This window comes from Mycobacterium sp. URHB0044, assembly GCF_000620625.1.
Lineage (GTDB): Bacteria > Actinomycetota > Actinomycetes > Mycobacteriales > Mycobacteriaceae > Mycobacterium.
Genome location: NZ_JIAW01000001.1, coordinates 56,934 through 114,604, shown reverse-complemented (window position 1 = coordinate 114,604; position 57,671 = coordinate 56,934). Strand labels below are relative to the sequence as shown.

Here is a 57,671-nt window from a genome sequence, read left to right as displayed (position 1 = left end):
TGCTGGTCTATCCGATGCTCGACGACCGGTCCGGGACCGCAGAGGGTCTGCACGACCCGAACCATCGGCTGTGGACGCAGTCGTCCAACCGGTACGGCTGGTCGAGCTACCTCGGCGACGCCGATCCGAACGTGGCCGTACCCGCACGGCGCGACGACCTTGCCGGCCTACCCCCGGCATGGGTCGGCGTCGGCACCCTCGACCTGTTCCACGACGAGAACCTCGCCTACGCCGAGCGGCTCCAGGCGGCCGGAGTTCCATGCGAGGTCGAGGTGGTCCCCGGCGCGTTCCACGGCTTCGACGGCGTCGTGGCGAAGGCCGAGGTCTCCAAGTCGTTCCTCGCCAGTCAGATCGAGTTTCTGCGCAGCGCGCTCACGCTGAAGGAACGGCAGGACGCCTGAAGCCCCCGCCGCCGAGCGTGACCGTGACCCTGTCGGCGTTCTGCTCGTGCGGTTGCCCGAGCGGGATGGCGCTGGCCCGGTCCAGAACGTCGTAGGTGTCCGCATCGAGCCGCACGTCGAGCGCACCGAGGTAGCCGTCCAACTGCTCGACCGTGCGCGGACCGACGATGGGCACCACGCCGGTCGGTGAGCGCCGGGCGCGCTCGAGCAGCCACCCCACCGCCACCTGCCCTGGCGTGACGCCGAGCTCCGTGGCCGCGGCGAGCACCGCGTCGACGGTGGCAGCCTTGCGTGGCTCGTCCTCGCCGTGCACCAACGTCTTCAACTCGGTGAGTCGGCCTGCGGCACTGGTGCGGTACTTGCCGGTCAGCAGCCCTCCGCCGAGCGGCGACCACAACGCGGCGCCGATGCCGAGCGCCTCGGCCATCGGCAGGTTCTCGCGATCACCACTGCGTTCGACGAGGCTGTACTCGAACTGCACGCCGGCGATCGGCAGCTGGCCACCAAGTTCGGCGAGGGTGACGGCCCGCGCCGTCATCCATGCGGGAAAGTTGGAAAGACCGGCGTAGAGCACCTTGCCTTGGCGGGCGAGATCGTCGAAGGCGCGCACGATCTCGTCGATCGGGGTGACGAAGTCGGGGAAGTGCACCCACAACAAGTCGATGTAGTCGGTATCGAGACGGCGCAGGCTGGCCTCGACGGAGGAGAACATGGCACGGCGGCCGTTGCCGGTCTGTAGTACCCCACTACCGTCGGCGTTCCCGCCGATGGCGAATTTGGTGGCCAGGGTGAACTGGTCGCGGCGGCCGGCCAGGATGCGGCCGAGAAACTCCTCGGACTGCCCGGCCTGGTAGCTCGCGGCCGTATCGATGAACGTGCCACCCGCCTCGGCGAACCGGTCGACGATGGCCGCGCTGGCGGTCTCGTCGGCGCCATGGCCCCAGCCGGTGCCGAAGTTTCCGGCGCCCAGCGCCAGTGCCGACACGCGCAAGCCGTTGTTGCGGCCGAAGGTGAAGTGCTCCATGTGCATGAACAAGGCGAACACATCTGAGTTTATTTCGCAATACTCAGACCGTGGGCGTCACGCCCGCTCGAAGACCACGCTTCCCTCGACGATCGTGGCGGCCACCAGATCCGAATCCAGCTGGCGCAGAACGTCTTCGGGCGCCGCACTGGTTACGCACAGATTTCCCGGCTGGCCGGGTTCGATGGTGCGCGTGCTGGTCGGCTCGTCCGCCTCACCCAGGAACATCTGCAGCGCGGTGCGGGCGTCGACGCACTCGGCCGGCCCGAGAACCCTTCCCGAGGCGGTGGTGCGGTGCACCGCCGCCCGCATCGCCGCCCACGGGTCGGCGTCGCCGAACGGCATGTCGGTGGACAGCACGACCTTGACGCCCGCAGCCAGCAGCGAGGCAACCCGCCACAGCTGGGAGTGCTCGTCGGCCGGCACGTCGGCCAAGTACTGGTCACCGCGTTCGGCGACGAAGTTCGGCTGCGTCGCGACCGTCACGCCGAGCCGGGCCAGTTCGGCAAGGCAGTCGTCGGGCACCACGGCCGCATGCTCGATGCGGTCCCCGGGTCGGGTGCCCGCCGCGTCGAATGCGGCGATGGTGACGACGAGTTGGGCGGCGGTGACGCAGTGCAGGGCGACGGTGCCGCCCGCGTCGTGGCGGTGCCGGATCCAAGCGGCAAGCTCGTCGAGGTCGAGGCCATCGTCGTGCAGGATCCGCTTGCCGGGCGCCAGGCACGCGACCGCTTGTAGGAGCTCGCCGTGGCGGTGGGCCTCGGCGAACATCACCACGTCCTCGAGGCCGAGGTTCGGGGTGGCGTCCGTGACACCCGTGACGCCGTAGGACGCCAGCCGCCGACTGATCTCGGCCAGCCCGATGTGCCTGCGCTGCAAGCTGTTCGACCAGTTGGGGTCGGCGCTGCGCAGCCGTCCGTCGGGATGTTCTGGCAGCCCGACCCTGGCGAGGCCCACCGAGTTCAGCGTCCACAACACCCCACTTCGGTGTTGCACCCGCACGGGGACCTCAGGGGCCACCTCGTCCAGCGTCGCCCGGTCCAGCGGCCCGGCCACGGCTTCGTGGTATCCCACGGCCCTGATCCAGTCGTCCTCACCGATCTCCGCTCCGGCCAGCACGCGGGCGAGGTCGTCACGCCCGCGCACCTCCCGCGGTCCCACGGGCACCGACGTCAGCGCTGCTGCGGCGGAACGCAAATGGACGTGGTGGTCGTGTAGGCCGGGGATGACGGTGCCGCCCCCGGCGTCGAGCACCGACTCCCCCTTGGCCGGGGTGAGGCGTTCCGCGACGTCGACGATCCGTTGCTCGACGCGGATGTCGACGACGGGGCCCTCAAGGAGGCGTGCGCGCTGGATCAGCATGAGGCGAGTTGCCTTTCGGCGACGATTCGGTCCACCCGGGCGTTGTCGGCGCCTAGGTCGGCGGCGGGCAACGCCACGATGGGAGGGGTGGGTGGTGTGGCGACGCAATTGGTTTCGACCGGGTGCGCGGGTAGTGCCGCATAGTTCGCGGCGACGGCCGCCATGGCGACGTCGACGAGTTCACCGCCGCCGCGGGCCAGCGCCTCGACCACGGCGAGCGCGCCGTGCAGGCCGGTCAGTGGGTCGGCGATGGCGTCACCGCAGAACACCGGGCCCTCGTCGCTTCGGCCGACCAGTCCACCCGCCACCGCGGCGTCGTCACCGAACGCCACCAGATCGGCGCCGTCGCCTGAGCCGTGGCCGGTGATCCGTAGCCACACCCGCCCCTCGGCCGCAGGCACGTCGTCGGGGCCGAGGCCGCGGTGGGTCAGCGCTGCGGGTCGCGACGAGGTGATCACGACGTCGGCCACCGTGAGCAGGGTGCGTAGGCTCGCCGTGTCGTCGAAATCTGCTGCATACGAAAGCTTTCCGCCGTTCATCCAGTCGAAGAAGGACCTGCTGCCCGAGCGGGTGCCGTCCGGCCGCGTCGCGCTCTCGACCTTCACCACCATGGCGCCCGCCCAGCCCAGGATCTGTGCGCACAGCGGTCCCGCCCACATCGACGACATGTCGACCACCAGCAAGCCCGCCGGCGAACGAGGCGGTGCCGCGGCGCCGAGCCGGCGGACCGCCGGTTGCGCGGCGACGGCCTCGCCGAGCACCGCCGCGGGCAGCCCCAGCAGCCGGGCCCGTCCGACGGCCTCGTCGGCGGAGGTGGCGGCGGCCCAGCGTTCGACGGCACCCCACGGGTCATCGGGTGCGGTGGAGCTCTCCAGCAGGGCGGGCAGGGTGTCGACGTCGTCGGGCCGCGACAGCGTGAGGGCGCACCACCCACTGTGCGTGCGCAGCAGCCGGGTGGCGCCGCCCGCCGAGACGCGGCCACCGCGGGACAACCCGAGCTGGGCTGCGCGCCCGGCCAGTAGCGCGGCGGCGTCCAGTTGCACGCCGATATTCGAGCCGAGATCGGCGGCGACGCTGCGCGCATGGGTCAGCACGGCGGCGCGGGAGAAGTCCGGTGGACCATCGGGCAGACCGGTCAGGTACGCCAGTCCACTGGCACCCCAGTCCTGCGCTGCCGCGTCCACCGCACCCATTGTGGTCGCAGCCGCCCCGGTGCCGACACGGAATGGCGCCGGCAGAACAACCGTCAGAACAACAGGGCGGTGAATCTCCAGTCCAGCACCTGCCGGTCGGTTTCGTCGACCGCGTACACCAGGGAGCGCAGCGACAGAATCCCGCCGCGCCCACCGGGCAGGGCGGTCGCCTCGTCGACGTGGATCTCGCTGTACAGGGTGTCGCCCTCGTGCACCGGACCGGTGTGATCGCACGACTCCCAGCCGAGGACCGTCACCAGGTTCGGCAGGACGCGGGTCACCTGCGCCAGCGCCAGCCCGATGGTGTGCCCGCCGTACACCAGGCGCCGGCCGCCGACGCGAAAGTCGTGGTGCGTGGCGGCGACGTTGAGCGTGAGGCGGGCGAGTTCGGGCGCACCGGTGACCACGTCGGCCGTGCCGTGCAGCACAGCACCTGCGATGCTCGGGTCGAAGTGCGGCCCGGGCACCCGCGTGCGGAACGCGTCGGCGTCCCAGTGTTCGGTCGGATCGAGCGGGGCAGGCGCGTCGACGCCGATCGCCGACAGGTCGTCGTCGTGGCCGGTGTCCGGGGCGCCGTCACGCAGCGGCAGCATCGCGCAGCGGTGGAAGTCGAGCACCAGGCGGTCGGCCTGGTCGATGGTCGTCATGCGCAGCGCCGCCAGCCCGGTCGGCGCCCGGCCCGGTTTGGCCGAATTCTGTTTCAGCCCTACCACTTCCGTGCGGGTATAGAGCGTGTCGCCGATGACGGGAAAGTGATGGAACCGCAGCCCCCGGTAGAACAGATTGGCCTTGACCCGCTGCGTGGCCAGGGTGGTCTGCCCGATCGCGACGTCGCACACCAGCGCCGGGTGCGCCAGGGCTGACGGCGCTCCGGTGACGGCGTGGGTGAGCGTCTGGTCGAGAGGCAGGCGCATGCGGTCGCCGACGATCGACTGGTGCACGGCGGCGGCGCCCGGGCTCAGCGTCATCGACGGCGCCCAGTCGAATACCTGGCCGACGGACAACTCGTCGAAATGGGGGCCACCAGAGATATGGCCGGACAAAGTCACAGCTGCACATGCTGGCAGTATTGCGATGACCGTGTCAATATGGCCGTACAAATGGAAACCATCAATGACGAAGAAGCCATGCTCGTCGAGACCGTCCGGTCGTTCGTCGACCGCGACGTGCGTCCCACCGTGCGCGACGTCGAGCACGCCAACGAATACCCCGAGGCGTGGATCGAGCAGATGAAGCGGATCGGCATCTTCGGGCTGGCGGTGCCCGAGGAGTACGGTGGCGCGCCGGTGTCCACCCGCTGCTACGTGCTGGTGACGCAGGAGTTGGCCCGCGGGTGGATGAGTCTGGCCGGCGCGATGGGCGGACACACCGTCGTGGCGAAACTGATCGGCCTGTTCGGCACCGAGGAGCAGAAGCAGCGCTACCTGCCCGCGATGGCACCCGGAGAGATGCGCGCGACGATGGCGCTCACCGAACCCGGCGGCGGGTCGGACCTGCAGAACATGACCACGGTCGCGCGCCGTGATGGCGACGACCTCGTCATCAACGGCACCAAGACGTGGATCTCGAACGCGCGCCGGTCCGGATTGATCGCACTGCTGTGCAAGACCGATCCCGGCGCCGAACCCAAGCACCGCGGCATCTCCGTCGTCCTCGTCGAACACGGGCCGGGCCTCACCGTCTCCCGGGACCTACCCAAGCTGGGCTACAAGGGCGTCGAGAGCTGCGAGCTGTCGTTCGACGGCTACCGCATCCCGGCGTCCGCCATCCTCGGCGGCGAGCCCGGCAAGGGCTTCGGCCAGATGATGAAGGGCCTCGAGACCGGCCGCATCCAGGTGGCGTCGCGGGCACTCGGGGTGGCGACAGCGGCCCTGGACGATGCGCTGGCCTACGCCCAGCAGCGGGAGAGCTTCGGGCAGCCGATCTGGAAGCACCAAGCCGTCGGCCACTACCTGGCCGACATGGCCACCAAGCTGACCGCGGCACGTCAGCTGACCCTGCATGCCGCCGACTGCTACGACAGCGGACAGCGTGCCGACATGGAGGCAGGGATGGCCAAGCTGTTCGCCTCCGAGGTGGCCATGGAGATCGCCCTCAACGCCGTCCGCATCCACGGCGGCTACGGCTATTCCACCGAGTACGACGTGGAACGCTACTTCCGCGACGCGCCGCTGATGATCGTCGGCGAGGGAACCAACGAGATCCAACGCAACGTCATCGCCGCGCAGCTGGTGTCCCGCGGCGGTATCTGACCATGCGGTCGGCACCGGCGTATCAGACACTGCGCCAACAACTTCGCGACGAGATCGCCGCCGGCGTGTACGGCGAAGGCGTGCGGCTACCCACCGAATCCGAGCTCGTCGCCCGCCACGGCCTCTCCCGGCAGACGGTGCGCCGCGCCTTCCAGGACCTGGTGGCGGAGGGGTTGGTGTACCGGGTGCCCGGCCGGGGCACGTATGCCAGCGAGTCCGGGCGCAGGTACCTGCGTCAGCTCGGGTCGATCGAGGACCTGATGAGCCTGTCCGACGACACCACGATGGAGGTGCTGTCGGGCTTGCGCAGGCGGGTGGACGTCGACGCCGCCAGCCGGCTGCGGCTGGTCGAGGACGTCGTCTACACGGTGGTCTTCCGGCGGTGTCACGACGGCGTGCCGTTCGTACTGACCCGGGTGCACCTGCCCGAACCGGTCGCCCGGCCCATCCTCGACGCACCCGAGATGGCCGACGGCGCGGTGAGCACGAGCACCGTCATCGGCCTCACCCAACCGCACCTGAATGAACCCATCGTTGAAGCAGCGCAGTCGATTACGGTCGGCAATGCCGATCAGGTCGTGGCCGACGCGGTGGGTTGCGACCCCGGTCATCCGATGTTGCGGGTGGACCGGCTGTACGCCGACGCGACGGGGACGCCGGTCGAGCTGGCGGTCAGTCACTTCCTACCGGAGCAGTACACCTACCGGGTGACGCTGCGCCGCTCGGGTTAATCGGGGTACGACGACCAGGTCCGTACCGACGGCTCCAGACCGAGCGCAGCCAGCCAACGGGACTCGCCGGCCTGGATGATCTCCTCGGCCCGCTCGCCCAGCACCGCACCGAGATCGGCCTCGGCGCCGACGCCGAGTGCGGCCCGCAGATCGGCGGGCTTCACCGACACCCAGTACTCGTACTCCGACGTGCCCGACCAGCCTGCGGTGTCCACGCCGCTGAAGGTGAGCGCATCGTCGTCGTAGTCCAGCTCGACGGTCAACGTGTCGGTCTTCCAGAATCGTCGAGTCTGCACGCCTCGATCATGGCATCGGCCTGCGATCCGTGGAGTCTGACCGGCGGCCAGCACCGGCGAGACTCCACAAGTCACTCGGTGATGGCGTCGACCAGGCCCCAGTCCAGCGCGGTGGCCGGATCGATGGTGCGTCCCGACAACACCAGGTATGCCGTGCGCCAGCGGCCGACCCGCCGGGTGATGCTCACCGTCCCACCCGCGCCAGGAATCAGGCCGAGCGCCAGTTCCGGGAGACCGAGGGTCGCGCCGGGGCGGCACGTCACGTGGCCGCAGAACGCCGCCATCTCCAGCCCGCTGCCCAGCACCTGACCGTGCACCTCGGCCCGGCACGCCGGACCGAGCCGCGCGGTGATCTCGTCGAGCACCAACGCGGGGCTGTGCCGGGTGCGCGCGAGGTGCGCGGATGCAGGATCGGTGAACGTGCCGAACTCGGCGAGATCGCCTCCGCTGCAGAAGGACCTACCGTTGCCGGACAACACCATTCGTGTCACGGATGGGTCGAGCCTCGCTACCTCGAGCGCCTCGAGCAGCGCTGCGCGCGCGTCGGTCGAGAACGCGTTGTGGCGTTGCGGCCGGTTGAACCGCACCCGCAATTCGTCGCCATCCCGCTCGGCCTCGACGGGTTCGGGGATGACCGGTACGGTCGCCGGACCCCGCTCGACGAGCCACCTGCCGAACTCCGGCCCCGCCTGCAGCGTCGAGTAGGCCAGGGACTCCGTGATCACCCCGGCGAACGCCGGCGCGGTCACGTCCACTGCGCGCAACACGTCGTCGCACACCGCCGCCGCTTGCGGCCATCGCTCGACCCGCTCACCGATCTCGGCCACCGCCGCGGCGACCGACGGTACGCGAACCGTGCGACGGTCCTCGGACGCCCTCTCGACGAGCGTGAACGTTGCACGCTCCAGCCAGAACTCGGCAGTGGCGGCGCCGGGGTCACCAGTCGCGACCAACACGCCCAACGGCAGCGGACCGACCGGGTCCGCCAGGTCGACGACGTGCAGGGCCATCGGGTCAGCCGACCGGTTGGGAGTACTTCTCGATCAGGGTCTGCTTGTACAGCTTGCCGGTGTCAGTGCGCGGCAGTTGCACCTCGAACGCAAGCGAGCGCGGGCACTTGTAGTGCGCCAACCGGTCTCGCAGCCATGCCAACAGTTCCTCGGCGAACGCGTCGGTGGCATCAGCGGGATCGACGGTCTGCACCACGCCCTGCACGCGCTGGCCCATCTCGTCGTCGGGAATGCCGAATACCGCGGCGTCCATCACCTTCCGGTGGGTGACGAGCATGTTCTCCGCTTCCTGCGGGTAGATGTTCACGCCGCCGGAGATGATCATGTGGTGCCGCCGGTCGGTGAGGTACAGGAAGCCCTCCTCGTCGACGTAGCCGATGTCGCCGACGGTCATCCAGCCGCGGGGATCCTTGGCCGACGCGGTCTTCTCGGGATCGTTGAGGTATTCGAAGGTATGGCCACCTTCGAAGTAGATCTCGCCGGCCTCTCCTGGCGGGCATTCGTTGCCGTCCTCGCCGACGATGTGCAAGCCGCCCGTCATCGGCCTGCCGACCGACCCCGGGTGCGCCAGCCACTCCTCGGCGCTGATCAACGTCGATCCGTGCGCCTCGGACGAGGCGTAGTACTCGTCGACGATCGGCCCCCACCAGTCGATCATCTGCTTCTTGATGTCGATCGGACATGGTGCGGCGGCGTGGATGACACGTTCCAGGCTGGACACGTCGTACGAATTGCGTACGGCCTCAGGCAGTTTCAGCATCCGCGTGAACATGGCAGGCACGAACTGCCCGTGAGTCACGCCATGGCGCTGAATCGCGTCGAGACATCCCTCGGCGTCGAACTTCTCCATCACGACCGTCGTGATGCCGGCGGACTGCACGCTCATCGACCACACCGACGGCGCGGTGTGATAGAGCGGCGCGGGGCTCAGGTAGGTGGCACCGGGGTTCATCCAGACACTGACGAGCATCGACATCATGCCGGGCGCCTCGGCAGGCGGAACGTGGGGCAGCGGCCGCTTGATGCCCTTCGGGCGACCGGTGGTGCCCGACGAGTACTGCAGCAGATCGCCCTCCCACTCGTCGGCGATGGGCGTATCGGGTTGATCCGCAACGGCTTCCGGGTAGCGCTGCCAACCGGCGAGGTCGCCGTCGGCGATCAACAGGACGTCGGGAAGCCCCTTGGGCAGGTCGGCGGCGAGCTTCTCACACGTGCTGCGCAGCGCCGCGGAGCCGACGATCGCCGACGCTCCGCTGTTGTCGATGATGTACGCCGCCTCGGCTGAGGTGAGGTGCGTATTGATCGGCACGTAGTAGAGCCCACTGCGCCGCGCCGCCCACATGACGGCGTGCATGTGCTCGTTGTTCTCCATCAGGATCGCGACGACGTCGCCCTCCCGCAGGCCGCGAGCCCGGAAGTAGTGCGCCAGCCGGTTGGCCCTGGACTCCAGTTCGTCGAACGTGACGACGGTGCCCGTGGGGTACATGACGACGGCCGGCTTGCCGGTACCGACGTGGTCGCGGATCTGCATGTCCAGCACTCTACGATGCCCCGACTTGACAGGTGTCAAGAGGTCGGTCGAGTGCGCTACGAGGCCGGAATCCAACGCTCGTCCCGCACATGATCGAAGTCGAGTAGTCGACTACTCTAGGCAGCTTTCTCCGCCGGCGGGACAGTGAATCCCTTCCCCCGAGGAGACGGCCATGACCATCGGAATAGACCACCCCACCGTGCCGAGCGTCTTCGACGCCGGGTTGCCATCCATCGACTACCAGCTCGTCGATGATCCCGAGGAAGCGCACGCCATGTTCCGCGAGGCTCGGCGGCAGGCGCCGATCGCGCTCGGCCCACACGGGCCGGAGCTGCTCACCTACGATCTGGTCCGCTCCGTGCTGCGCGACCCCCGGTTCTGCGTCCCACCCGGATTCGGGCTTGGGGCGCAAGGGATTACGTCGGGTCCGCTCTGGGACCGGGTCGTCAAGAACCTGCTGAGCCTCGACGGTGCCGAACACCACCGGCTACGCCGCCTCGTCTCGAAGGCTTTCGCCCCTCGCGGTGCCGCGCGGCTGCGCACCACCATCGTCGAGGTCATCACCGAGCTGGTCGAACCGCTCACCGAGACCGGCCGTTGCGACATGGTGGCCGACGTGGCCCGTCAATACCCGATTCCGGTCATCTGCGCGCTGCTCGGCGCCCCACGCGAGGATTGGCAGCTCTTCTCCCAGTGGACCGACGACATCATGAAGACCTTCGGCTGGGACGCCCACAACGAGGTGCCGAACATCCTGCGCTCCTGGGACGCGCTCGACGCCTACCTCGACGAGATGATCGACGACCGGCGCCACAACCTCACCGACGACCTGATCTCGGAGTTGATCCGCGCCGAAGAGGACGGTGACCGCCTGACCCATGCCGAACTGCTGATGCTCGCCTCGGGTCTGTTGATGGCGGGCACCGACACCACCCGCAACCAGGTGGCCGCTTCGGTACAGGTCCTCTGCGACCGTCCCGACCAGTGGGCTCTGCTGGCCGAGCATCCGGAACTCGCCCCGAACGCGGTCGAGGAGACCATGCGCCACTCCCCGATCGGCGCGGTCACCATGCGCACCGCCATCGAGGACGTCGAAATGGGCGGCGTCAGCATCCCGGCGGGCACCCTGGTCATGGTGAACGCCGGCTCGGCCAACCGCGATCCCGAGGTCTACGACGACCCCGACCGGCTCGACATCACCCGCGAGGCCCCGCCCGCCATGCTGAGCTTCGGCGGCGGTGTGCACTACTGCCTCGGCTCGCACCTCGCCCGAGCCGAACTCACCGAGGCCCTGGCGATCATTCCGCGTCGCATGCCCAATGCGCGGCGCACCGGGCCCGCACCGTGGAAGCCGCTGACCGGGCTGAGCGGCCCGACGACGCTACCGATGGCGTTCGACGCCGGGCACTAGTCCGCGTCGGCCAACCGCTGCTTCAGCGCGTCGAACTCGTCCTTGATGCCGGTCGGCAGCTTCTCGCCGACGAACTCGAACCACTCCTCGATCAGGGGCAGTTCCTTGCGCCACTCCTCGGGGTTGACGGCCAGCGCCTCGTCGACGTCGGACGCGTCGACGTCCAGACCCGAGAGGTCCAGGTCAGCGGCCGTCGGGACGATGCCGATCGGGGTGGTCTTGCCGTCGGCCTGGTGCTCGATGCGCTCGATGGCCCACTTCAGCACGCGGCTGTTCTCGCCGAAGCCCGGCCACAGGAAGCGGCCGTCGTCGCCGCGGCGGAACCAGTTGACGAAGAACACCGCGGGCATCTTCGACTCGTCGGAGTTCTTGCCGACGTCGATCCAGTGCTGCATGTAGTCGCCGACGTTGTAGCCGATGAACGGCAGCATGGCCATCGGGTCGCGACGCACCGTGCCGACCTTGCCCTCGGCCGCGGCGGTCTGCTCGGAACCCAGCGTGGCACCGATGAAGACACCGTGCTGCCAGTCGCGGGCCTGCGTGATCAGCGGGACGGTCGTCTTGCGGCGGCCGCCGAACAGGATGGCCGAGATCGGCACACCCTGCGGATCGTCCCACTCGGGCGCGAGCGTCGGGCACTGCGAAATCGGGGTGCAGTAACGCGAATTGGGGTGCGCTGCCTTCTCCTTCGACTCGGGCGTCCAGTCGTTGCCCTTCCAGTCGATGAGGTGCTGCGGGTCGCCCTCGAGCCCCTCCCACCACACGTCACCGTCGTCGGTCTTGGCGACGTTGGTGAACACCGTGTTGCCCGCGGCGATGGTCTTCATCGCGTTCGGGTTGGAGTCCCAGTTGGTGCCCGGCGCGACGCCGAAGAAGCCGAACTCGGGGTTGACGGCGTAGAGCCTGCCGTCCTTGCCGAAGCGCATCCAGGCGATGTCGTCGCCGACGGTCTCGGCGCGCCAGCCGGGGATGGTCGGCTGCAGCATCGCGAGATTCGTCTTGCCGCACGCCGACGGGAACGCCGCGGCGATGAAGTACGCCTTGTTCTCCGGGGAGATCAGCTTGAGGATCAGCATGTGCTCGGCGAGCCAGCCCTCGTCGTGGGCCATCGCCGACGCGATGCGCAGCGAGTAGCACTTCTTGCCGAGCAGCGCGTTGCCGCCGTAACCGGATCCGTAGCTCCAGATCTCCCGGGTCTCGGGGAAGTGGGTGATGTACTTGGTGTCGTTGCACGGCCACGGCACGTCCTTCTGGCCCGGCTCCAGCGGGGCGCCGATGGAGTGCAGCGCCTTGACGAAGAAGCCGTCGTCGCCGAGCTTGTCCAGCGCGTCCTTGCCCATCCGGGTCATCGTGCGCATCGACACCACGACGTACTCGGAGTCGGTGATCTCGACGCCCAGCTTGGGATCCTCGGCGCCGAGCGGCCCCATGCAGAAGGGCACGACCCACAACGTCCGGCCCCGCATGGATCCGCGGTACAGGTCCGTCATGATGCCCCGCATCTCGGCGGGATCCATCCAATTGTTGGTCGGGCCCGCGTCGATCTCACGCTGCGAACAGATGTAGGTGCGTGACTCGACCCGCGCCACGTCGGACGGATCCGACAGCGCCAGGAAGGAATTCGGTTGTTTTTCGTCGTTCAGGCGCTGAAAGGTTCCGGCCTCGACGAGGTGCTCCGTCAGCCGCTCGTACTCCTCGTCGGAGCCGTCGGCGAACACCACCCTGTCCGGCTGCGTGAGCTCGGCAATCTCTTGAACCCAGGCCAATAGGCCCGCATGCTTGGTCGGTGCCGTATCCAGGCCCGGAATGGTCGCTGAGGTCATCGAATTCTCCTGCTGGCGGTCACGGTCATACCTTGGTAAAGGCACGGTCATACCTTTGATAGAGGTTAACGCGGGTGACATACCCGCGGAGAATCCGGATCATGTCCGATGCCTCACAAGAACGATTCAGATGCCGAATTTCGCCATTTCGCGTCATTTCCCTTCAATCCGTGCGGCGCATTCGCGCCCATTTCTGGGCCCGGCGTCCTGACGCCGTCCGCAAGCGCGATCTCTGCGTCGAGTAGCCGCCTGGCGACCATCTCCTCACCACCACTGCGCAGCGCGGCGGTGACGTCGCCCACCCATCTGTCCATCAGCGCCCTGTCGTGCAGGACGCCGCGCAGGGACACCACCCACGCCGTCAACAACACCCCGAGCAGGCCACCGGCGAGCAGCCCGGCGACCTCCGACCCGGGGCCGACCGCGGTGGCCAGCCTGCTGACCGTCAGCGCGACGCCGAGCCCGAAGCCGCCGCCGAGCACCACCATCAACTGGGTCTCCAGCCGGCGCGACGTCGATCGAGGGGACGGCAGGGACGGTGGCGCGACGTCCCCGCGAGGTGGCAGCGCCGGCAGTCCGTGGATGCCTGCGACGGTCCGGCCGATCGCCGTGTCCACCTCCGCGACGACGTCGGCCGCCGCGTCGCGCACGCGGTCCTGGAATTGCGTCGACTCGCCGCGGGCCAGTTCGGCGGCCTCTGCCCGAAGGTCGGCGCCGAGCCGCGCGCACCGGTGGCGCACGAAGTAGAGGAGCGCAAGGCGGGCCCGCTGGATTTCGCCCCGCGTCGCGACGACGCCCGCCGACCGTCGCCCGGTCAACCGACGATCGGGCCGTAAAACGTTGGCCTGCAGTTGATTTCCCCGGTTCGGCTGGGCGAGGCCTGCACGCAACGCGTCGACGAGGCCGGTCACGTCGGGGGCGCCGAGGTCTGGTGCGGCGGCGACGCCGATCCACGGCACCCGGCGGTAGCGCTCGTCCCGGCGGGCCAGCAGCGCGCGGTCGGCGGCCAGTACGTCACGCCAGCCGCGGTGCGCATCGATCTTGGCGACCACCGCGATCACCAGATCGGTGCGCGACGCCGCGCGGTCGATCAGCTCGACGTCGGACTCGACGAGGGGCGCTACGGCCGACGCGACGACGACCACCGCATCGGGCGTGCTCGCCCCGGGCCCGTCGACCACGTCGTGGTCGGGGAGGCGGTCGGCAAGGACGGCCGCGACGCTGGTGACGCCGGCCGACGGCGCCCCGACTACCGCGACGACGCGGCGCGGCGCCGTCACGCGCCCGCGTCGAGCAGTCGAAGCGATCCGCGGGTGATGTCGACACTGCAACTGTGGTGCAGCGCACCGACGGGACCGCGGCCATACCGCCGCCACTGCACGGCCCGTCGGACATGCGCCTCCGGGTGGTCGGCGGTGTCGACCCGGAGACCGTCGGCCTCCACCACATCGACCGCCGCGGACATCGCGGCCAGCACCACGGCGTCGGAGTGCAGCAGCCCGGACAACCGTTCGTCGTCCAATTGTATTGCCAGCGACCGTATTTCGGCCAACGCGGCGCGCAGCCGCCGGTACCTCACCTGTGCGGCGACGGCCGTCAGCCTGGCCAGCACGGCATCGACGTTGCTCAGTCGCCGCAGAAGCGCGGGCAGGCTGGCCGGATCGGCGCCACGGCCCAGCGCCAGCACGGCGTGCGCGATGCCGAACCGGTCCAGGCGCTCGAGCAGTCGCACCCGGACGTCGCCATCGAGGGGATGTTCGCCGCTGCGGAACGCGTCGACCGAGCCGAGGTCGGCGGGCGTGCCCACCAAGGTGCGCAGCGCGTCGACGAGGTCGTCGTCCAGTTCCGTCGTCGCGGCAAGCAGGCCGACCATGGCGACGGTGGGGATGCCCGTACTGACCTGCAGCTCGGCCGCCCTGCGGTGCGCGTTCGGCAGTGCCGCACCGGAGCGCGATCCGGTGAGGTCGGCCTTGTTCAACACGATGAGCGTCGGCACGCCGCAGGTCGCCCTGGCGCGCTCCTCGGGCTTGAGCGTTTCCGCGATCACCAGCACGTGGACGTCGGGGGCCGTGGAGGGCGCGGCGACGGCGACGCCCCGGTTGCGCAGTGCGGCGGCGACCGCGTGGCGACCCACTCCGGGCCGACCCAGCACCGCAACATCTACCGGGCGACGAAGATGCGCGATGATCGGCGACAACTCCGACCTGCGCGCGGTTTCAGCGAATTCCACCACGAGGTCGGCGAAAGCCGCCGCACCGTCAACTGATTGAGTCGGCATATCCCGGTTAACCCCCAAGCCATCGTCGCATCTGCGGGATGCCGCGCTGAGCGGAGATTTCGCCCGAGATTTCGCGGGAGCCGGACCCTACGGACGGAAGGCAACTGTTGGGTATCAATCTGCACCACGATGCGGGCACACCGCCGGTGATGAGCGACGATGGACCGATGCATGCCCAGCGTGAGGAGACCAGCCAAGAGGCCGGACCACCTACGCACCATCCATACCCCCGCATCACCAGCTTCCGGTCCAGGCGATCGGCACTCTCGAGCGGCCAGCAGGAGACCTGGGAACGGCGCTGGCCCGAGCTCGGCATGCAGGCCAGGGACTCGGACGGCGCGACGGCGGGCCCGTTGGACTTCGAATCGTGGTTCGGCCGCCAGGCGCCGGTGGTGCTGGAGATCGGCTGTGGCACCGGCGTCTCGACGCTGGCGATGGCTGCCGCCGAACCCCACGTCGACGTGGTCGCCGTCGAGGTCTACCGGCGGGGACTCGCGCAGCTGCTCAGCGGCATCGATCGGGCCGGGCTCACCAACGTGCGGCTGATTCGCGGTGACGGTGTCGACGTGCTCGAGCAGATGCTCGCGCCGGCGTCCCTGACCGGGGTGCGGGTGTACTTCCCGGATCCGTGGCCCAAGGCTCGCCACCACAAGCGCCGGCTGCTGCAGCCGTCGACGGTCGCCCTCATCGCCGACCGACTCAAACCCGGTGGAGTGCTGCACGCCGCCACCGACCACGCCGGCTACGCCGAGCAGATCGCCGAGGTCGGCGACGCCGAGCCACTCCTGCGCCGCGTGACCGTCGACGCCGACGAACTGCCGATCTCGACCAGTCGGCCGGTCACCAAGTACGAAGCGAAGGCACAGCAGGTCGGGAGCAGGGTCACCGAATTCCTATGGGAGAGAACGCGATGAGCGTGACCGAAGACATCCAGCTCGGAGCCGTGCCGGACGTGCCCGTGGTGATACCCGAGCGCGTGCTTCTGGTCTGGGACGCGCCCAACCTCGACATGGGTCTCGGCTCGATCCTCGGCGGACGTCCGACCGCGGCGCACCGACCCAGGTTCGACGCGCTTGGCCGCTGGCTACTGGCCCGCACCGCCGAACTGTCGGCCGCCCGCGCAGGCGAAACCCCTCCCGTCTCGCTCGAGCCGGAGGCCACGGTCTTCACCAACATCGCGTCGGGCAGCGCCGACGTCGTGCGCCCCTGGGTGGAGGCCTTGCGGAACGTCGGCTTCGCGGTGTTCGCGAAACCCAAGATCGATGACGACAGTGACGTCGACATCGACATGCTCAACCACATCGCGCTGCGCCGCAGCGAGGGTTTGGCCAGCCTGTTCGTCGCTTCGGCCGACGGACAGGCGTTCCGGCTCCCCCTCGAGGAAATCGCGCGCGACGGCATCGGCGTGCACGTTCTCGGATTTCGCGAACATGCGAGTTGGGCGCTAGCGTCGGATACCTTGGAGTTTGTCGACCTGGAGGACATCCCCGGTGTCTTCAGGGAGCCGCTCCCGCGAATCGGCCTTGATTCGCTGCCCGAGCAGGGCGCGTGGCTGCAGCCGTTCCGGCCGCTGTCGTCGCTACTGACCTCGCGCGTTAACAACTGAAGCAGCGCAGGCCGAAACAACTTGAAGAAGACTAGTTAGGAGCTCACGTGTTCGCCTGGTGGGGTCGAACGGTGTACCGATTCCGGTTCGCGGTAATCGGAGTCATGGTCGCACTGTGCGTCGGTGGCGGCGTGTACGGGATCAGTCTCGGCCAGCACGTGACCCAGAGCGGCTTCTACGACGAAGGCAGTCAGTCGGTCCACGCTTCCCTGGCCGCCGACGCCGCGTACGGCCGCGACACGTCGGGCCACATCATCGCCATCTACACCGCCCCCGAGGGCAAGACGGTCGACGATCCGGCATTCCAGAAGAAGGTCCTCGACAACCTTGCGAACGTCGAGAAGGAACACCCCGATCAGATCCTGCGGTCCATCGGCTACTTCAAGAGCCCCGAGCTGCTCAAGAACATGGCCGACGACGACAAGAAGCACGCGTTCATGTCGGTCCAGCTCAAGGGCGACAACGACGACTCGATTCTGAACAACTACAACAAGAACGTCGGCAACGACGGCACCACCGTCAAGGAAGCCCTGAACATCCCGGGCGTCGAGGTTCAGCAGGCCGGCCTGCAGCCGCTGGCCAGCGAGTTGACCGGCACCATCGGCGAGGATCAGAAGCGTGCCGAGGTAGCCGCCATCCCGCTGGTCTGCGTGGTGCTCTTCTTCGTGTTCGGCGGTGTCATCGCGGCCGCGCTACCGGGCATCATCGGCGGTCTGACCATCGCGGGTGCGCTCGGCGTCATGCGGTTGGCCGCGGAGTTCATCCCGGTGCACTTCTTCGCGCAGCCGGTGGTGACCCTGATGGGGCTCGGCATCGCCGTCGACTACGGCTTGTTCATGGTGAGCCGATTCCGAGAGGAACTCGCCGAGGGCTACGACACCGAGGCCGCCATCCGGCGCACCGTCATGACGTCCGGCCGCACCGTCATGTTCTCCGCGGTGATCCTCGTCGCTTCCTCGGTGCCGCTGCTGTTGTTCCCGCAGGGCTTCCTGAAGTCGATCACCTACGCGATCATCGCCTCGGTGATGATCGCGGCGATCCTCTCGGTCACCGTGCTCGCCGCCGCGCTCGCGATCCTCGGGCCGAGGGTCGACGCACTCGGCGTGAAGACGCTCGTCAAGTTCGCCGAACCCGATCCGATCGAATCCGACCCCGCGAACCCGAAGATCAACACCTTCGCCATCGCCTCCATCCCGCTCGGGCTGCTCTTCCCTCCCGTCGGCATCGCGCTCGGCCACATCGCCCGCAAGCGCATGAAGGAGACCGGCGAGCAGGGCGCCAACCTCGCCCTCATCGGCCAGGTCCTCGGCTACACCGCGCTGTACGGCGCCATGACCTACGGCATCATCGCGATGAAGGACGCCGACATCATCGGCAGCGCCATCTACTGGATGCTGCTCGGCATCGTCATCTTCCTGGTGATCGTCACGTTCGGCCTTGCCCTCGCCCGGTACGTGCCGCTGGCACGGACTCCCATCGTGTGGTGGCTGCACTGGCTGGCCGAGAAGACGCAGAAGACCAAGACTCGCGCCGAAGTCGAGAAGGGCTTCTGGGGCAAGCTCGTCAACCACGTGATGAAGCGGCCGATCGCGTTCGCGGCGCCGATCGTGATCTTCATGATCATCCTCATCATCCCGCTGGGACAGCTCGCGCTCGGCGGCATCAGCGAGAAGTACCTCCCCCCGGACAACTCGGTGCGCGTGGCGCAGGAGGAGTTCGACAAGACGTTCCCCGGGTTCCGCACCGAGCCGCTGACGATGGTCATCGAGAGCGACAACGGAGACCCGGTCACCGATCAACAGGTCGCCGACGTCCGCGGCAAGGCGATGACGATTCCCGGCTTCATCGAGACCAACAACGATCCGACCACCATGTGGAAGGAACGGTCCTACCTCGACGGAGCGTCCAAGGACCCGTCGGTTCGGGTGATCCAGAACGGCCTGCTGGTGCGCAACGACGCAGCGCAGAAGATTGCGGAGTTGCGCGCGATCGCGCCACCGCGGGGTCTGACGGTGTCGGTGGGTGGTACGCCCGCCCTCGAGCAGGACTCGATCCACAGCTTGTTCGACAAGCTGCCCTTGATGGTGGTGTTGCTGATCACCACGACGACCATCCTGATGTTCCTGGCGTTCGGGTCGGTGGTGTTGCCGATCAAGGCCGCGTTGATGAGTGCGCTGACCCTTGGTTCGACGATGGGCATCCTTACGTGGATGTTCGTCGACGGGCACGGGGCCGGGCTGATGAACTACACGCCGCAGCCCCTGATGGCGCCCATGATCGGCCTGATCATCGCGGTGATCTGGGGGTTGTCGACCGACTACGAGGTCTTCCTGGTGTCCCGCATGGTGGAGGCCCGCGAACGCGGCATGTCCACCGCCGAGGCCATCCGCATCGGCACCGCGACCACGGGCCGGTTGATCACCGGCGCCGCGCTGGTGTTGGCCGTCGTCGCCGGCGCGTTCGTGTTCTCCGACCTGGTGATGATGAAGTACCTGGCCTTCGGTCTGCTGATCGCGCTGCTGCTCGACGCCACCATCGTCCGAATGTTCCTGGTGCCCGCGATCATGAAGCTGCTCGGCGACGACTGCTGGTGGGCGCCGCGCTGGATGAAGCGCCTTCAGGAACGCCTCGGCCTCGGTGAGACCGAACTGCCCGACGAACGCAAGCGTCCGACCGTGCGCGAGCCGGAGGAAGCCCTCGTCGGGGCCGGCGCCGCCGTTCCGCCGGCGCGGCCACTGCCGCCACACGACCCGGGACATCCCGGCGGACCAGGACCAAGAGGTCCCGGCAGGCCACCGGCACCGCCGCGCGCGGTCCAGCCGTCGGCGGTCGGAACCACCCGGATCCCCACCGCGGCCGCTCCGCAGACCGAGGCGCCGACCACCCGGTTCACGGCACCCAAGGATGCTTCGCCCGCCAATGCGGCCGCGCCCACGACGCGCACGCCAAGGGTCAACCCGAACCGCGCTGCCACGCCGCCCGCCGCGCCCGTCACGCCACCGCCCCCGTCACGTGGCGCGCGCCGCGCCGAGCCGCGGGGATCGGCACCCAACCGTGAGATCGAGTCCTGGCTCGGCGAACTGCGCGGCGGCAACGGCGGAACCGCTGCGCCGTCGGCGGATCCGACGCGCGCGATGCCCGAGCAACGGACGCGCAAACCGCAGCCGCCGGTCGGCAACGAGCCGACCACGGCGATCCCGGCCCAGCGGCCACAGGACGCCGATGCCACCGAGAAGATCGACACCCGCGAGGCCGCCGACGAACCCAAGCGTCGTGGCGGCGGGATGAGCGCGGCGGATCTGCTGCGTCGCGAGGGCCGGCTCTAACCGTCCGGCGGAAGGTCGTCCGGTTCGCCCTTGATCGGCGGGCCCACCTGGGCTTCCAGGACGGCCTCCTCCGCGCCAGGATCCGCGGCCAGCAGCACGCGCATCGCGCTGTTGATGAACGCCACCGTCGGCACCGCCAGCAGGGCTCCGATGATGCCTGCCGACACGCCACCGGTCGCGATCGCCAGCACGACGGCCAGTGGATGCACCGACACCGCGCGACCCATGACCAGCGGTTGCAGCACGTGCGCCTCGAGCTGCTGCACGGCGATGATCAGGCCCAGCGTGATCAATGCGAACACCCAGCCCTTGGCGATCAGCGCGACGATCACGGCGAGGACGCCGGTGATGACGGCACCAACCAGCGGGATGAACGCACCGAGGAACACCAGCGACGCCAGCGGCAGCGCCAGCGGAATGCCCATGATGACCAGACCGATGCCGATGCCGACGGCGTCGACGAGCGCCACCAGGAACGTCGCGCGGACGTAGCCGATCAGCGAATGGAAGCCGGCCCGGCCCGCATCGCGGACGCGGTCGCGGACGGTCGAGGGGAAGATCTTCGTGACGTAGCCGAAGATGTGGCGGCCGCCGTGCAGCAGGAAGATGAGGGTAAAGAACACCAGCAGTGCGCCGGTGACGATCTCGGTGACGGTGCCAGCCGTGGACAGCGCGCCGCTGGTGAGCTTGGCCTGGTTGTTCTTCAGCGCGTCGATGGCCGCGTCGGTGGCGCTGTTGATCTGCTCGCTGCTGAAGTGCGAGAAGACGCCGGTGGTCAGCCACGCCCGGACGCCGGTGATGCTGCGGGTCACCTGGTCGACGAGCGCGGGCGCGCCTTCGATGAATTGGCTGACGACGAACGCCAGGATGCCGCCGACCACCACGAAGCCGCTGAGCAGCACCACGAACACCGCGGCGCCACGCGGCATCCCGCGCCGGTCGAGCAGATCCACGACGGGCATCAGCAACGCCGCGATCATGGTCGCCAGCGCCACGGGCACGACGATCACCTCGAGGTGCTTGACCACCCACAGCAGCGCGACCAGTGCGCCAAGGATGATCAGCAGGCGCCACGACCACGCCGCGGCCTTCCTGACGACGGGGTGCACCGCCGCGTCGGCGGCCGGATCGATGGACACCCGATCACTGGACCCCGCGGCAACCGACAACCCGTCTGACATGCCGGTAGCGTAACGACTCGGCGCGCCCGCTCCCGGGACGCTGATTCGCTGGTGCGCCGCCGTTACCCTGAATGGCGTGTCGCACGATGCGCCCTGCGGCGACGCCAACCGCCCGGAGGGCCGCCAGCGCGGAAAATACTGGTGGCTGCGCTGGGTGGTCATCGGCGTCGCTGTCATCGTGCTGGCCGTCGAGGTGGTGCTGGTCTGGGATCAGCTCGCCAAGGCGTGGAAGAGCCTGCTGTCGGCGAACTGGTGGTGGGTGCTCGCGGCGGTCTTCGCCGCGCTGGCGTCGATGCACAGCTTCGCGCAGATCCAGCGGACCCTGCTGAAGTCCGCTGGCGTGCACGTCAAGCAGTGGCGGTCGGAGGCCGCGTTCTACGCGGGCAATGCGCTGTCCACCACGATGCCCGGCGGTCCGGTCCTGTCGGCCACGTTCGTCTATCGGCAACAACGGATTTGGGGCGCGTCGCCGGTGGTGGCGTCGTGGCAGCTGGTCATGTCGGGCGTGCTGCAGGCGGTGGGCCTGGCGCTGCTCGGCCTCGGCGGCGCGTTCCTGCTCGGGGCGAGCAAGAATCCGCTGTCGCTGATCTTCACGCTCGGCGGCTTCGTCGCACTGCTGCTGCTTGCGCAGTCGGTGGCGTCCAACCCCCAGCAGATCGACGGCATCGGGGTCCGCGTGCTGTCGTGGGTCAACTCCGTGCGCGGCAAGCCGGCGGACACCGGCCTGGACAAGTGGCGCGAGATGCTGCAGCAGCTGGAGTCGGTGAGCCTGAGCCGCCGAGCGCTGAGCGTCGCGTTCAGCTGGTCGCTGTTCAACTGGGTCGCCGACGTGGCGTGTCTGGCGTTCGCGGCGTACGCCGCCGGTGGCAAGCCGTCACTCGCCGGCCTGACGGTGGCCTACGCGGCGGCGCGCGCGGTGGGGTCGATTCCGCTGATGCCCGGCGGCCTGCTCGTCGTCGAGGCGGTGCTGGTGCCCGGTCTGGTGACCAGCGGCATGACGCTGGCCTCGGCGATCTCGGCGATGCTGATCTATCGCCTGGTCAGCTGGATCTTCATCTCCGGAATCGGTTGGGTGGTCTTCTTCTTCGTGTTCCGCACGGAGAAGGACCTCGATCCCGACGCGACGATCGACCCGGCCGCGGGCGACGAGCCCGCCGAATTCAGCCCCGACCCGGAGGCCATCTACGCCCCGGAGAGCCGGACGCCCGAGCAGGCCGAGCCCGAAGCCAGACGCGAGCCCGAATCCGAGCCATAGGATCAACGCGTGCCCCCAAGCGTCCGCGGCCTCGTCGCGATCATGGCCAGTGCGGTCTTGGTGGGAGCCTGTTCGTCCTCGACGCAGACGCCGTCGCCGTCCACCGAGTCGTCCCCGGCCCCTTCGACGAACGCCGCACCCGTGGTCCCGACCCCGATGCTGGCCGACGTGATCGCGGCACCGATTCCGGTGCCCGCCACCGACGGCAAGGTACATCTCGCCTACGAGCTCAAGCTGACCAACGCGCTCGGCCAGGACATGACCCTGGCATCGGTGACCGTCAAGGCCGGCGACAGGACGCTACTGTCATTGACCGGTGACCGGTTGGCGTACTGGACACGGATCCTCGGCAACAAGGAGCCGACCACGAAGGTGGGACCGGCGCAGAGCGTCATCGTCTGGCTGGACGTCGTCATCGACGGCGCTACCGGTGCCACACCCGCTGTGCCACAAGAACTCTCGCACACCGTTGTGGTCGACCTGTCCAAGCCGGCGCCACCGCTGCTGCCCGCGCGGATGACGGCCGACGTCGCGCCGGTGACGGTGTCGACGCACGAACCGCCGGTCATCGCCCCTCCGCTGGATGGACCCCGCTGGTTGGACGCCAACAGCTGCTGCGACATGACCGCACACCGGATGGCGCTGAACCCGTTGAACGGTCAGTTGTGGGCCGCGGAGCGCTTCGCGATCGACTACGTGCAGTTGGGCCCCGACGGCACCCTCTACCACGGCGACGTCGCGAAGCCCGAGAGCTACCCGTACTTCGGCGACGACATCCACGCCGTCGCCGACGGCCCCGTGGTGTCCGTGTTGGATGGGCTACCCGAGCAGGTGCCCGGTCAGAGTCCGACGGGTCTGCCACTCGAACAGTACGGCGGCAACCACGTCGTCCAGGACATCGGAGACGGCAACTATGCGTTCTACGCCCACATGAAGACCGGCACCGTCAAGGTGAAGCCGGGCGACCGGCTGACCTCCGGTCAGGTGATCGGCAATCTCGGCAACTCCGGCAACACCGACGCACCGCATCTGCACTTCCACGTGATGAGCGGCCCGGATCCGTTGATGGCCAACGGTGTTCCGTTCCTGCTCAAGTCGTTCACGCTCGACGGCCGGCTGCAGTCGATCGACGCACTCGGCGACATGCTCGACGGAGGCAAGCCGGCCGCCCTGGTTCCCGGCTTCACCGCCCGGGACGAAACCAACGTCAGCCCATTGGTTTACGACCTGATGACCTATGGCACCGGATAACGCCGGGTCGCGGCCCGCCGCGGCATTGCTCGCCGACGTCGCGTGCGTCCTGCTGTTCGCGACCGTCGGGCGGCGCAGCCACGCAGAGGGCATCACCATCGCCGGCGTCGCCGAGACGGCGTGGCCGTTCCTCGCTGGGACCGCGGTCGGCTGGCTCGCGATACGCGGCTGGCGCAGACCCACGACGCTGGCACCGACCGGGCTCGTCGTCTGGGTCTGCACCGTCGCGGTCGGAATGCTGTTGCGCAAGGCGACGTCCGCGGGTACCGCGGTCAGCTTCGTGGTTGTCGCTTCCCTAGTGACCGCCATCCTGCTACTCGGCTGGCGCGCCGTCGCAATGGCCCTGGCTCGGCGCTGACCGACTCGCCGTCGTCCCGATCCTCTTCCGGCTCAGGGGAACTCGTCACGGTCAGCGTCGCACGCAGCCCGCCGAGCGGCCCGTCGGACAGTTCGATGGTCCCGCCGTGCAGCGCGGCCTGCTGGGCGACGAGGGCCAGCCCAAGGCCCGAACCGCCTGGCGCCGCCGTACTGCCCCTGGCGAACCGGCCCAGGACCAACTCGTGCTCGTCGGCGGGCAACCCGCGACCGTTGTCGTCGACGATGATCGTCAGCACGTCACCGGATCGCGACGCCGTCAAGACGATTCGCGTCGCCTCACCGTGCGCCACGGCATTGCGCACCAGGTTGTCCACCGCCAGTCGCAGGCCACCCGGCCAGCCCCAGAAGGTGCCGATGTCATCGGCTTCCACGACGATCTCGACATCGCTTCCCGCACGGGCATTCTCGCGGGCCACACGGTCGAGCATGTCCGTCACGTCGATCAGCTCGCGGTCCTCGACCTGGGCGAGCTGTCCAGAGGCCAACTGGCCCAGCGCGGTGATGATGGCCTCGACGCGGCGCTGCGAGCGCAGCAGGTCCGCCACCACCTCTTCGCGTTCCTCGGGAGGCAGGTCGTGGATCCGCAGGGTGTCGAGATCGGCGCGCATGGCAGTCAGCGGGGTACGCAACTCGTGGGCGGCGTTGGCGGCGAAGTCCTGTGCCGCCTGCAGCGAGTTCGTGGTGGCCTGCTGGGCGGCCGCCAGGCGGTCGAGCATCCCGGCCATCGCGTCGGACAGCTCCTCGGCTTCCCGCGCGCCCGTCACCGCCTCCATCGTGTCGGTGCCCTTGCCCAGCCGCATGGTCTGCGCGGTCAAGCGGCGCAACGGCCGGATCGCCGGACCGGCAAGCAGCCAGCCCAGGCCCGCGGCGATGAGCACCGTCGCGACGCCGACGGCCGTGTACAGCGGAATGCGCGCGCGGCTCAACAGGATGCTGTCGGCGCGGATGCCGACGGACATGACCACGCCACCCTGCTGATCCAGCTTGACCGTGCGCACCCGGTACTCGACGTCGTTGACGCGGACGTTCTCCGTGCCCGGATCCAGCTGCGGCAGTTGCAGGCCGCGCTGGAACACCACCTGGCCCGTCGACGGTGACCGGCCCGTGGTGAGCACCCCTCGGCTCGGATCACTGAGCTGCTCGGGGTACATGCTGGCGTCGACGATCGAGTCGAGCCGCCGATCCAGTTGCACGGCATCGTTGTTCGCCAATACCACCGACGTCAGGATGGTGAACACCGCGACGACCGCTGCCGCCGCCGCTGCGGCGGCCAGAGCGACCCTGGTACGCAGCGAGGCCGAGCGGCCGAATCGAGGGAGCCGCACTTACGGATCGTCGCGCAGCACGTAGCCGATCCCGCGCACGGTGTGGATCACCCGCGGATGACCGTCCCGCTCGAGCTTGCGCCGCAGGTAGCTGATGAACACGTCGGCAACGTTGGTGTCGACTTCGAAGTCGTAGCCCCACACCAATTCGAGCAGCCGCTGCCGGGACAACACCACGCCGCTGTTCTCCGCCAGCACGGCCAGCAGATCGAATTCACGCTTGGTCAACTCGACCCGTTCACCGTCGACGAAGACCAGGCGGCGAGACGTGTCGATGGTCAACGGCCCGACCGTCATGGTGTCCGACGGCTGATCGGAATGACTCGACCGGCGCAGCAGCGCATGCAGCCGCGCCACCAACTCGCCAAGGTCGAACGGCTTGGTCAGATAGTCGTCCGCCCCCGCCTCGAGGCCGGCGATGCGATCGTTGACCGTGTCCCGCGCGGACAGCACGCAGATCGGAATGTCGTTGCCCAGCGCGCGTAGTGCCGTCACCACGGCCACGCCGTCGAGTTCGGGCATCTGCACGTCCAACACCAACGCATCGTGGGTTTCGTTGGACAGCAGCCGCAGCGCTTCCTTGCCTGTCGCGGCGACCCGCACGTCGAAACCCGAGTGGCGCAGCCCACGCGCCACCGAGGTCCTGACGTCCGGATCGTCGTCGACCATCAGCACCATGCGGCCCGCGCCCTCGTGCCCCGGCACGTCTCGCCCGAGATCTTCCTCGTTACTGGTATTTGCCCCCTGCCGAACCGGCACGGGGACTAAGGCAGATCAGGCGCCGGTGCCGAACCGCAGCGATTCTTCAGATCGACCAACGGCTGGCGGATGCCCGTCAGATCGGTCTTCACGACCGGGTTGCCGTCGAGGTAGGTCCGCACCTGGGCCCGGACCTCGTCGCGGGGCAGGCCTTCGAGGCTGGTGAAGAACCAGTTCACGTCCGGGTGGGTGAAGAGGTACGCCGACGTGGCCGCAGACACGCCCGACGCGACACCGGCCAGGTCGGCAGCGGAGCAGTTGGGCGGGTTCAGGGCCGGATCGTCGGCCATGGCGGACGGGATCGCGCCGAACAGCATCGCGCCGGTGACTGCGCCGGCGCCCATGGCGCCAGCAACCGCGCGCCGCCCTGTACGCATCGAGACCAACATGGTCGAGCTCCTTCTTCGAAAGCGGAGAGGTGGCAACCACGAGCGGTTACCGACACCGAAAAGCTAAGCAGAATCGGACACGACTTTCTTGCCTTGCGCCCAAGTCGTCACGAGAAACCCTGAAGATCCAGTTCAGGGTCGTACCGCCGGCGGTGTCGTACGCCGGGCTCGGCTACCTGGTGGTGGCCGCGGAGGGTCCGGGAAGGGGTCCGGTGCCCGGGCCGACGGTCGACGCGGGCGACGGCTGCGCCGGCAGCACGGTGCCTGGCACGGCGACCGTCTGCGCCGTGGCCGGACCCGTTGGCAAACTCGCCGGCGACGCGGCACCGGGCAGCGAACCCGCCTGCGAACCGGCGCCCTGCAACAGACCCATCAGCTGCGGGAGGGTCAACGGCAGCCTGCACTTCGTGGACAAGTTGACGAGCGGCTGCTGCAGCTGCTGCATGTCCTTGCTGGCCTGCGGGTTGGCGTCGAAGTACGCCTTGAGGGCCACCAACGACTGTGCGCCACCCTGCTGCTGGGAGATGGTGGTCATCGCGGCGTTCGTCTGCGGGTGCGAGTCGAGGTAGGTGCCCATCGACGTGGCTACCGAGCCAACGGTCTTCGCGACCTCACTGGCGGCGCAGGGATCGGACGCGGCCGTCGCCGATGGCGACGCGGCGCCGAGCGCGGCAACCACCACACCACCGGCTGCGGTTACAGCGAACACCGTGCCGAGTCCGCGTCGCGCGGTCCCGAAGGTCTCGAAGGCCCAAGTCACGGTTGACTCCTCACGATTCACAGGCGGCCGATGTGCGCAAAATGGCTTGCCATCGGCGGCGATCCAGTCCCGACCCGGAAACAGCCGAACGCCATCTTGCCATCACCGCGGCGCGGGGGCGCAATTCGTCCAGCAAATACGCAGGTCAACCGAAGAGGGATGCCAGGGGGATCCAGAGGGGCGGGCCGCACCGGCGATCGGCACTGCGACCTCGGCCTCGCGCGGGGCGCGGACCTTACCTCGTGCTGTTATAGCGTTACGCTACGAAACGCCGGGGAGAAGGCAGGGGTTCGTCATCCAGCAGTTCATGATGCGGTTGAGCAGCAACCTGCGCAGATTCCGCTGGGCCGTCTTCGTGGCGTGGCTGCTCCTCCTCGCGCCCTCGGTGTTTCTGGCGTTGAACCAGTCGGGCAACCTCACCGGCGGCGGCTTCGAGGTCGCGGGTTCGCAGTCGCTGCACGTGCAGTACGAGCTCGAGGATCACTACCCCGACCAGAGTGCCTCGCCGCTCGCGCTCGTCGCCGCCCCGCGGGCGGACGCCTCGTTCCAGGACATGAACGACGCCGTCGCGCAGTTGGAGCGCATCGCCGCGGAGGTCCCGAGCGTCAAGGTCGTGCCCAACCCGCAGCAGCCGCCACCGCAACCCGACCGGCCCTACGTCGTCAGCTTGGCGCTGGACTTCAACAACTCCGGTGCCGTGGACGTCGCGAAACAGTTGCGCGCCAAGGTCGGCACCAACGGTGACCAGCCGGGCCAAATCAAGGACGGCGAGGTCAAGCTCTACGTCATCGGCCAGGGCGCGCTCGGCGCCGCCGCCAGCGAGGCGACGAAGCACGACATCACGCAGGCCGAGAAGTGGAACCTGCCGATCGTCCTGATCGTCCTGCTGGCCGTGTTCGGATCCCTTGCCGCGGCGGCGATGCCGCTCGTGCTCGGCATCTGCACCGTCGTGGTGACCATGGGCGTGGTGTATCTGCTGTCGATGTACACGCAGATGTCGGTGTTCGTCACGTCGACGGTCTCCATGTTCGGCATCGCGCTCGCCGTCGACTACTCCCTATTCATCCTGATGCGATTCCGGGAGGAACTACGGTCCGGCCGCGATCCGGCCCAGGCGGCGGACGCGGCGATGGCGACCTCCGGGCTCGCGGTCCTGCTGTCCGGGTTGACCGTGATCGCCTCGATGACGGGCATCTACCTGATCAACACCCCGGTGCTGGCGTCGATGGCCACCGGAGCCATCCTGGCCGTCGCGGTGGCGGTGCTGACGTCGACCACGCTCACCCCCGCCGTGCTGGCCACCTTCGGCAGGGCGGCGGCCAAGCGGTCGTCGTGGCTGCACTTCTCCCGGCGACCCGATACGACGCAGTCCCGGTTCTGGACCCGCTGGGTGGGTTCCGTGATGCGCAGGCCGTGGCTGTCGGCGCTCGCCGCGACGGCCTTCCTGCTCACCCTCACCGCGCCTGCGTTCGACATGACCCTCGGCAACAGCCTGCAGCGGCAGTTCGAGCCGACCCACGAGATCCGCGGTGGCGTCAACGCCGCCGCCGAGGCGCTCGGGCCGGGCGCACTCGGGCCGGTGCGCGTGTTGGTCACCTTCCCCACGCTGACGGCCAACGAGCCCCAGAACACGACCGCCCTCGAGGACGTCCGGCAGGAGATGACGCAGGCGCCGAACGTCATCTCGGTGTCGCCGCCGGTGTTCAGCGACGACAACCACAGTGCGTTGTTCTCCGCGGTGCTGTCGGTCGACCCCGAGGACATGGGCGCGCGGACGAGCATCGACTGGATGCGCCAGCACCTGTCCGGGCCGCCCGGCGAGCAGGTGAGCATCGACGTCGGCGGGCCCACCGCGCTGATCAAGGACTTCGACGACCGGGTGGCCGCCACCCAGCCCGCCGTGTTCGGGTTCGTCGCGCTGATCGCGTTCGTGATGCTGCTGATCTCGATCAGGTCGGTGTTCCTGGCCCTCAAGGGCGTGTTGATGACCGTGCTGTCAGTGGGCGCGGCATACGGCAGTCTCGTGGTGGTGTTCCAATGGGGCTGGCTGGAAGCGCTTGGCTTCCAACGACTTTCGTCGCTCGATAGCACCATCCCGCCACTCGTCCTTGCGATGACCTTCGGGTTGTCGATGGACTATGAGATCTTCCTGCTGACCCGCATCCGGGAGCGGTTCCTGCAGACCAACAACACCCGCGACGCGGTCGCCTACGGCGTCAGCACCAGCGCCCGCACCATCACCAGCGCGGCGCTGATCATGATCGCCGTGTTCGTCGGCTTCGCCTTCGCAGGCATGCCGCTGGTCGCGCAGCTCGGCGTGGCGTGCGCGGTGGCGATCGCCGTGGACGCCACCGTGGTGCGACTGGTCCTGGTGCCCGCGCTGATGGCGATGTTCGCGCAGTGGAACTGGTGGCTGCCGCGCTGGCTCGACCGCATCCTGCCGTCCGTGGACTTCGAGAAGCCCCTGCCGAAGGTGGACATCGGCGACCTCGTCATCATTCCCGACGACATCTCGGCCCTGGGCCCGTCGGGCTCCGACATCCGGATGGTGGTCAAGTCGGCCGCCAAGCTCAAGAACCTCGCCCCGCAGACGATCACCGTGGCCGATCCGCTCGCGTTCAGCGGGTGCGGCCCGGTGGCGCAATTGGTCGGCGCCCGCCCCAAGGGCGGCGACGGGCCGCCGGGCGCGCGGCAGACGTCGGGCCGGTTCCACCGCACGAACGGCGCGGGTGTCACCAAGTCAGTCACCACCCGGGCCGTCCACCCGGTGACCATGTGGCGCGGACGGCTTTCGGTGGCACTCGACGCACTGGCCACCGAGGCCGCCGACACCGACCGGCCGGTGGTGGAACGTCGGACCCCGATGGAGACCACCAACGTGCAGCTGCCGACCGGCGACAGGTTGCAGATCCCGACGGGCGCCGAGACGTTGCGGTTGAAGAGCTACCTCATCATGTGCCGCAATTCCGCCAAGGACTTCGCAGAGTTTGCCGATCTCGTCGACTCCATGGAAACTCAGACCGCGGCAGTGGTGCTCGCCCGGATGGACCGGTATTACTGTGGTCAGCACCCGAGAAGTCAGTGGGTGGCCACACAGTTGGTGCGCCGACTGGCCGATCCCCATCCCTCGGACGTGGACGACGCCTGGATCTCGGGCTCGGACGCCGATGCCGAATGGGAGCAGGTCAGGCGGCGTTGCCTGTCAGTTGCGGTAGCGATGCTGGAGGAGGCGAGGTGACGTTGGCTGCCGACGCGCGTCGCGACAATGGCCGCCCGGCTGCCCCCGCGGCCACGGCGCCACGCCGCCCGCAGGCCGACAGTCGGCCCGTCGAATTCTGGCCCACGTCGGCAATTCGGTCTGCGCTGGAGAACGACGACCTCACGGTCTGGCAACGCATCGTCGTCGCGATCAAGCGCGACCCGTATGGCCGCACTGCCCGCCAGGTCGAGGAAGTGCTGGAGACGGCGCAGCCCTACGGAGTTTCCAAGGCGATGACCGAGGTGTTGATCCGCAGCCGCGAACACCTCGAGGCCAATGAATGCGCCGAGGTGGCTCGCCACGTCCGCCTTCTGCTGGACCGCTCCGGCCTCGGCCAGCACGAATTCGCCTCCCGCATCGGGGTGCCCACCGACCGGTTCGGCGCCTACGTCGAAGGCACGGCCACGCCGTCGGCATCGCTGATGATTCGGATGCGCAGGCTCTCCGACCGGTTCGCCAAGATGCGCAGCGAGCGTGCCGGCAGGCCGGGCTGACGCTCGACGTCCATGCGCACCACGTTCGTCCTCATCCCCGGCGCCGGGGGCAGCGCGTGGTACTGGCATCGCGTCGTCCCGCTGTTGGACGCCGCAGGCACGGACGCCATCGCCGTGGACCTACCCGCGGCTGACGACTCCGCCGACCTCACCAGGTACGCCGACGTCGTGGTGTCGGCGATCTCGGGCATCGAGGGTCCACTGGTGCTGGTCGGACAGTCGATGGGCGCCTTCACCGCGCCGATGGTCGCCGAGCGGATGCCCGCGGCCATGATCGTGCTGGTCAATCCGATGGTGCCGACTGCGGGCGAGTCGCCAGGGCAATGGTGGGACGCGACGGGGCAGGGCGAGGCGATGGCCGAGCACTTCCGTCGAATCGGCTTGGGCGACAAGGACTTCGACCCGGCCGAGGATTTCTTCCACGACGTACCCGAACAGGTCCGCGACGAGGCGTTCAGTCAGCCGGAGCCCCGTCAGTCCGACACCCCGTTCGGCCAGACGTGGCCGCTGAGCGGGTGGCCGAACGTGCCCACCCACGTGGTGGTAGGCAGCGACGACCGGTTCTTTCCACTGGAGTTCCAGCGCCGACTGGTCCGCGACCGCCTCGGCCTGGACGTCGACGTCCTTCCCGGCGGCCACCTCATGGCGCTGAGCCGGCCTCGCGAATTGGCCGAACGGCTGCTGTCGTACCTGCCTTAACGATCCCGGCGAGCACAACCCTGGGCTTGCGCCCCTCGCGGACCTACGCTGCACATCCGTGACCGACCGAACCTACGGGCTGGCGACCCGGGCGATCCACGCCGGGCAACGGCCCGACGCCGGCACCGGCGCCCGCGTGGTCCCGATCTACGCCAACGCGGCGTTCGTGTTCAGCGACACCGATGACGCGGCCAATCTCTTCGCGCTGCAGAAGTACGGCAACGTCTACAGCCGGATCGCGAATCCGACGGTGGCCGCGCTGGAGGAGTGCATCGCCAGCCTGGAGGGCGGGCTCGGCGCGGTGGCCACGGCGAGCGGACTGGCGGCGCAGTTCGCGGTGTTCGCCGCACTGGCGGGCGCCGGTGACCACATCGTCGCCGCGGGCAGTCTGTACGGCGGCACCGTCACCCAGTTGGACGTGTCGCTGCGGCGCTTCGGCGTCGACACCACGTTCGTCACGGGCACCGATCCGGCCGACTACGCGGCAGCGGTCACCGACCGGACGCGGCTGATCTTCACCGAGGTGATCGCGAACCCGTCCGGCGAGATCGCCGATCTGGCAGGCCTGGCCGCGGTGGCTCGCGCCGCAGGCGTGCCGCTCGTCGTCGACTCCACCGTCTCGACGCCTGCCCTGTGCCGACCCATCGAACACGGCGCCGACATCGTCGTGCACTCGGCGACGAAGTTCCTCGGCGGCCACGGCACCACGCTGGGCGGCGTGGTGGTCGACTCGGGTCAATTCGATTGGGGCTCTGGACGATTCCCGCAGATGACCGAACCGGTGGCCGCGTACGGCGGGCTGAGCTGGTGGGGAAACTTCGGCGAGTACGGCTTCCTCACCAAGGTGCGCAGCGAGCAGCTCCGCGACTTCGGTGCCAGCCTCGCCCCGCAATCGGCGTTCCAGTTGTTGCAGGGCGTGCAGACGCTGCCGCAGCGGATGGCCGCGCACGTCGCCAACGCCAGGCGGGTGGCGCAGTGGCTGGCCGACGACCCGCGCGTCGAGTACGTGCGCTGGGCCGGGTTGCCTGCCCATCCCCACCACGACCGGGCAGCCACCTACCTCCCCGACGGGCCCGGCGCGGTGTTCGCGTTCGGTGTCCGCGGCGGGCGCGAGGCCGGCGCCCGCTTCATCAACTCGGTCCGGCTGGCGAGCCATCTCGCCAACATCGGTGACGTCCGCACGCTGGTCATCCATCCCGCCAGTACGACGCACCGGCAGCTCACCGACGACCAGCTGCGCGCCGCAGGCGTGGGCCCGGAGTTGGTGCGCATCAGCGTCGGCATCGAGGACGTCGACGACATCCTGTGGGACCTCGATCAGGCATTGAGCGTGGCGGCGAAGGATGACTGACCGCACCTGGGTCGGACCCGACGCCCTGGCGCGCCAACGGATCCTGCGCGACACGCGCACCGTGGCGATCGTCGGCGCCTCGGCGAACCCCGCGCGGGCAAGCTATTTCGTGTGGACGTACCTCAAGTCCACCAGTGACTACGAGGTGTACCTGGTCAACCCGACCATCACCGAGGTCGACGGCACACCGGTGTACCCCACCGTGGCGGCGCTGCCGGTGGTTCCCGATCTGGTCGACGTGTTCCGTCGCCACGACGACCTGCCGTCGGTGCTCGACGACACCGTCGCCGTCGGGGCGAAGACGATCTGGCTGCAGCTGGGGCTGTGGCACGAGCAGGTGGCCAGCGACGGCGAGGCCGCGGGGTTGCAGGTGGTGATGGACCGGTGCCTGAAGATCGAGCACGCCCGCTTCCACGGCGGGCTGCACCTGGCCGGGTTCAACACCGGCGTGATCGACTCGCGCCGAACCTAGCGCGCGTTGATCGGCGTCACGTCGAGCACCAGCCACTTGCCGCTGTCCTTGGTCAGGGTGATCCGCAGCGCCAGCACCGCGACGTCCTGCGGCTTGCCCGGCGCGTTCTGGGTACCGCGCATCACCACCGCCACGCTGGCCGCGGCGGGCCCGAGGGCCTCCACCCCGGCCGAGATGGTGCTGGCCTGACCCGAGATGTTCTTGCTGCCCAATTCCTTTGCGACCGCGGCGAATTCGCTGCGATAGGCGTCCGCGCGCTCCGGCGTCATCAAGCCGGTGGCCCGGTCGATCGAGGCGTTCGGATCCTGCGGGGTGAAGGTCGCCGACGCTTCGGCGACGCTGCTGGCGATGCCGACCACCTCGGCCGTGTCGTCGTGCATGGCGCGGTCGGGCACCGTCCACCGGGTGTAGCCGACCACGACCGCGGCGACCAGCGCCACCGTCGCCAGCCCCGCGAGCGCCAACCGCAGTCCTGGTCCCTCGTCGTCGGTGCCCACGGTCACGCCGTCCCTGCGGTACAGCACCAGGTTGACGATCATGCCCTGCACGACCAGCAGGCACAGCACCGAGCAGACCGAGACCCACCACACCGGCCAGGCAAGCGCGACACCGACGTAGACCAGTCCCGCGATCGCGGCCAACGGCGCCAGGACGTCGAACGCGAGGACACGCAACCGGTTCCTCATCGGATGGTCTCCAACTGCGAGATCAGCAGCTTGCCGTCGACGTCGGAAACACCGAGACGCAGATTCCAGCGGACCGGCTGCGGCTGCGCACCCGTGTTCTGACTCACTGAAGTGGCGACGACGAGCACGGTGTCGGTGCGCGACGCCACCGTAGACAGCTCGGGCTGCGGGGCCTGCGCCCCGGGGCCCGGCAGCTGGTGGTGCAGCGACTCGATGGACACCGAGTCCACCTGGCCTGCCGTCTCCGACTTGAGCTTCAGCACCAGCTGTTTGAACGGCTCGACCGTCGACTCGAAGTCGGCGTTGAGTTGACCCACCGTCCCGTCGTGCAGCTTGCGCAGGCTGGTGTCGACGGTGCCGGCGTTCATGTTGATCAGCACGTTGGTCCAGTCGGCGGCGGCCTGCAGCACGCTGGTCTGGTAGCGGCGTTCGTCGAGCTCACTGCGGTGGCCCGACCAGATCATCAGCCCCAGTACGACGGCGACCACCGACACCAGGCCCAGCACGGCCGAGCCGATGCCGTAGCCGGTGAAGACGCTGCCACCGCGGTAGGTGCGCGCCGCGTCGGGCTCCTCAGGCATGGGCGTGAGGCTACCTGGCGCTATTCAGCCCCTCGTTCGCGTCACGGCAGCACGTCGATCACGCCGTGTCCGACGAAGGCGACGTCGCCGCCGACCGTCACCCCTTCGACGGCCTCGGCACTGCCGTCCGCGCGCACGCGCAGCTGGCTCGGGCGGCCGGTGAACCGGCCCTGGTTCACGATGAAGGAGTCGCCGCCGCGGACCAGCCCGTGGCGCAGCCGGTAGGCGCCGATCGTGCCCGCGGCGCTACCCGTCGCCACGTCCTCGATGATGCCGTCGTTGTTCCAATGTCGAACTTCGACGGCCGATTCGTCGAGCAGCACCGCGAACTGGGCGCCGACGCCTGCCAGCAGCTCCGTGATGTCGCGTGAGATCCGTGCCCGTACCAACGCGCCGGGCCGGACCGGCACGATCAGGTAGCGCAGTCCCGTGCTCACGACTTCCATGGGTAGGTCTTGAGCGAGATCGTGCGGCGCGAGATCGAAGGCAGCCGCCACTGCGTCACCGTCGGTCGCCGTGCCGAGGAATTCCGGCGTGCCCTGGTCCAAGGCTCCCGAGTAACCCGTCGGCGTGGCCTCCGTCGTGACATGGACCGTCTTGGCGGCGAGGTCGAACCGCCAGCTCTGCGCGCCGACCGCTCCCGAGCGTTGATGCAGCACCGCCGCCGCCCCGATGATCGGGTGTCCGGCGAACGGCAATTCCTCGAACAGATCGAAGATCCTCGCGCTCACCGTGCGGGGCTGATCCGTCGGCCGGATGAAGATGGCTTCGAAGTGCCGCATTTCCTGGGCGATGCGCAGCATCTGCTCGGCAGTCAGGTCTCCGACGTCGGGAAACACGGGCACGCTGTTGCCGCCGAACGGGGAGCGAGTGAAGACGTCGACGTGACTGTAGGCGAGATTCGCGGGGTTCTCCGTCACGCCCCGGACACTATGCCCGGCCGACGCGTCAATGTGCACTCTGGTGACCGATGGCAGGATGGTCGGGTGACGCTAGAAGCCATTCGTTCCGGTATCGACCTCAGCTACGTCGACCCCGCTGCCCGCCCGCAGGACGATCTGTTCGGCCACGTCAACGGTCGCTGGCTGAAGGACTACGACATTCCCGCCGACCGCGCGACCGACGGCGCGTTCCGGCTGCTCGCCGACCGCGCCGAGGAACAGGTGCGCGACCTGATCACGGAAGCGGCGGATCTTGCCGCCCCGGCCGGGACGGACGAGCAGCGGATCGGCGATCTGTACGCCAGCTTCATGGACACCGAAACCGTCGCCCGCATCGGCCTGCGTCCACTGCTCGACGAGCTCGCGGTCATCGACGGCGCCACGACGCCGGACGCGTTGGCGCAGGTGCTCGGCGGCCTGCAGCGCACCGGCGTCGGCGGCGGCACCGGCGTGTACGTCGACACCGACTCCAAGGACTCGACGCGCTACCTGTTGCACCTGTCGCAGTCCGGTATCGGCCTGCCCGACGAGTCCTACTACCGCGACCCGCAGCACGCCGAGATCCTGGCCGCCTATCCCGGTCACATCGCCCGCATGTTCACGCTGGTGCTCGGCGACGAATACGTCGGGGAGTGGGAAGACACCGCAGCACGGATCGTCGCCCTGGAGACCAAGATCGCCGCCGCGCACTGGGACGTCGTCAAGCGTCGCGACGCCGATCTGACCTACAACCTGCGCACCTTCGCCGACCTGCCCACCGAGGCGCCCGGCTTCGACTGGACTGGGTGGCTCACCGCACTGGGCACCTCACCGGAGGTCGTCTCCGAGGTGGTCGTGCGCCAGCCCGACGTACTGACGTCGTTCGCCGCGCTGTGGGTGGGCGAGGACCTCGACGACTGGAAGTGGTGGCTGCGCTGGCGTTTGATCAATTCGCGCTCGGCGATGCTGACCGACGAACTGGTCGCCGAGAACTTCGACTTCTACGGTCGCACCCTGTCCGGCACCGAGCAGATCCGCGACCGGTGGAAGCGCGGCGTCTCCCTGGTGGAGGGGCTGATGGGCGACACGGTCGGCAAGCTCTACGTCGAGCGCCACTTCCCGCCCGACGCCAAGGCGCGGATGGACGAACTGGTGGCCAACCTGCGCGAGGCCTACCGGGTCAGCATCAGCGACCTGGACTGGATGACGCCCGAGACGCGCGAACGCGCGCTGGCCAAGTTGGACAAGTTCACCCCGAAGATCGGTTACCCGGTTCGGTGGCGGGACTATTCGGCGCTCGTCATCGAACGCGACGACCTGTACGGCAACTACCGGCGCGGCATCATCGTCGAGCACGACCGCGACCTGGCCAAGCTCGGCAGCCCGGTGGACCGCGACGAATGGTTCATGACGCCGCAGACCGTGAACGCGTACTACAACCCGGGGATGAATGAAATCGTCTTTCCCGCAGCCATTCTGCAGCCGCCGTTCTTCGACGCCGAGGCCGACGACGCGGCCAACTACGGCGGCATCGGTGCGGTGATCGGGCACGAGATCGGGCACGGATTCGACGACCAGGGCGCCAAGTATGACGGTGACGGAAACCTCGTCGACTGGTGGACCGACAGCGACCGCGCCGAATTCGGCGCCCGCACAAAGGCTTTGATCGAACAGTACGAGGGCTTCGTCCCCCGCGGCCTGGGCGAGGACAAGCACGTCAACGGCGCGTTCACCGTCGGGGAGAACATCGGCGACCTCGGCGGTCTGTCGATCGCGCTGCTGGCGTACCAGCTGTCGCTGAAGGGGAAGGAAGCCCCGGTGATCGACGGGCTGACCGGCGTGCAGCGGGTGTTCTTCGGTTGGGCCCAGGTGTGGCGCACCAAGTCTCGCGACGCCGAGGCCGTCCGGCGGTTGGCCATCGACCCGCACTCGCCGCCGGAATTCCGGTGCAACGGCGTGGTCCGCAACATCGACGCGTACTACGACGCATTCGACGTGCACGAGTCCGACGAGCTGTACCTCGAGCCTCAGCGCAGGGTGCGGATCTGGAGCTGACGCGCCGGTGACCGAGAAACGCGGGCGCGTGTGGCGGGCAGGCAAGCCGCAGGACGACTTCGAGTTCGCCTCCATCTCGGACTACCTGGTCGAGAAGGACACCCTGGTGTGGGCCGACATCTACGACCCGGACCACGCCGCCCTCGCCGACCTGGCGCAGGAGCTCGGACTCAACGCCCTCGCGGTGGAGGACGCGGTCGCTGACGCCGAGCGCACCAAGGCGTCGGTCTACAAGACGCACACGTTCTTCACGGTCTACGCCGTCGAGCCCGCCGAAGACGCTGACGACGGCCAATCGAGCCTGTCCACACACCGCATCTCGGGCTTCGTCCTGCCGCAGGGGCTCGTCACCGTGCGGCTGTCGCCCTACTTCAATATCGACACCGTCTCCCAACGCTTCGACGAACTAGGCGGCCAGGAATACGGGGTCGGCGCTCTCGTCCACGGCCTCCTCGACGTCGTGGTCGACGGCCACTTCACGGCGGTGCAGTGCCTCGACGACGCCATCGAGTCGCTCGAGGACGACCTGTTCGCCGACACCGCCCCGAAGACGGGCCTGCAACGGCGCACCTTCCGGCTGCGCAAGGATCTCGTCGAGCTGCGCCGGGTGGTCCTGCCGATGCGTGAGGTGGTCAGCGCGATACAACATCGTCGTCTCGACGCCAAGACCGCGCCGGAACTCGATCCGCTGTACGTGGACCTCTACGACCACGTGCTGCGCGCCTCGGAGTGGACGGAGTCGTTGCGCGACATGGTCACGACGGTGTTCGAGACCAACCTGAGCCTGCAGGACGCCCGGCTCAACACCGTGATGAAGAAGCTGACCGGCTGGGCGGCCATCATCGCCGTGCCGACAGCGGTCACCGGCTTCTACGGCCAGAACGTGGTGTACCCCGGCATCGAGACGGTCACCGGGTTCATCACCAGCACCGCGATCATCGTGCTACTCGTCGCGGTGCTCTACGTCAGCTTCAAACGCCGAGACTGGTTGTAGCGCAGCGGATCAAACCTGCCAGTCCTGAGCGCCGTCGGGTTGGTTGTAGGTGCCGACGGAGTTCTTCACGACGATGGGATCGCCGCTGCCGAAGTTGTCGTAGAACCACTGCGCGTTGGCGGGCGCGAGATTGATGCAGCCGTGGCTGACGTTTCGCTTGCCCTGATCAGCCACCGACCACGGCGCGCTGTGCACGAAGTTGCCGCTGTTGTCGATCCGCACGGCGTTCTGCACCGTCAGCTTGTAGCCCTCGGCGGCGGTGCTCGGCACGCCGTACGTCGCGGAATCCATGACGATGGTGGGGAACTTCTCCAGCACGTAGTACGTGCCGTTCGGGGTTGCGTGGCTGGGCTTGCCCATCGACACCGGGAATGTCTTCTCCACCTTGCCGTTTCGAACGACGGTCATCTGGTGGGTGGCGTCGTCGACCGTGGCGACCAGCGACTCACCGGTGCGGAACGTCGACTTCGTGCCACCGGCGTCGATGAACACGTTGGTGTTGGCGGGCCAGAAGTTGATCGGGCGCCACCTCAGCTGGGTGTCGCTGGCCCAGTAGAACTTGCCGGGCACAGGCGGCACCGACGAGATGTGGACGGCGTCCTGGGCCAACTGTCGGTTGGCGATCGGCCGCGCGAAGTTGATGTAGATCGGCCTGGCCACCCCGACCATCGACCCGTTGGACGGGTTGAAGGTCGGCGGCGCGAATACCGGCTGACCCGTGTAGGGCGTCGGGTCCTGGCCCGCGGGCGTGCCCTCGGGGATGACCGTCGGCTGGGCGGGGACGGCCAGCGGATCGACGGGCGGCGGCGCCAGCGGGTCGCCCGGGGGCGGAGGCGGCGGGTCCCACGGCATGGGCGGCAGTTGGAAGGGCGGCGGCGGCACCTCCGGCGGCGGCGGTGGGGCCGGCTGCTCCACGGGTGGTGCGTCGATGCCCGCGGGGTCGGGATTGACCTCCGGATCAGCCCACGCAGATGGGCCGTTCAGGGCCAACCCACCGATGAGTCCGGCCGCGAAGATCGCGGTGATCAGTCTCTTTACATTCCGCTGCGGCATGCGCCACCTCCAATACAAAACTCCATCAAGTGTGGCACAGCGCGAAGGGCACCCATCGCCGACGACGGGTGTCCGGACCCGACCTCCGTACCGGGAAACGGCACTGACCTGGTGAGTTGATCGCGGGGACGAACAAGAGTGTTACTTCGGGCTCAATGCCGAGGAAGGGTTCTCCGGGTCCCCGCGTTGGTCAGTTGGTACCTACGTCGATTGAGAGGGACTGCCGTGGTCGCGATACCCGAGGGGTATGAACATCTGCTCGAACGCCCGCTGTACGCCCACCTGGCCACCACTCGCCCGGATGGCACGGTCCAGGTGAACCCGATGTGGTTCGACTGGGACGGCGAGGTGCTGCGGTTCACCCACACCACCAAGCGGCAGAAGTACCGCAACGTCACAGCGCACCCGCAGGTCGCCCTGTCGATCGTCGATCCCGACAACCCGTACCGGTACCTCGAGGTGCGGGGCAACGTCGAGCGCATCGACCCCGACCCAGCGGGCGACTTCTACTTGCATCTCAACGACCGCTACAGCGGCCCGTCCACGGAGCCGCCGCCCGACCACCCCGACCGGGTGGTGTTCGTGGTGCGGCCGACGGCGGTCAGCAAGCAGTAAGTCAGGACTTGACCAGTCGGGCGATGGCGGCCGAGGCCTCGGCGAGCTTCTTGTCGGCCTCGTCGCCACCCTCGGCGACTGCATGGGTGACGCAGTGGCCGAGGTGCTCGTCGAGCAGTCCGAGTGCGACGGACTGCAACGCGCTGTTGACCGCGCTGATCTGCGTCAGGACGTCGATGCAGTACTTGTCGTCCTCGATCATCTTCGCGATGCCGCGGACCTGACCCTCGATGCGCCGCAGTCGCTTCGCGTAGTTGTCCTTGTTGGTCGAATAGCCGTGCTTGGCGGCGTCATCCGTCATGTGTCACCGTTCCCATCTGCTGCATCTGAGTGATCTCGGCTTCCTGCGCGGTCACGATCTGCTGCGCCACGCTCTTCGCGTCGGCGTTCACGCCGTTGGCGATCTCCGCCTTGGCCATCTCGATCGCGCCCTGGTGGTGCCCGATCATCGAGGACAGCCACAGCGTGTCGAATTCGTTCCCGCGCAGTGTCTCGAGCGTCTTCATGGTCGCCTCGTCGACCATTCCCTGCATCGGTGCGCCGTGTCCGGCGTGCGGGTCCGGCGTGGGCTCATCCCCCGAGCCACCTTCCTTCCACTGCACCAGCAACACCTTCATGGTCTCGATCTCGGGCCCTTGGGCGGCCGCGATACCGGCCGCGAGCTTGATCAGCGCGGGATCGGTGGACCGGTCCGGCACCATGTTCGACAACTGCACCGCCTGTTGGTGGTGCGGGATCATGTTGGTGGCGAACGCGATGTCGTCGGCATTGAAGTCGGCCGGGTGCTGCGCCGCGCTGGATTCGGTGCCCGACGGATGCTCGGTGTGGTCCTCGTTCGCCGGGCTACTACACGACGGCAGGACCAATGCGGTGGCCGCAACGGCAAGTGCCGCGATGAACGACTTCATGCCTCCAGCTTACCTAGTACCCCACCGGGGTATCCCAATTCGTTTGGTCGCGTAGCAGCGCGAAGGCATACTTGACCTCATGTCTTCAGCCCCCTCAGGACAAGAGCACGACATCAAGCCGCGCAGCCGCGACGTCACGGACGGCCTGGAGAAGACTGCGGCCCGCGGCATGCTCCGGGCGGTCGGCATGGGTGACGACGACTGGGCCAAACCGCAGATCGGTGTCGGCTCGTCGTGGAACGAGATCACGCCATGCAACATGTCGCTGCAGCGGCTGGCCCAGTCCGTCAAGGGCGGCGTGCACTCTGCGGGCGGCTACCCGCTCGAGTTCGGCACCATCTCGGTCTCCGACGGCATCTCCATGGGCCACGAGGGCATGCACTTCTCCCTGGTCTCCCGAGAGGTGATCGCCGACAGCGTCGAGACCGTGGTGCAGGCCGAGCGCCTGGACGGGACCGTGCTGCTGGCCGGCTGCGACAAGTCGATCCCCGGCATGCTCATGGCTGCGGCCCGGCTCAACCTGGCCTCGGTGTTCTTCTACAACGGCTCGATCATGCCGGGCGTCGCCAAGATGACCGACGGTTCCGAGCGGGAAGTCACCATCATCGACGCCTTCGAGGCGGTCGGGGCATGTGCACGCGGGTTGATGTCGCGTGAGGACGTCGACATCATCGAGCGCGCCATCTGCCCCGGCGAAGGCGCGTGTGGCGGCATGTACACCGCCAACACCATGGCGTCGGCGGCCGAAGCGCTCGGTATGTCGTTGCCGGGCAGTGCATCTCCCGTGGCCATCGACAAGCGGCGCGACGACTATGCCCGCAAGTCCGGCGAAGCGGTGGTGGAGATGCTGCGCCGCGGCATCACCACCAGCGACATCCTCACCAAGGAGGCGTTCGAGAACGCCATTGCCGTCGTGATGGCCTTCGGTGGGTCGACGAACGCCGTGTTGCACCTGCTGGCCATCGCTTGGGAAGCCAACGTCAAGCTGACGCTGGCGGACTTCACGCGCGTCGGGCAGAAGGTGCCACACCTGGCCGACGTGAAGCCCTTCGGCCGCCACGTCATGAAGCACGTCGACGAGATCGGCGGCGTGCCCGTCGTGATGAAGGCACTGCTGGATGCCGGTCTGCTGCACGGGGATTGCCTCACCGTCACCGGCCAGACGATGGCCGAGAACCTCGCCCACATCGAACCGCCGGACCCCGATGGCAAGGTGCTGCGGGCGATGAACAACCCGATTCACCCGACGGGCGGCATCACGATCCTGCACGGGTCGTTGGCTCCCGAGGGCGCCGTCGTGAAGTCGGCGGGTTTCGACTCCGACGTGTTCGAGGGCACCGCAAGGGTTTTCGAGCGGGAGCGGGCAGCGCTGGATGCGCTCGAGGACGGCACCATCACGCACGGCGACGTCGTCGTCATTCGCTACGAGGGACCCAAGGGCGGTCCAGGCATGCGCGAGATGCTGGCCATCACCGGCGCGATCAAGGGTGCGGGTCTCGGCAAGGACGTGCTCCTGATGACGGACGGCCGGTTCTCCGGTGGGACGACGGGGCTTTGCGTCGGGCACATCGCGCCAGAGGCCGTGGACGGCGGGCCGATCGCCTTCGTGCGCGACGGCGACCGCATTCGGCTCGACGTCGCCAAGGGCACGCTCGACCTGCTTGTCGACAAGGACGAATTCGAGTCGCGCAAGGTCGGTTTCGAGCCGCTGCCCCCGGTGTACAAGTCGGGTGTCCTGGCCAAGTACACCAAGCTGGTCGGCTCCGCGGCCGTCGGAGCCGTCTGCAGCTAGTTGTTGGTTGGTGGCGGTTTCGGTTGGTACGGGCTGTACCACCACCAGTCGGCGCGTTCGCCGGTCGGTCCCTTGCAGGGTGGGACGTCGGGCTGGGGTGTCGTCGGCGGGCGGGCGAGTGATCCCGCCCTCATGGGTCGACCACGTTGGTCGGTGACGACGAGATCCTGGGCGGGTCCGGTGATGGTGATGACGCCGCGATGATGGGCCCGATGGTGATGCGGGCAGACCAGCCGTCCTCCCAATGGATTAGGTGGTGAGCGTGTAAACCACGCGTCGCGCGGACGATCTCGCGGACGATCTCCACGATGCGGCCGTCGATCGCGTTGCGCTGGCCGGTCAACTCCGACAACTCGTCGAAGAACGCGTCCAGACGCTCAACCGGGCTCACCTCAGGAACCAAAGACGCTGCCGGCGAAGGCATAACACCATCAAAGCAGAGGGGTACGACAGAAAAGCGGTCATCGCGTGACCTGCGAGGAGGTCGGTCATTGCTGCGACAAAGTGTCGTGCACGGGCGCCCTCACGAGCATCTAGGGCTTTCCGACGCCGCGCAGGATGCCTTGGATGTGGCTGTTGAGTTCGGCGGCGTCGGCGAACATCGGCACGTTGCGGGCGAAGCCGTTGAAGACACCGTCGAGAAAGGTCAGGGTGACCAACGTTTGTTGTTCGAGTAGCACCGGGTCGTCGGCCGCGGCGGGATCGGCAGCGATGACCGCTTTGGCTCGCGTGTAAAACTCCCAGCCAATCGCCTTGACACGCTCGTCCAAGTCGGGGTGGCGGACCGCGTGAAATGTCAACTCGACTCGTGCCTTGTTCAGCAGCGCACCGGACCCCTCTGAGTACAGCATCACCATGTTGGCTAGCCCATGCGTGCCCGGGCGCTCGGGCGCCGAGCCAGTACTTTCGGTCCAGGCGATCATGTCGCACAGGTAGCGATCTGCGACGCGGTCGAAGACCCCGCGCAGCAGGGCATCACGGGTACGAAAGTATCCCGATGTGGTGCCCTCAGCGAGGCCGACCTGTTTGTCGACGGCGCGGTGCGTGAGTGCGCGAATCCCGCCGCTGGCGATGAGTTCGATGGCGGCGTCACATAACTCGCGACGGCGCCGCACGGGATCATATTGACGTCGGGCAACGATGCAACGAAGTGTATACAACCGCGTCCCTCAACGAACGCGCCACACCGATTTTCTTCTATTTTTGTAGTGAATCTTCTACGTCAGTAGTAAGGTCCGCTTTCATGTTTGCCAAAGCCGGCCGGCGGTGGGGTAACCGTGACACGGTCGCTGGCCGCTTGGATCCGCGGGACTACCGGCTGTTCGTGTGGGCGATGGTGACGGTGATGCTGCTGTCCAATGCTGGGCCAGCGTCGGCCGACGTGCCCCCCGGATTCAACATGGCCACCGACGTGTGGCCGACTGCCGTGGCGCCGGCGACATGCCGCCCGAGTGATCGGATCGAAACCGGGCTGCAGGGCGAGGTAACCTCCGAGGACCGGCAATCCGGGCGCAGCGCCTTGGGCTACAACTGCAATATCGACCTGGTCGGCCAGTTACAGGGCCAGGGCGCCAGTTTCGTCAGCGCCTCCTACAAGAACTGTGCCTACGTCGCTTCGACCCGGAACAACGGGCTCGGGGTGCGGGTCATCGACGCCACCGATCCTGCCCATCCGAAGTTGACCGCGATACTCAACGACGCGGCGATGTTTGACGGCACTTGGGAGTCGTTGAAAGTCCACGAAGGACGTGGGCTGCTCGCAGGAACCGGGGCTGGTTTCGGGCTCGGTGTCGGCTATATCGCGCTATACGACATCGCCAGCGATTGCGCCCATCCCCGGTTGCTCAATACCGAACGCGGATCGCTGCCGGGGTTGCGGATCCCGATGCTCACACACGAGGGCAATTTCTCTCCCGACGGCAACACGTACTGGGCCACGGGGCAACTGTGGGCCAGTGCCGTTGATGTAAGTGACCCGAGCAATCCTCACGTCGTGTGGAGCGCGCCTGCCGGCTTTGCAGCCCATGGCATGGATTTCACGCCCGACGGCGACACATTGTTCATGTCCACCATCAACGGCATCAACGTGCTCGACTCCACAGCCGTGCAGGATCGAGCCGAGCCGGGAACAATGCACCAGCTGCTCCCTATGCGCGGCAATGTGCACTGGGCTGACGGGCTGGCCAACCAGCACAGCATCTATGTCACCTACCGCGGGGTGCCGCATCTGTTCAACGTGCAGGAGGCGGGTTCGGGTGGGGTGCGACTCTTCGACGCCTCCGACTTGTCAAACTTGACGTTGCGCAACAGCATCAAACTGGAAATTGACCTGCCCACGCATCAGGACCGCGCATTCACCAGTGCCTCGAACAACGGCTTCTTCTCCTACGATCCGCACTACTGTTCGGTCGACAGGCACGACGACCCGCAGGCGCTGGCCTGTGGTTGGCAACAGTCCGGCGTCCGCGTCTTCAATGTTCGCAACCCCGACGACATCCGCGAAATCGCCTACTACAACCCACACGCGGCAGTCGGACGCGACGCGGACCTCACGAACTCCGCACACATCGCGTTCACCCGTCTGGCAGGTGCCCAGCCCGTCCTCTCGGCACTCTTTCCCGTTGCGCGAGCGATCCTCGATGGGGACATCCAGGGCCCCGACGCCCAAATCCCCGGTCGACGGTTCCGAGGCGGACCCGACCTCACCGCCGACTGGTGCATGTCACCGCCGGAGTTCCGCGGCAACCTGCTCTACGTCACCTGCTCGGACAACGGCTTTCAGGTGCTACGTCTGGATCCGTCTATCTATCCGCCCACATGAGCCGCGCTCGCTGGCTGATCACCAGGATCGGCGCACTGCTGGCGGTCGTCACCGTCGTCGCAATCGTCACGATCCACCACAACAGCGCTCCCGCGGCGCAACCCGTGCTCTACGACGTCGATATCGGTTTCGCGCAAGACATGTCGGTGCATCATCAGCAGGCGGTGACGCTGGCCGACATGCTCGCTTCTGACGTCGATCACCACGTGCGAGCGCTCGCCGATCAGATCCGGACCAAACAGATCTACGAAATCGGTCAGATGGCCGGCTGGCTGCAGGCCGCCGACGCCCCGCCGGTCGCCGCCCATCCGATGGCCTGGATGACCAATTCTGGCGGTGAGGGCGACAGAGCGCTTCACCACGGCGAGCACGGGCAAGCGATGCCGATTCCGGGCATGAAGTCCGATGTGATGCTCATGCCGGGAATGGCCTCGCAGGCCGACCTCGTTCGACTTCAAGGTTCGAAGGGAACAGACAACGAGATCCTGTTCCTGCAGTTGATGTTCCGTCACCACCAGGGCGGAATCGACATGGCGATGTACGCGTTCAATCACACGACGACACAGTTCGTGCGGCAAGCAGCGCTGGCGATGGCGCGCGACCAAGGCGAAGAGTGCGCTCTCATGACATCGAACATGTCGCGGCTCAACGCATCACCACTGACCTATCCATGACCCAATCCCACTCGGCAGTGCCGATGATCATCACTGACCCGATGAACCGGCGCGGCGACGACCTGCACCACCGCGGAGGAAGGGGGACTTCGACATGGAGACTGCACTTGGCATCCGTCTGATGGCCGTGGTGACCTTGACGATGCTAGCCGCGGCGATCGCTCCGGTCGCGTATGCCGACAACCTCCGAATGAACAACGGTGCGGTGGCCCATATCTATGCACTGCAGCAACTTTCGGGTTGTCCGACCGAGTTGCGGGTCAGCCCGCAGTTGCGCCAGGCCGCGCAATGGCACGCTCTCGACCTACTGAACAACCCGGTCCTCCACGGCGACACCGGTTCAGACGGCAGTACCCCACAAGACCGTGCGGTGGCGGCTGGGTATCAGGGGCAGGTCGCCGAGACGATGTCCATCAACCCTGCCTCCATGGCAAATTCAGCCTTGGCAGCCAACGGCATCGACATCATCAATCAATGGCAATCGAACCCGGCCTACCTCGCTATCATGACCAACTGTGCCAACACCCAGATCGGCGTGTGGTCAGAAAACAGTCTCGACCGCGTGATCATCGTGGCCGTGTACGGGCCTGGCGGCCAGTGAGCACCATGACGCTCACCCACGATGTGAAAGCATCAACTCGATCTGCCGAGTCCTCACCGACAACGGCTCGTGCTACCAGTGGCCCCGGGCTGGACGTACGGTTGGGGTATGACGCTGGCCTTCCTGCTCACCTCGCTGATCGTCGTCGCGACGCCGGGCTCCGGCGCGCTCTACACCGTGGCGACCGGGCTGGCGCACGGGACGCGCGCGAGCGTGTTCGCCTCGGCGGGATGCACCCTCGGCATCGTGCCCGCCATGCTGGCGGCGGTGACGGGCCTGGCGGCAATCATGCACAGCAGCGCGATCGCGTTTCAGACCATCAAGTGGGCCGGCGTGGCCTACCTGCTGTTCTTGGCCTGGATGGCGTGGCGCGACAAGTCCGAACTGATCGCCAGCACAACGGATTCCGTTCGACCGGGACCGTGGCGCATCACCTGGACGGCGGTCGCGGTCAACGTGCTGAACCCGAAGCTGACGCTGTTCTTCTTCGCGTTCCTGCCGCAGTTCATCGACCCGGCGCGACCGGCCGTCGGTCAGATGTTGTACCTCAGCGCCGTCTTCATGGCGATGACGTTCGTCGTCTTCACGGTCTACGGGGCGTTCGCGGCAGGCGTCCGCAGCCACGTCATCCGGAGGCCACGGGTCGTCACGTGGATGCGGCGCACGTTCGCGGCCTCATACGTGGCGCTGGCCGCTCGGATGGCGGCGACGGCCCGCTGACCGTCGACTAGACCGACGGTGGGGTGTCGGCCAGGTGCTCGCCGAAGAAGGCCAGAATCCGACGCCAGGCGTCCTCCGAATCGTGCTCCGAGTACGTGAAGCCGGCCCTGCGCACGATCGTGCCCAGTGGGCCCACCGTGGGTAATTCGTTCATGAAGGAGTGCCCGACCTCGGGATACTCCTTGACGTCGTGTGCGACGCCACCCTCGGTCAGGAGCGTTTCGAGTTCGGCCGCCGCGCCGGGCAGCATCCAGTCCTTGGCGCCGTACGTCGCGACCATCGGGCAGGACTGCCTCAGAGTGTCGGGATCCTTGGGCCAGGTGCCGTAATTCGGTGCGGCAGCGTCGAATACGCCACGTGGCGCGAGCAGCAGACAGAACCCACCGCCCATGCAGAACCCGATCACGCCGACCTTCCCGGTACACCGCGGATCGTCGGCGAGGTGATCGCGGGCAGCGACGATGTCGTCCACCGCGCGTCCTGCACCGTTCGACAACGACCGCATGGTGCTGACGACGCAGCGCGGCCGCTGCAGCACCGAGCCGCGACGATAGAGCGCCGGCGTCAGCGCCAGGTAGCCGGAGCGGGCGAAGCGGTCGGTGATCCGTCTGACGTCGGCCGTCATCCCAAGGGCATCGTGGACGACGACGACGCCAGGCGACGGCCCCTGCCCCGGCGGTGCGGCGAGGTATCCGGGCAGCACTCCGCTGGGCGTCGGATAGGTGATGTCGGGCAAAGTCGGTTCCTCGGGGTTTGACGGCTGCTATGTCACCAGGGCGACGGCGAAACCGTCCCAGCCCTTGGTGCCGACGGTTTGGATGGCGGCGGCGTCCAGCCGCGGATGCTCGCCCATCATCTCGAGCATCTCGCGCACGGCCAGGGCCTGCGCGTCGTCGGAAGCCGGGTGCAGGACGCGCCCGAAGCGGGTCACGTTGTCCACCACGATGATCGAGCCGGGCGCGCCGAGCTTGATCGCCCATTCGACGTAGGCGACGTTGTTCTCCTTGTCCGCGTCGATGAACACCAGATCGAACGGCTCACCGCCGGCCAGTGTCGGCAGCGTGTCGAGCGCGGCACCGACGATCACCTCGACGCGATCAGCCAGCCCCGCGCGTTCGAGGTTGGCGCGGGCGATCTCGGCGTGGCGGGGGTCGAATTCGAGTGAGACCACCCGGCCGCCGGGCCCGACGCCGCGGGCGAGGTTGATGGTGCTGTAGCCGGCCAGGGTGCCGATCTCGAGTACACGGGACGCGCGGGTGGCCTTGGCCAGCACGGCGAGCAGCCGGCCGTGTTGCGCCGAGACCTCGATCGGCGGCAGACCGGCAGCCCGCCCCGAATCCCGCGCCGCGATCAGCGCGTCGTCCTCGGTGTGCAGGACGGCGTTGAACATCTCGTCGACGTCCCGTGGATCGATGTCAGTCACGCCTTCACGTTAGCCGCTACCGCACGCCCTCCTTCGCGTAGACCACACGCAGCACGTGAGCCACCTCGGGACCCATCACCGTGCCTGCCAACTCGCAGAACGCCGCGACGAACTGGGGTCCGTGCGGTGGTTCGACCTGGCACAGGTGGTGGGCGATTTCATGCAGCACCACCAGTTCCCGTAGCGCCCACGTGGTGTGACCGGGCGAGCGAAGCGACGGGGAATGATCGTATTCGGGCACGGCGATGGTGGCGATGCGTCCGTCGTGCTCGTAGTGCGCGGCGGTGGCGCCGCGGCGTGCGCGCACGGTCAGCGCTCCGGCGTCCGGCCACCGTTCCCGCACCGACGGCAGGCGCAGGACGTCGTCGACGTAGCGCTGTACGGATTCGACCGACGCAAACCGAGCCTCCGGCGGCAGGGTGACGTTGGCGCCGAAGAACTCGACGGTGCCGTTGCCGTGCTCGTGCACGCGGTCGAAGAGCGTCCGCACGAATTGCTCTGCGGCGTAGACCTTTGCGCGTTGCCCGTCACGCGCCACGGCGTGCCGTCACCCGTCCAATGCTCCGCGCGAACCGGCCAGCTCCGTGCTCGGCCCCAGCCTGGCCCGTTTCCCTGCGCGGTCACCGGCGCGTCGGGCCGCCGACGAGTAGCCCGCCGAAGCGCTATTGGCACGCCACGTGCCCCGCGCCTGGGACGCCTCCCGATAGAAGCTCTTCAGTTCGATGTCCTTGTTGCGCAACACGATGTCCGTTCCGGGTTGCTGCTGGCGGCCGGTGGTGGCCTCCCGCTTGACCTCCTCCCGGGCATCGGCAAGCCGCTGGCCCACCCGCGCGCCGTACGCCAGTTGGAAGTTCAGCCTCGCGGTGATGGTCGGGGTGGGCCGGTGTGAGCCCGACGCGATGTAGGTCTCGGAGGCCTTCACCATCTGCATCACCAGGCTGGCGTACAGCGCGTGCGTCGCGTCGATGTCCTCGGCGAACCCGTAGGCGTAGACGAACGTCGAGTTCGACGCGACGTCGCACTTCACGTCGTTGGCGGCGCCGATCACCACGAACAGCTGCACGTAGGTGCGCAGCCCCTTGGTGCCCGCCTCGCCGATCGTGATGGTGCGTTGCACGGGCACCTGCGCCGCCGTGCGCGTCGCCGCGTGCGCGCGGGCCACCGCGAGATCGATCGAGGTGGTCGTGGCCAGCCGTTGCGCGGCCGCCATGAACGCATCGGCTTCGTGGGTGTTGTCGGTGCTCTCGGCCTGGCGCAGCAGCGCGGCAATGCGCGCCAGCATCTTGTCGTCACTCATGCGCGGATCCGCTCCGCTTCTCGCTTGTACGTCATGCGGTCAACCTAGGGAACCAGTACGACTTTCCCTCGGGCGTGACCGGTCTGCAGATACCGGTGCGCCTCGGGTGCCTCCTCGAGAGGCAGCGTCTTGTCCACCGTCACCTCCAGCTTGCCGTCGGCCGCCAGCGCGATGACCTCTGACCGGGACGCGTCGCGGATCTCCTGGCCACCGTCGGCGCCGGTCAGCACGGCGATGCCCAGCTCCGCCGCCCGGCCGAAACCCGCGATGGTCGCGATTCGGCCGCGGTCGGCGACCAGTTCGACCGACGTGTCCAGGGCCTCGTCGGTGCCCACAAGATCCAGTGCGGCGTCGACCGCGCCGATGGCACGCACCCGGTCGGCCAACCCCGCGCCGTAGGTCACCGGCTCGGCGCCGTATTTGCGCAGCTGATCGTGCCGCGCGGGGCTTGCGGTGGCGATCACCTTCGCGCCACGCGCGACCGCGAGTTGCACCGCCATCAGCCCCACACCGCCGCTCGCGCCGTGGACGAGCACGGTGTCGCCAGTCCCCACATCCGTCTTCGTCAACAGGTGCCATGCCGTGCCGCCGGCCAGCAGCAGCCCTGCGGCCTCCGCGAAACTCAGCGACGCGGGCTTGTGTCCCACGTCGGAGGCCTGCGCGAGCACCCGCTCGGCGTAACCGCCGCGGATGTTGGTGACGATCACCTCGTCACCGACTGTCAGTGCCCCGGTGTATCCGGCCTCGCCGGGCGCGACCTCGACGACGACGCCGGCCGCCTCGAGCCCGATCGGCATCGGCAGGGCTGAGGGGTCCTTGCCCATCTCCCCGCTGTAGAGCTTGTAGTCGATCGGGTTCGTGCCCGCCGCACGGACGTCGACGAGCACCTGACCCGGCCCGGGTTCGGGCAGCTCGATGTCTTGCAGCGCAAGGACTTCCGGGCCGCCATAACCTTCCGCGAAAACAGCTCTCGTCATGGGACGAAGCATAGCCACTACTTGCCCACGAAGCCGTCCAGCGCGGTCACCAGCTGCGGCGACAGCGGGTCCTTGTTGGCGTAGTTGGCCACGTTGTCGGTCGGGTCGTCGCGCAGCACGTGGTTGACGCCCTTGAGCTCGACGACCGTCAGCGCGGCGTGACCGAGCGCGGCGATCAGCGGTTTCTCGGCGGCGCAATTGGCCTGCCCGTCAGAGTCGGAACACGTCAGGAGCACGGGGACGCCCGCGGGGACCTGGGCGGCCAGGGCCAAAGGGTCGATCGCGTCGGCTTCCACCACGGCCTTGACGTTGCCGGGGTTGAGGATGGCGCCGAGCCCCTCGGGGAGCTTCGCCGGGGCGGTGCCCTTGGTTCGCGCTTCGTCGACTGCGGCGTTCCAGGCGGCGAGGACGTCGTCGGCCTGTTGTTGCGTCTTCGCACCGGAAGTCCGCGCGGAGTCGACGTCCGCGCGCACCCGGCCGGTGATGATGTCGAGGTAGCGGCCGGACAGCGGTTGAAACAGGCCCAGCGAGTGGATCTTCGGCGCGTCGGGCGCGGTGTCGGCCGCCAGCGACATCGCGTGCACCGTGCCCTCCCCCAGCGCGTACACCGAGATCCGCGACTTGTCAGTGCCCGACTGTTCGGCCAGGAAGCGGACGGCCGCCTTGGCGCCCGCGGTGTAGACGGCGCTACCGACGTCGGCCGGGTGCGACGCGTACGGGCCCAACCCGGTCTTGCCGGTGCCCACCTTGTCGTAGCGCAGGCTGGCCACGCCCTTGCCGGACAGGTATTCCGCCAGCTGGCGCATGTTGCCGACGGGACCCGCCACCGCGTTGTCGCCGTTGCGGTCGGTGTTGCCGCTCTCGGAGATGAGCAGCGCCGCCGGGCCGGGCGCCGCGTCGTGGAGGTGGCGGTAGCTGCCGTGGATGGTCAGACCGTCGGCGACGAACGTGACCTCGGCGTCCACCCAGCCGTGCTCCGTGCCCGTCCCGCCGGTCTCGGACGGAGCCGGTGACGTCGACGACGAGCAGCCCGCGATCGTCAGCACCGCGGCAAGCGCCCAGACAAGTTGCCGTCCAACGACTTTCACAGTTTGGCCCCGATCCACGACACCACGTCGTCGAGCACCACGGCGCGCTCCGGCTCGTTGAACACTTCGTGATACAGCTCGGGGTAGACCTTCAAGTGGGCGTCGATCTGCCCGACGCACTCCAGCAGCTTGTGGCTGCCGGCGACGGGGATCAACGCGTCCTGCTCGCCGTGCACCACCAGCAGCGGGGCCTTCAACGACGCGGCGCGCTGCGGCATCGTCTCGCCCACCTTGAGCAGCGCCTTCGCGATCCCGGCGGGCAGCTTGCCGTGATGCACCATGGGGTCGGCCATGTAGGCGGCCACCACTTCGGGGTCACGGGAGATCTTGTCGGTCGGCAGATCCTCGACCGGCAGGCCAGGGAGCAAGCTGCCGACCAGCTTCGCGACGCCGATCATCACCGACGAGACCGCGTCCTGGGCGTACACCGCGGGACCGGACAGCACCATGGCCGCGTAATCACCCGGGTGCTCGACGCCGTAGGCGAACACGATGCCGCCGCCCATGCTGTGTCCCAGCACGACGCGCTTCAGCTCGGGGTGCGCGGCGGTGGCGATGCCGACGAGGTGGTGAAAGTCGCCGGTGTACTCGGAGATGTCCTTGAGGTAGACGCGCTTGCCGCCGGACCGGCCGTGGCCGCGGTGGTCCAGGGCGTAGGTGATGAGCCCTGCCTCGCCGAAGCGCTGCGCGACGTGGTCGTAGCGACGGGCGTGCTCGCCGTAGCCGTGGGCCAGGATCACGACACCGGTCGGTTCAGTGTCGGGAGTCCACACGTCGTAGACGATGCGGACGCCGCCAACACCGTCGAAGCTGCGCTCGCTGCGGGTCGTGGTCACCCACGGAGACTATCGGTCGGGCCTGAAGGACGTCGTTCGCCGTTGCGTGCCGGTTGTCGGTGTCCGTGGGTACCCTCGTGAGCGTGAGCGTCCTCGCGGAAGATCCAGTCGGTTTCGAGTCCAAAGACGCCTTTCTCGCCGATGCCCAGAGGTATCGACGAGAGCTCCTCGCGCACTGCTACCGGATGACCGGGTCGCTGCACGACGCCGAGGACCTGGTCCAGGAGACCTACCTGCGGGCGTGGAAGTCCTACGAGGGTTTTCAGGGCAGATCGTCGGTGCGGACCTGGCTGTACCGCATCGCCACGAATACCAGTCTGACCTCGCTCGAGGGCCGCCAACGCCGGCCGCTGCCGTCGGGTCTCGGCCAGGCGGCGTCCGACCCGCGCGGCGAGATCAACGAGCACCAAGAGGTGCCCTGGCTCGAGCCACTGCCCGAGTCACCGCACGAGACGGCAGCCGATCCGTCGGTGATCGTCGGCTCCCGCGAGTCGGTGCGGCTGGCGTTCATCGCGGCGCTGCAGCACCTGCCCGCCCGCCAGCGCGCGGTGCTGGTCATGCGGGACGTGCTGCAGTGGAAGGCCTCCGAGGTCGGCGAAGCAATCGGAACGTCCACCACAGCCGTCAACAGCCTGCTGCAGCGCGCCCGCGCGCAACTCGAGGCCGTCGGTCCCAAGGAGGACGACGCCATTGCCGCGCCGGAGGACCCGGAGGCGCAGGACCTGCTCGGCCGGTACATCGCCGCCTTCGAGGCCTATGACATGGACAAGCTCGTCGAGCTGTTCACCGCGGAGGCGGTGTTCGAGATGCCTCCGTTCGACGGCTGGTATCAGGGGCCCGAGAACATCGTCGCGCTCTCCAAGACGCACTGCCCCGCCGAAGGCCCTGGCGACATGCGCTTCCTGAAGACCATCGCCAACGATCAGCCCGCCGCTGCGCTCTACATGCTCAACCGGGAGACCGGGGTGCACGAGGAGTTCCAGCTGCACGTGCTGGAGATTTCAGACGGCGGGGTGTCGCACGTCGTCGCGTTCCACGCCGGCGACGGAATGTTCGAGAAGTTCGGGTTGCCCGCCTCGCTCTAACCCTCGGGAATCACCGGCACCGTGATGCTCGAAGGGTGTGCGGCGTCGTGCAGGATCGTTTGCGTCGCGGGCACGGTCGTCGTGCTCTGCCCGAACGGTTCGCCGGTGTTGGGATTGGGGGCGAACTGTGGATAGTCGCTACTCGAGATCTCGAGTCGGATGCGGTCTCCGGCCCGGTACTCGTAACTGGTCGGCCAGACCTGGATCCGGTAGGCGTAAGGCCGGTTGGGCGTGGCCTGTGCCGGGTTCGACAGCGAGTCACGGAAGGACGTCCGCAGGATCCCGTTGTTGAGGTTGATGACCTGACCGTCTGGCCTCACTACCGTCAGCTTGGCGGTGAAGTCGGTGTCGGGAGCCGATGACGCCGCCCACAGGTTCACCGTGGTGGGCCCGGTTACCTCGGTGTCGTGTTCCAACGGAGCGCTGGTGTAGACGAGCACGTCGGAACGCTGCTCGACGGGGGTCTGATCGTAGGGACCCTGGGGTCCGGACTGCGCGCCGCAGCAGGAGTGCCCACCGAGGCTCGGCGCGGGGAAGCGCGGGTCATAGGTGTACACGTCGGGTGCATCGGCCGCCGGAGGGGCCTCGACCAGTTCGCCTTTGCGATCGGTGATGCCACCCGGCCCCGACAGGTAGTACGTCGTCGGCTTCGCCTGCGGCAGTGGCCAACCGGTCGCCGTCTTCCAGACATTGGCGCCCATCAGGAAGTAGTCCACCCTTGGCGTGCCTGCCCAGTCCTTGCCGTCGGCAGTCTTGTTCGAGCCCTTGAGGAAGTGGTCGTACCAGTCCAGCATCAGGCCGTTGATCGGGCTGTTCGCGACAGCGCCGATGGCCTTGAGCATCGCCGCCGGTTTCGATTCTGGCCTGCCCCAGTCGACGTGATCCCAGGGACCGATCACCAGGCGCTGGTTGTCGCGGGCGGTGGCGTTCGCGCCGTGGGCAACCATGCCCGAGAAGTTCTCGACCCCGCCTGCCAGGAAGGCGTCGTACCAGCCCTCGAAGTGCAGCACCGGTACCGCGACCGACTGATAGCGGTCGCGGATGCTGAACTGCCGCCAGAAGTCGTCGCGCGTCGAGTGCCTGATCCAGTCGAAGTACCACGGCGCGACCGCAGGGTTGTCCGGCTGCATCGGCGGTAGGTCCTTGAACGGACGGAAGTCCATCCATCTGGTGAGATCGCTGCCGGCGGCGGCGAGTTCGTGGACGGTGGCTTGATCGTTGCGATTCTGCGCGGCGGTCGTGGCGATCGACTCGATGGCCCATGGCAGCAGGAATGCGAGGCGGAACTGGCCACCCTCGTACGTCCACCCGTCGTAGTAGTCCGACGCGGTGTTCGCCGGAACGATCGTGACGAGATGCGGGGGTGCGGTGACGGCGGCAAGCCATTGTGTGGCACCGACGTAGGAGGAGCCGTACATGCCGACCTTGCCGTTCGATCCAGGCAACGCGGCCGCCCATTCGACGGAATCGTAGCCGTCGTTCTGATCGTGGGTGAACTCACTGAACGTGCCCGACGACGTGCCCTGTCCCCGAATGTCTTGCACCACAACGAGGTAACAGTGCGAAGCGAACCAATCCGGTGACTGGTAGCGGGAACCGGACTGCGCGCCGGTCTTCCCGTACTGGGTGCGCATCAGGATCACCGGAACGCTGTCCTGGCTCTGCGGCCGGTAGACGTCGGCGCGCAGGACCGTGCCGTCGCGCATGGTCGCGGGGACGTCCTGCTGCTTGGTCACGGCACACGGCCCACGGCCCGGATCAAGAGTCCACGGCCCCGCGCCGGATTGTTTGCCGTCGTCGCCTGCGCACCCGCCGAGGAGCATGACCACCACGGAGGCGATGGCCGCGACCCGCATCGCGACGGAGGGCACGCGATCACGCTAGCGCGGTCGGCCAGACGCGGGAACGGCCGCGCTGTCGGATGACATCCTCTGACCACCTATCGCCGCTGCTAGAAGGCCCGTTGGTTGCGCTTTCTGAAACGTGTTCTATGATCGCCGCCATGAAGACCAAGGGTGCTCTGGTGTGGGAGCTCAATGCGGGGTTCAAGGTCGACGAGATCGATCTGGGTGATCCCGTCGCCGACGAGGTCCAGATCAGGATGCACGCGGCGGGCATGTGCCACTCCGACTATCACGTGACGACGGGCGCGACGCCGATCGGCCTTCCCGCTCTCGGCGGCCACGAGGGCGCCGGCGTGGTGACCAAGGTCGGCAAGAACGTCACGGGCATCGAGGAGGGCGACCACGTCATCCTCGCCTTCATCCCGGCGTGCGGTCAGTGTCCGCCGTGTTTGAAGGGCTTCCGGTCGCTGTGTGATCGCGGCGCGGTGCTGCTTGGCGGCAAGGCCATCGCCGACGGGACGTCGCGCGTGCACGCCGGGTCGCAAGAGGTCTCCCCGATGAACCTGCTCGGCACCTTCGCGCCGTACATGACGGTGCACAAGGACTCCGTCGTCAAGATCGACGCGGACGTGCCGTTCGAAACGGCCGCCATCATGGGCTGCGCGGTGCCGACGGGCTTCGGCTCGGCCACCAACGTCGCCGAGGTCCTGCCTGGCGAGACCGTCGTGATCGTGGGCGTCGGCGGCATCGGCATGAGCGCGCTGCAGGGCGCGGTGATCTCGGGTGCACGCAACGTGATCGCGATCGATCCGAACGAGTGGAAGCGCGACCAGGCGAGCAAGTTCGGCGCCACGCACGCCTACCCGTCGATGGCCGAGGCCATC

General features: G+C 68.1%; 55 protein-coding genes and 1 pseudogene (2 of these 56 cut by a window edge). 25 read left to right on the top strand and 31 right to left on the bottom strand.

The genetic code is table 11. The annotated features are described in order from the left end of the window. Positions 1–401: the end of an alpha/beta hydrolase gene (locus N536_RS0100570; RefSeq protein ID WP_029111828.1), read on the top strand. It extends 508 nt beyond the left edge of the window; only the last 401 of its 909 coding nucleotides appear in the window; its start codon lies beyond the left edge, outside the window; it ends in the stop codon at positions 399–401. On the opposite strand, the gene N536_RS36975 is transcribed toward N536_RS0100570, so the two are convergent. The 4 genes from N536_RS36975 to N536_RS0100550 are packed head-to-tail and all read right to left on the bottom strand — an operon-like array spanning position 373 to position 4,948. Next, positions 373–1,446 carry an aldo/keto reductase gene (locus N536_RS36975; protein ID WP_231514373.1) on the bottom strand — a complete coding sequence of 358 codons (1,074 nt, stop codon included), beginning with the start codon at positions 1,444–1,446 and terminating at the stop codon, positions 373–375. The two genes, N536_RS0100570 and N536_RS36975, sit on opposite strands and share 29 nt — an antisense overlap. Positions 1,447–1,482: 36 nt before the next feature. After that, positions 1,483–2,787 carry an amidohydrolase family protein gene (locus N536_RS0100560; RefSeq protein ID WP_029111827.1) on the bottom strand — a complete coding sequence of 435 codons (1,305 nt, stop codon included), beginning with the start codon at positions 2,785–2,787 and terminating at the stop codon, positions 1,483–1,485. Further along, on the bottom strand, positions 2,781–3,980 hold the full coding sequence (locus N536_RS0100555) for a CoA transferase (protein ID WP_029111826.1): 1,200 nt from the start codon (positions 3,978–3,980) through the stop codon (positions 2,781–2,783). Before N536_RS0100555 ends, N536_RS0100560 begins: the two co-directional genes overlap by 7 nt. A 53-nt stretch (positions 3,981–4,033) precedes the next feature. Beyond that, on the bottom strand, positions 4,034–4,948 hold the full coding sequence (locus tag N536_RS0100550; protein ID WP_231514406.1) for an acyl dehydratase: 915 nt from the start codon (positions 4,946–4,948) through the stop codon (positions 4,034–4,036). Positions 4,949–5,080: 132 nt separating this feature from the next. On the opposite strand from N536_RS0100550, the gene N536_RS0100545 reads away from it, so the two are divergent. Both N536_RS0100545 and N536_RS0100540 read left to right on the top strand, forming a co-directional pair. Then, positions 5,081–6,232 (top strand): acyl-CoA dehydrogenase family protein, encoded by a 1,152-nt coding sequence (locus N536_RS0100545; protein ID WP_029111824.1) that lies wholly within the window; start codon positions 5,081–5,083, stop codon positions 6,230–6,232. Positions 6,233–6,234: 2 nt separating this feature from the next. Next, a complete protein-coding gene (locus N536_RS0100540; protein ID WP_029111823.1) occupies positions 6,235–6,963 on the top strand; it encodes a GntR family transcriptional regulator in 729 nt (242 codons plus the stop codon). On the opposite strand, the gene N536_RS0100535 is transcribed toward N536_RS0100540, so the two are convergent. The 3 genes from N536_RS0100535 to fadD4 form a co-directional block, all read right to left on the bottom strand. Beyond that, positions 6,960–7,259, bottom strand: coding sequence for a hypothetical protein (locus N536_RS0100535; RefSeq protein ID WP_155948363.1), 300 nt, complete (start codon positions 7,257–7,259; stop codon positions 6,960–6,962). The genes N536_RS0100540 and N536_RS0100535 overlap by 4 nt on opposite strands. A gap of 71 nt (positions 7,260–7,330) precedes the next feature. After that, the gene (locus N536_RS0100530) at positions 7,331–8,269 is read right to left on the bottom strand and encodes an enoyl-CoA hydratase/isomerase family protein (RefSeq protein WP_036434881.1); all 939 of its coding nucleotides are present in this window, start codon (positions 8,267–8,269) and stop codon (positions 7,331–7,333) included. Positions 8,270–8,273: 4 nt separating this feature from the next. After that, positions 8,274–9,800: a fatty-acid--CoA ligase FadD4 gene (gene fadD4, locus N536_RS0100525; RefSeq protein WP_029111820.1), complete on the bottom strand. Its 1,527-nt coding sequence runs from the start codon at positions 9,798–9,800 to the stop codon at positions 8,274–8,276. 172 nt (positions 9,801–9,972) lie between these two features. Between fadD4 and N536_RS0100520 the strand changes: the two genes are divergently transcribed. Then, positions 9,973–11,211: a cytochrome P450 gene (locus N536_RS0100520; protein WP_029111819.1), complete on the top strand. Its 1,239-nt coding sequence runs from the start codon at positions 9,973–9,975 to the stop codon at positions 11,209–11,211. Here the strand turns inward: N536_RS0100520 and N536_RS0100515 are convergent. The 3 genes from N536_RS0100515 to N536_RS0100505 form a co-directional block, all read right to left on the bottom strand. Further along, complete coding sequence (locus N536_RS0100515) at positions 11,208–13,034, bottom strand: phosphoenolpyruvate carboxykinase (GTP) (protein ID WP_029111818.1); 1,827 nt, start codon at positions 13,032–13,034, stop codon at positions 11,208–11,210. The two genes, N536_RS0100520 and N536_RS0100515, sit on opposite strands and share 4 nt — an antisense overlap. 113 nt (positions 13,035–13,147) lie before the next feature. Beyond that, a complete protein-coding gene (locus tag N536_RS36970) occupies positions 13,148–14,314 on the bottom strand; it encodes a hypothetical protein (protein ID WP_051574122.1) in 1,167 nt (388 codons plus the stop codon). After that, positions 14,311–15,312: a hypothetical protein gene (locus N536_RS0100505; protein ID WP_231514372.1), complete on the bottom strand. Its 1,002-nt coding sequence runs from the start codon at positions 15,310–15,312 to the stop codon at positions 14,311–14,313. The genes N536_RS36970 and N536_RS0100505 overlap by 4 nt, the downstream gene beginning before the upstream one ends. A gap of 149 nt (positions 15,313–15,461) precedes the next feature. On the opposite strand from N536_RS0100505, the gene trmB reads away from it, so the two are divergent. From trmB to N536_RS0100490, 3 genes are read left to right on the top strand one after another with little or no spacing between them, the layout of a single operon-like run. Further along, positions 15,462–16,226 (top strand): tRNA (guanosine(46)-N7)-methyltransferase TrmB, encoded by a 765-nt coding sequence (gene trmB, locus N536_RS0100500; RefSeq protein WP_036434879.1) that lies wholly within the window; start codon positions 15,462–15,464, stop codon positions 16,224–16,226. Next, positions 16,223–16,918, top strand: coding sequence for an NYN domain-containing protein (locus N536_RS0100495; protein ID WP_029111815.1), 696 nt, complete (start codon positions 16,223–16,225; stop codon positions 16,916–16,918). Before trmB ends, N536_RS0100495 begins: the two co-directional genes overlap by 4 nt. Positions 16,919–16,965: 47 nt before the next feature. Then, a complete protein-coding gene (locus tag N536_RS0100490; protein WP_029111814.1) occupies positions 16,966–20,244 on the top strand; it encodes an MMPL family transporter in 3,279 nt (1,092 codons plus the stop codon). On the opposite strand, the gene N536_RS0100485 is transcribed toward N536_RS0100490, so the two are convergent. Then, the gene (locus N536_RS0100485; RefSeq protein WP_081808982.1) at positions 20,241–21,425 is read right to left on the bottom strand and encodes an AI-2E family transporter; all 1,185 of its coding nucleotides are present in this window, start codon (positions 21,423–21,425) and stop codon (positions 20,241–20,243) included. The two genes, N536_RS0100490 and N536_RS0100485, sit on opposite strands and share 4 nt — an antisense overlap. Positions 21,426–21,501: 76 nt before the next feature. Between N536_RS0100485 and N536_RS0100480 the strand changes: the two genes are divergently transcribed. The 3 genes from N536_RS0100480 to N536_RS41150 are packed head-to-tail and all read left to right on the top strand — an operon-like array spanning position 21,502 to position 24,289. Next, positions 21,502–22,680: a flippase-like domain-containing protein gene (locus N536_RS0100480; protein ID WP_029111812.1), complete on the top strand. Its 1,179-nt coding sequence runs from the start codon at positions 21,502–21,504 to the stop codon at positions 22,678–22,680. 42 nt (positions 22,681–22,722) lie between these two features. Beyond that, on the top strand, positions 22,723–23,931 hold the full coding sequence (locus tag N536_RS0100475; protein WP_036435142.1) for a M23 family metallopeptidase: 1,209 nt from the start codon (positions 22,723–22,725) through the stop codon (positions 23,929–23,931). Further along, positions 23,918–24,289 carry a DUF3054 domain-containing protein gene (locus N536_RS41150; RefSeq protein ID WP_081808981.1) on the top strand — a complete coding sequence of 124 codons (372 nt, stop codon included), beginning with the start codon at positions 23,918–23,920 and terminating at the stop codon, positions 24,287–24,289. The genes N536_RS0100475 and N536_RS41150 overlap by 14 nt, the downstream gene beginning before the upstream one ends. Here N536_RS41150 and N536_RS36965 read toward each other — a convergent pair. From N536_RS36965 to N536_RS0100455, 4 genes are all read right to left on the bottom strand, one after another. Continuing rightward, on the bottom strand, positions 24,204–25,634 hold the full coding sequence (locus N536_RS36965; RefSeq protein WP_081808980.1) for a HAMP domain-containing sensor histidine kinase: 1,431 nt from the start codon (positions 25,632–25,634) through the stop codon (positions 24,204–24,206). The two genes, N536_RS41150 and N536_RS36965, sit on opposite strands and share 86 nt — an antisense overlap. Next, positions 25,635–26,312, bottom strand: a complete 678-nt coding sequence (locus N536_RS0100465) for a response regulator transcription factor (RefSeq protein ID WP_197040055.1) — start codon at positions 26,310–26,312, stop codon at positions 25,635–25,637. A gap of 86 nt (positions 26,313–26,398) precedes the next feature. Then, positions 26,399–26,782, bottom strand: a complete 384-nt coding sequence (locus tag N536_RS0100460) for a heme-binding protein (protein ID WP_029111809.1) — start codon at positions 26,780–26,782, stop codon at positions 26,399–26,401. A gap of 172 nt (positions 26,783–26,954) precedes the next feature. Beyond that, a complete protein-coding gene (locus N536_RS0100455; RefSeq protein ID WP_029111808.1) occupies positions 26,955–27,542 on the bottom strand; it encodes a hemophore in 588 nt (195 codons plus the stop codon). 307 nt (positions 27,543–27,849) lie between these two features. Between N536_RS0100455 and N536_RS0100450 the strand changes: the two genes are divergently transcribed. The 5 genes from N536_RS0100450 to N536_RS0100430 are packed head-to-tail and all read left to right on the top strand — an operon-like array spanning position 27,850 to position 33,817. Beyond that, a complete protein-coding gene (locus N536_RS0100450) occupies positions 27,850–30,780 on the top strand; it encodes an MMPL family transporter (protein WP_029111807.1) in 2,931 nt (976 codons plus the stop codon). Further along, entirely contained in the window at positions 30,777–31,295 is a 519-nt protein-coding gene (locus tag N536_RS0100445; RefSeq protein ID WP_029111806.1) for a helix-turn-helix transcriptional regulator, read from the top strand. The genes N536_RS0100450 and N536_RS0100445 overlap by 4 nt, the downstream gene beginning before the upstream one ends. A gap of 12 nt (positions 31,296–31,307) precedes the next feature. Then, the gene (locus tag N536_RS0100440) at positions 31,308–31,994 is read left to right on the top strand and encodes an alpha/beta fold hydrolase (protein WP_029111805.1); all 687 of its coding nucleotides are present in this window, start codon (positions 31,308–31,310) and stop codon (positions 31,992–31,994) included. Positions 31,995–32,052: 58 nt separating this feature from the next. Continuing rightward, a complete protein-coding gene (locus tag N536_RS0100435; RefSeq protein WP_029111804.1) occupies positions 32,053–33,345 on the top strand; it encodes an O-acetylhomoserine aminocarboxypropyltransferase/cysteine synthase family protein in 1,293 nt (430 codons plus the stop codon). Continuing rightward, a complete protein-coding gene (locus N536_RS0100430) occupies positions 33,338–33,817 on the top strand; it encodes a CoA-binding protein (RefSeq protein WP_029111803.1) in 480 nt (159 codons plus the stop codon). Before N536_RS0100435 ends, N536_RS0100430 begins: the two co-directional genes overlap by 8 nt. Here N536_RS0100430 and N536_RS0100425 read toward each other — a convergent pair. Genes N536_RS0100425 through N536_RS0100415 form a run of 3 tightly spaced genes read right to left on the bottom strand, consistent with a single transcriptional unit; the run spans position 33,814 to position 36,004 of the window. Further along, positions 33,814–34,503 carry a hypothetical protein gene (locus N536_RS0100425; RefSeq protein ID WP_029111802.1) on the bottom strand — a complete coding sequence of 230 codons (690 nt, stop codon included), beginning with the start codon at positions 34,501–34,503 and terminating at the stop codon, positions 33,814–33,816. The genes N536_RS0100430 and N536_RS0100425 overlap by 4 nt on opposite strands. Next, the gene (locus N536_RS0100420) at positions 34,500–35,084 is read right to left on the bottom strand and encodes a hypothetical protein (RefSeq protein WP_029111801.1); all 585 of its coding nucleotides are present in this window, start codon (positions 35,082–35,084) and stop codon (positions 34,500–34,502) included. The genes N536_RS0100425 and N536_RS0100420 overlap by 4 nt, the downstream gene beginning before the upstream one ends. Positions 35,085–35,125: 41 nt before the next feature. Then, a complete protein-coding gene (locus tag N536_RS0100415; RefSeq protein WP_029111800.1) occupies positions 35,126–36,004 on the bottom strand; it encodes a PhzF family phenazine biosynthesis protein in 879 nt (292 codons plus the stop codon). Positions 36,005–36,070: 66 nt separating this feature from the next. Here N536_RS0100415 and N536_RS0100410 point away from each other — a divergent pair, with 66 nt between their 5' ends. Both N536_RS0100410 and N536_RS0100405 read left to right on the top strand, forming a co-directional pair. Next, entirely contained in the window at positions 36,071–38,059 is a 1,989-nt protein-coding gene (locus tag N536_RS0100410; protein WP_029111799.1) for a M13 family metallopeptidase, read from the top strand. A 7-nt stretch (positions 38,060–38,066) separates the two neighbouring features. Continuing rightward, on the top strand, positions 38,067–39,053 hold the full coding sequence (locus N536_RS0100405) for a magnesium transporter CorA family protein (protein WP_029111798.1): 987 nt from the start codon (positions 38,067–38,069) through the stop codon (positions 39,051–39,053). 9 nt (positions 39,054–39,062) lie between these two features. On the opposite strand, the gene N536_RS0100400 is transcribed toward N536_RS0100405, so the two are convergent. Then, positions 39,063–40,106, bottom strand: a complete 1,044-nt coding sequence (locus tag N536_RS0100400) for a L,D-transpeptidase family protein (RefSeq protein ID WP_029111797.1) — start codon at positions 40,104–40,106, stop codon at positions 39,063–39,065. Between the two features lie 225 nt (positions 40,107–40,331). Here N536_RS0100400 and N536_RS0100395 point away from each other — a divergent pair, with 225 nt between their 5' ends. Beyond that, positions 40,332–40,721: a PPOX class F420-dependent oxidoreductase gene (locus N536_RS0100395; RefSeq protein WP_029111796.1), complete on the top strand. Its 390-nt coding sequence runs from the start codon at positions 40,332–40,334 to the stop codon at positions 40,719–40,721. 1 nt (position 40,722) lies between these two features. Here N536_RS0100395 and N536_RS0100390 read toward each other — a convergent pair whose 3' ends face one another. Further along, a complete protein-coding gene (locus N536_RS0100390) occupies positions 40,723–41,022 on the bottom strand; it encodes a metal-sensitive transcriptional regulator (protein WP_029111795.1) in 300 nt (99 codons plus the stop codon). Further along, on the bottom strand, positions 41,012–41,629 hold the full coding sequence (locus N536_RS0100385) for a DUF305 domain-containing protein (RefSeq protein WP_029111794.1): 618 nt from the start codon (positions 41,627–41,629) through the stop codon (positions 41,012–41,014). Before N536_RS0100385 ends, N536_RS0100390 begins: the two co-directional genes overlap by 11 nt. A gap of 79 nt (positions 41,630–41,708) precedes the next feature. Between N536_RS0100385 and ilvD the strand changes: the two genes are divergently transcribed. Continuing rightward, positions 41,709–43,421 carry a dihydroxy-acid dehydratase gene (gene ilvD / locus N536_RS0100380; protein ID WP_029111793.1) on the top strand — a complete coding sequence of 571 codons (1,713 nt, stop codon included), beginning with the start codon at positions 41,709–41,711 and terminating at the stop codon, positions 43,419–43,421. Here ilvD and N536_RS41145 read toward each other — a convergent pair. Further along, positions 43,418–43,701 (bottom strand): annotated as a pseudogene (locus N536_RS41145) (hypothetical protein); the annotation flags it as partial. The gene ilvD and the pseudogene N536_RS41145 sit on opposite strands and share 4 nt — an antisense overlap. 253 nt (positions 43,702–43,954) lie before the next feature. Next, on the bottom strand, positions 43,955–44,536 hold the full coding sequence (locus N536_RS0100370) for a TetR/AcrR family transcriptional regulator (RefSeq protein WP_051574120.1): 582 nt from the start codon (positions 44,534–44,536) through the stop codon (positions 43,955–43,957). A 35-nt stretch (positions 44,537–44,571) separates the two neighbouring features. On the opposite strand from N536_RS0100370, the gene N536_RS0100365 reads away from it, so the two are divergent. The 4 genes from N536_RS0100365 (at position 44,572) to N536_RS0100350 (ending at position 48,237) form a co-directional block, all read left to right on the top strand. Next, a complete protein-coding gene (locus N536_RS0100365) occupies positions 44,572–46,242 on the top strand; it encodes an LVIVD repeat-containing protein (RefSeq protein ID WP_231514371.1) in 1,671 nt (556 codons plus the stop codon). 104 nt (positions 46,243–46,346) lie between these two features. Beyond that, positions 46,347–46,916 (top strand): DUF305 domain-containing protein, encoded by a 570-nt coding sequence (locus tag N536_RS0100360; RefSeq protein ID WP_197040035.1) that lies wholly within the window; start codon positions 46,347–46,349, stop codon positions 46,914–46,916. A 94-nt stretch (positions 46,917–47,010) separates the two neighbouring features. Next, positions 47,011–47,517, top strand: a complete 507-nt coding sequence (locus N536_RS0100355) for a CAP domain-containing protein (RefSeq protein WP_036434874.1) — start codon at positions 47,011–47,013, stop codon at positions 47,515–47,517. 108 nt (positions 47,518–47,625) lie between these two features. Further along, positions 47,626–48,237, top strand: a complete 612-nt coding sequence (locus N536_RS0100350; RefSeq protein ID WP_029111788.1) for a LysE family translocator — start codon at positions 47,626–47,628, stop codon at positions 48,235–48,237. A gap of 7 nt (positions 48,238–48,244) precedes the next feature. Here the strand turns inward: N536_RS0100350 and N536_RS0100345 are convergent, their stop codons facing one another. The 7 genes from N536_RS0100345 to N536_RS0100315 are packed head-to-tail and all read right to left on the bottom strand — an operon-like array spanning position 48,245 to position 53,858. After that, complete coding sequence (locus N536_RS0100345; RefSeq protein WP_029111787.1) at positions 48,245–48,973, bottom strand: dienelactone hydrolase family protein; 729 nt, start codon at positions 48,971–48,973, stop codon at positions 48,245–48,247. 27 nt (positions 48,974–49,000) lie between these two features. Beyond that, positions 49,001–49,627, bottom strand: a complete 627-nt coding sequence (locus tag N536_RS0100340; protein ID WP_051574213.1) for an O-methyltransferase — start codon at positions 49,625–49,627, stop codon at positions 49,001–49,003. 49 nt (positions 49,628–49,676) lie between these two features. Beyond that, on the bottom strand, positions 49,677–50,198 hold the full coding sequence (locus N536_RS0100335; protein ID WP_029111785.1) for a TIGR04338 family metallohydrolase: 522 nt from the start codon (positions 50,196–50,198) through the stop codon (positions 49,677–49,679). A 9-nt stretch (positions 50,199–50,207) separates the two neighbouring features. Next, the gene (locus tag N536_RS0100330) at positions 50,208–50,957 is read right to left on the bottom strand and encodes a DUF2786 domain-containing protein (protein WP_029111784.1); all 750 of its coding nucleotides are present in this window, start codon (positions 50,955–50,957) and stop codon (positions 50,208–50,210) included. 44 nt (positions 50,958–51,001) lie between these two features. Continuing rightward, on the bottom strand, positions 51,002–51,934 hold the full coding sequence (locus tag N536_RS0100325) for an NADP-dependent oxidoreductase (protein ID WP_029111783.1): 933 nt from the start codon (positions 51,932–51,934) through the stop codon (positions 51,002–51,004). 17 nt (positions 51,935–51,951) lie between these two features. After that, on the bottom strand, positions 51,952–53,022 hold the full coding sequence (locus tag N536_RS0100320) for a hypothetical protein (protein ID WP_029111782.1): 1,071 nt from the start codon (positions 53,020–53,022) through the stop codon (positions 51,952–51,954). Then, entirely contained in the window at positions 53,019–53,858 is an 840-nt protein-coding gene (locus N536_RS0100315; RefSeq protein ID WP_029111781.1) for an alpha/beta hydrolase, read from the bottom strand. Before N536_RS0100315 ends, N536_RS0100320 begins: the two co-directional genes overlap by 4 nt. A gap of 53 nt (positions 53,859–53,911) precedes the next feature. Here N536_RS0100315 and N536_RS0100310 point away from each other — a divergent pair, with 53 nt between their 5' ends. Beyond that, positions 53,912–54,943: a sigma-70 family RNA polymerase sigma factor gene (locus tag N536_RS0100310; RefSeq protein WP_029111780.1), complete on the top strand. Its 1,032-nt coding sequence runs from the start codon at positions 53,912–53,914 to the stop codon at positions 54,941–54,943. Here N536_RS0100310 and N536_RS0100305 read toward each other — a convergent pair. Next, a complete protein-coding gene (locus tag N536_RS0100305) occupies positions 54,940–56,799 on the bottom strand; it encodes a CocE/NonD family hydrolase (RefSeq protein WP_029111779.1) in 1,860 nt (619 codons plus the stop codon). The two genes, N536_RS0100310 and N536_RS0100305, sit on opposite strands and share 4 nt — an antisense overlap. A gap of 146 nt (positions 56,800–56,945) precedes the next feature. On the opposite strand from N536_RS0100305, the gene N536_RS0100300 reads away from it, so the two are divergent. Continuing rightward, on the top strand, positions 56,946–57,671 hold the 5' portion of the coding sequence (locus N536_RS0100300; RefSeq protein ID WP_029111778.1) for an NDMA-dependent alcohol dehydrogenase. 399 nt of this gene lie beyond the right edge of the window; only the first 726 of its 1,125 coding nucleotides appear in the window; its start codon is at positions 56,946–56,948; its stop codon lies off the right edge, out of view.

Coding starts and splice junctions, on each gene's coding strand:
- N536_RS0100560 (WP_029111827.1), bottom strand. CDS start 2,787: ATGCTGATCCAGCGCGCACGCCTCCTTGAGGGCCCCGTCGTCGACATC.
- N536_RS0100555 (WP_029111826.1), bottom strand. CDS start 3,980: ATGGGTGCGGTGGACGCGGCAGCGCAGGACTGGGGTGCCAGTGGACTG.
- N536_RS0100550 (WP_231514406.1), bottom strand. CDS start 4,948: ATGACGCTGAGCCCGGGCGCCGCCGCCGTGCACCAGTCGATCGTCGGC.
- N536_RS0100545 (WP_029111824.1), top strand. CDS start 5,081: ATGGAAACCATCAATGACGAAGAAGCCATGCTCGTCGAGACCGTCCGG.
- N536_RS0100540 (WP_029111823.1), top strand. CDS start 6,235: ATGCGGTCGGCACCGGCGTATCAGACACTGCGCCAACAACTTCGCGAC.
- N536_RS0100530 (WP_036434881.1), bottom strand. CDS start 8,269: ATGGCCCTGCACGTCGTCGACCTGGCGGACCCGGTCGGTCCGCTGCCG.
- fadD4 (WP_029111820.1), bottom strand. CDS start 9,800: ATGCAGATCCGCGACCACGTCGGTACCGGCAAGCCGGCCGTCGTCATG.
- N536_RS0100520 (WP_029111819.1), top strand. CDS start 9,973: ATGACCATCGGAATAGACCACCCCACCGTGCCGAGCGTCTTCGACGCC.
- N536_RS0100515 (WP_029111818.1), bottom strand. CDS start 13,034: ATGACCTCAGCGACCATTCCGGGCCTGGATACGGCACCGACCAAGCAT.
- N536_RS0100505 (WP_231514372.1), bottom strand. CDS start 15,312: ATGCCGACTCAATCAGTTGACGGTGCGGCGGCTTTCGCCGACCTCGTG.
- trmB (WP_036434879.1), top strand. CDS start 15,462: ATGAGCGACGATGGACCGATGCATGCCCAGCGTGAGGAGACCAGCCAA.
- N536_RS0100495 (WP_029111815.1), top strand. CDS start 16,223: ATGAGCGTGACCGAAGACATCCAGCTCGGAGCCGTGCCGGACGTGCCC.
- N536_RS0100485 (WP_081808982.1), bottom strand. CDS start 21,425: ATGTCAGACGGGTTGTCGGTTGCCGCGGGGTCCAGTGATCGGGTGTCC.
- N536_RS0100475 (WP_036435142.1), top strand. CDS start 22,723: ATGGCCAGTGCGGTCTTGGTGGGAGCCTGTTCGTCCTCGACGCAGACG.
- N536_RS41150 (WP_081808981.1), top strand. CDS start 23,918: ATGGCACCGGATAACGCCGGGTCGCGGCCCGCCGCGGCATTGCTCGCC.
- N536_RS0100465 (WP_197040055.1), bottom strand. CDS start 26,312: ATGGTGCTGATGGTCGACGACGATCCGGACGTCAGGACCTCGGTGGCG.
- N536_RS0100460 (WP_029111809.1), bottom strand. CDS start 26,782: ATGTTGGTCTCGATGCGTACAGGGCGGCGCGCGGTTGCTGGCGCCATG.
- N536_RS0100450 (WP_029111807.1), top strand. CDS start 27,850: ATGATGCGGTTGAGCAGCAACCTGCGCAGATTCCGCTGGGCCGTCTTC.
- N536_RS0100440 (WP_029111805.1), top strand. CDS start 31,308: ATGCGCACCACGTTCGTCCTCATCCCCGGCGCCGGGGGCAGCGCGTGG.
- N536_RS0100430 (WP_029111803.1), top strand. CDS start 33,338: ATGACTGACCGCACCTGGGTCGGACCCGACGCCCTGGCGCGCCAACGG.
- N536_RS0100425 (WP_029111802.1), bottom strand. CDS start 34,503: ATGAGGAACCGGTTGCGTGTCCTCGCGTTCGACGTCCTGGCGCCGTTG.
- N536_RS0100420 (WP_029111801.1), bottom strand. CDS start 35,084: ATGCCTGAGGAGCCCGACGCGGCGCGCACCTACCGCGGTGGCAGCGTC.
- N536_RS0100400 (WP_029111797.1), bottom strand. CDS start 40,106: ATGCCGCAGCGGAATGTAAAGAGACTGATCACCGCGATCTTCGCGGCC.
- N536_RS0100390 (WP_029111795.1), bottom strand. CDS start 41,022: ATGACGGATGACGCCGCCAAGCACGGCTATTCGACCAACAAGGACAAC.
- N536_RS0100385 (WP_029111794.1), bottom strand. CDS start 41,629: ATGAAGTCGTTCATCGCGGCACTTGCCGTTGCGGCCACCGCATTGGTC.
- ilvD (WP_029111793.1), top strand. CDS start 41,709: ATGTCTTCAGCCCCCTCAGGACAAGAGCACGACATCAAGCCGCGCAGC.
- N536_RS0100355 (WP_036434874.1), top strand. CDS start 47,011: ATGGAGACTGCACTTGGCATCCGTCTGATGGCCGTGGTGACCTTGACG.
- N536_RS0100350 (WP_029111788.1), top strand. CDS start 47,626: ATGACGCTGGCCTTCCTGCTCACCTCGCTGATCGTCGTCGCGACGCCG.
- N536_RS0100340 (WP_051574213.1), bottom strand. CDS start 49,627: ATGTTCAACGCCGTCCTGCACACCGAGGACGACGCGCTGATCGCGGCG.
- N536_RS0100330 (WP_029111784.1), bottom strand. CDS start 50,957: ATGAGTGACGACAAGATGCTGGCGCGCATTGCCGCGCTGCTGCGCCAG.
- N536_RS0100325 (WP_029111783.1), bottom strand. CDS start 51,934: ATGACGAGAGCTGTTTTCGCGGAAGGTTATGGCGGCCCGGAAGTCCTT.
- N536_RS0100305 (WP_029111779.1), bottom strand. CDS start 56,799: ATGCGGGTCGCGGCCATCGCCTCCGTGGTGGTCATGCTCCTCGGCGGG.